Source organism: Streptomyces canus 299MFChir4.1, from assembly GCF_000383615.1.
Lineage (GTDB): Bacteria > Actinomycetota > Actinomycetes > Streptomycetales > Streptomycetaceae > Streptomyces > Streptomyces canus_C.
On the sequence record NZ_KB911605.1, the window covers coordinates 1 to 57,671 of the forward strand.

Sequence of the window (57,671 nt, forward strand, 5' to 3'; positions counted from 1 at the left end):
GGATGTCCGGCATGAGGTCCAGGGGCCAAGCCTGTGCCCGAGGCCCCCGTCATGACGTGAGGGGGCTCGGTCGCGACGCGCAGGGCCGCACAGCCCGCCCCGGGTTCCGCAATATCCAGGGGCGCCGAGCCGCGGTCCCGGCTGCGCCGTCGAGCCCCTTCCGAACGCGTCGCCACGACGCCCAGGCCGCCGAGCCCGGCCTCCGACACCCCCGTCACGGTGCCTCCACCCCCGCGTCAGAGTTGCGTCAAAGACAGCCCCCCGGCCCGCTCCCGACCGCTCCGCCGGGATCGCCGGACGTAAGGTCGACGCTGCGTAGACAGGGCTGACCGGAAGACAATGGGCTCATGGGACGCGGCAGGCTTCGGATCTATCTCGGTGCGGCACCGGGCGTCGGCAAGACGTACGCGATGCTGTCCGAGGCGCACCGCAGGGTCGAGCGGGGCACCGACTGTGTCGTGGGGTTCGTCGAGCATCACGGGCGGCCGCGTACCGAGGTGATGCTGCGCGGACTCGAAGAGATACCGCGCCGGGAGATCGAGTACCGGGACTCCGTCTTCACCGAGATGGATGTCGATGCCGTACTGCGCAGGGCCCCCGCCGTAGCCCTCGTGGACGAACTGGCCCACACCAACATCCCGGGCTCGCGCAACGACAGGCGCTGGCAGGACGTCGAGGAACTGCTCGCGGCCGGGATCGACGTGGTCTCGACCGTGAACATCCAGCATCTGGAGTCGCTCGGCGACGTCGTCGAGGCGATCACCGGGGTGCGGCAGCGCGAGACCGTGCCCGACGAGGTCGTACGCCGGGCCGATCAGATCGAGCTGGTCGACATGTCGCCCCAGGCGCTGCGCCGGCGGATGGCGCACGGCAACATCTACCAGCCGGACAAGGTCGACGCGGCGCTGTCGAACTACTTCCGGCCCGGCAACCTCACCGCCCTGCGGGAGCTCGCCCTGCTGTGGGTGGCCGACCGGGTCGACGAGTACCTCAAGCAGTACCGCAGCGAGCACCGGGTCTCGAAGATCTGGGGCTCCAGGGAGCGGATCGTAGTCGGGCTGACCGGGGGACCGGAGGGGCGGACGCTGATCAGGCGGGCCGCGCGCCTCGCCGAGAAGGGCGCCGGCGGTGAGGTGCTCGCCGTCTACATAGCCCGCAGCGACGGTCTGACCTCCGCCTCGCCCAAGGAACTCGCCGTCCAGAGGACCCTCGTCGAGGACCTTGGCGGAACCTTTCACCACGTGGTCGGCGACGACATACCGGCCGCGCTGCTCGACTTCGCGCGCGGGGTCAACGCCACCCAGATCGTCCTCGGGTCGTCCCGGCGCAAGACCTGGCAGTACGTCTTCGGACCCGGCGTCGGCGCGACCGTGGCCCGCGAGTCCGGGCCCGACCTGGACGTGCACATCGTCACCCACGACGAGGTCGCCAAGGGGCGCGGACTGCCCGTCACCCGCAGCGCGCGGCTCGGACGGGCCCGGATCCTGTGGGGCTGGCTGGTCGGCCTGGCCGGCCCGGTGCTCCTGACGATCCTCCTCACCACCGTCGACCTCGGCCTCGCCAACGACATGCTGCTGTTCCTGGCGGTCGTGGTCGCGGCGGCCCTGCTCGGCGGACTCTTCCCCGCGCTCGCGTCGGCCGCGGTCGGCTCGCTGCTGCTGAACTACTTCTACACACCGCCCCTGCACCGCTGGACCATCGCCGACCCCAAGAACATCGTCGCCATCGTGATCTTCGTGGGCGTCGGCATCTCGGTGGCCTCCGTCGTCGACCTCGCGGCCAGGAGGACCCATCAGGCCGCCCGGCTGCGCGCCGAGTCGGAGATCCTGTCCTTCCTGGCCGGGAACGTGCTGCGCGGCGAGACCCGCCTGGAGGAGCTCCTGGAACGCGTCCGGGAGACCTTCGGCATGGAGTCGGCGGCCCTGCTCGAACGGGCGGGCGACGTCGACCCGTGGACTTGCGCGGGCCGGGCGGGCCTCGGACCGGCCGTGGAGCGGCCGGAGGACGCCGACGTCGACATGCCGGTGGGGGATCACATGGCGCTCGCGCTCACCGGCCGGGTGCTGCCCGCCGAGGACCGCCGGGTGCTCGCCGCCTTCGCCGCCCAGGCCGCCGTCGTCCTGGACCGCCGCAGGCTCCAGGAGGAGGCCGACCAGGCCCGCACACTGGCCGAGGGCAACCGCATCCGTACGGCACTCCTGGCGGCCGTGTCGCATGACCTGCGGACCCCGCTCGCCGGGATCAAGGCGGCCGTCTCCTCGCTCAGGTCCGACGACGTGGCGTGGTCCGAGGAGGACCGGGCCGAGCTCCTGGAGGGCATCGAGGAGGGCGCCGACCGGCTGGACCACCTCGTGGGCAACCTGCTCGACATGTCCCGGCTCCAGACCGGCACGGTCGCCGCGATCGTCCGGGAGATCGACCTCGACGAGGTGGTGCCGATGGCGCTGGGCGGGGTGCCCGACGGGAGCGTGGAACTGGACGTGCCGGAGACCCTCCCGATGGTCGCCGTGGACCCGGGGCTGCTGGAGCGGTCGGTGGCCAACCTGGTCGAGAACGCCGTCAAGTACAGCCCGCCCGGCACCCCGGTCCGGGTCTCCGCGAGCGCCATCGCCGACCGGGTCGAGGTACGGGTCGTGGACCGCGGCCCCGGCGTCCCCGACGAGGCCAAGGAGCGCATCTTCGCGCCCTTCCAGCGCTACGGCGACGCCCCGCGCGGCGCCGGGGTGGGGCTCGGGCTCGCGGTGGCCCGGGGTTTCGCGGAGGCCATGAACGGCACCCTCAACGCCGAGGACACGCCCGGCGGCGGCCTCACCATGGTGCTGACGCTCCGCGCGGCGGACACGCACGCCCAGCTCCTCGTAGACCCCTTCGAAGAGGCAGAACCCGAAAGGCAGGCCACATGACCAGAGTGCTGGTCATCGAGGACGAGCCGCAGATCGTGCGCGCCCTCGTGATCAACCTCAAGGCGCGCAAGTACGAGGTCGACACGGCGCACGACGGCGCCGGCGCGCTCCGGCTCGCCGCCGCCCGCCACCCCGACGTGGTCGTCCTCGACCTGGGCCTGCCCGACATGGACGGCGTCGAGGTGATCAGGGGGCTGCGCGGCTGGACCCGGGTGCCGATCCTCGTGCTGTCCGCCCGGCACTCCTCCGACGAGAAGGTCGAGGCGCTGGACGCGGGGGCCGACGACTACGTCACCAAGCCCTTCGGCATGGACGAGCTGCTGGCCCGCCTGCGGGCCGCCGTGCGGCGCGCCGAGCCCACCGGGGGCGGCGAGGACGACGTCCTGGTGGAGACCGACGAGTTCACCGTCGACCTGGCCGCCAAGAAGGTCCGCAAGCACGGCAGAGACGTACGTCTCACCCCCACCGAGTGGCACCTGCTGGAGGTGCTGGTCCGCAACACCGGCCGGCTCGTCGGCCAGAAACAACTCCTCCAGGAGGTCTGGGGGCCGTCGTACGGGACGGAGACGAACTACCTCCGGGTCTACATGGCCCAGCTGCGGCGGAAGCTGGAGGCGGACCCCTCGCATCCGAAGCACTTCGTCACCGAACCGGGCATGGGATACCGGTTCGAACGCTAGTGCTGCGGGTACAACGCTGTCGGCGCACCCCGGTACGCTTTCGGATATGAGTGCTGTTCCTCGTTCCGAGAAGCCGGTGGGCCGGTTCCGGCGCATGCTCGACCGGCTCTCCTCGTCGCAGGAGGATCTGGAGTCCGAGGAGCTGCGGGAGGACACCGCGACCACCGGATGCACCCGGATCGGCGACTGTCACGACCGTCAGATCGTGACCGTTACTGGTACCTTGCGCACGGTCACCCTGCGGCCGCGTGCGGGCGTCCCGGCCCTGGAGGCCGAGCTGTTCGACGGCTCCGCCGCCCTGGACGTGGTGTGGCTCGGCCGGCGCTCCATCGTCGGGATAGAGCCCGGGCGCAAGCTGATCGCCTCCGGGCGGATCTCGATGAGCCGGGGCCGCCGGGTGCTGTTCAATCCGAAATACGAACTCCGACCCCTCGGACGGGAGTAGCCGGTGACGTCTCTCGACAAGCCGACCGAAGACACTCAGGCCGACGACGCACGGGCGGTGACCGAGGCCGCCCTGTTCGAGGCGTTCGGCGGCGTCCGAGGCATGGTCGAGACGGTTCTGCCGGGCCTGCTCTTCGTCACGATCTTCACGATCAACAAGGACCTGCACCTGTCGGCCATCGCCGCCCTCGTGGTGTCGCTGCTGCTGGTCGTGGTCCGTCTGGTCATGCGGGACACCGTCAAGCACGCCTTCAGCGGGGTCTTCGGCGTCGCCTTCGGTGTCGTCTTCGCGATGATGACGGGCAATGCCAAGAACTTCTACCTGCCGGGCATGCTGTACACGCTGGGCCTCGGCCTCGCGTACGTCATCACCACGCTCGCGGGTGTGCCGCTGATGGGGCTCATCCTCGGCCCGGTGTTCAAGGAGAACCTCTCCTGGCGGACCCGCAACCCCGGCCGCAAGAAGGCGTACGCCAAGGCCAGTTACGCCTGGGGCGGCATCCTGCTCGCCAAGTGCGCGATCCTCTTCCCGCTGTACTGGTGGGCCGACACCGCCCAGCTCGGCTGGGTCCTGGTCGCCCTGAAGATCCCGCCGTTCCTGCTGGCCGTCTGGCTGACCTGGGTCTTCCTCGCGAAGGCCCCGGCGCCCATCGACGTGTTCGCGGAGATGGAGGCGGAGGAGAAGGCCGAGGAGGAGCGGAAGGCGGCGCAGGCCGCGGAGCGCGGGGACACGGAGGCCGCGGGCGGCCGGCACCGACGAGACGCCTAGATCGCTCTACGACGACGGAGGGCGCCCTGCACACGCAGGGCGCCCTCCGTCGTCGTACGCCCTAGGAAGCTTCTTCCTTGCGGACCGACAGCAGGTCCTCCAGCTGCTCCTCCCTCGCCTGGGCGGCCACGAACAGGAGTTCGTCGCCTGCCTCCAGGGAGTCCTCCCGGGACGGGGTCAGGACGCGGGTGCCGCGGATGATGGTGACCAGGGAGGTGTCCTCGGGCCACTCCACGTCGCCCACCGTCGTGCCGGCCAGGGCCGACTCCTCCGGCAGCGTCAGCTCGACCAGGTTCGCGTCGCCGTGGCTGAAGCGGAGCAGCCGGACCAGGTCGCCGACGCTCACCGCCTCCTCGACCAGTGCGGACATGAGACGCGGGGTGGAGACGGCGACGTCCACGCCCCAGGACTCGTTGAACAGCCACTCGTTCTTCGGGTTGTTCACGCGGGCCACGACCCGCGGAACGCCGTACTCCGTCTTCGCCAGCAGGGAGACGACGAGGTTGACCTTGTCGTCGCCCGTCGCGGCGATCACGACGTTGCAGCGCTGGAGCGCGGCCTCGTCCAGGGAGGTGATCTCGCAGGCGTCGGCGAGCAGCCACTCCGCCTGCGGGACGCGCTCGACCGAGATGGCGGTCGGCGCCTTGTCGATGAGAAGGACCTCGTGGCCGTTCTCCAGCAGTTCGCCCGCGATCGAGCGGCCGACCGCACCGGCACCGGCAATGGCGACCCTCATCAGTGACCGCCCTCCTCTTCGGGGCCCTCGGCGAAGGACGCCTCGACCTTCTCGATGTCGTCCGTGCGCATCATCACGTGGACCAGGTCGCCCTCCTGCAGCACCGTCTGCGAGGTGGGCAGGACGGCCTCGCCGAGCCGGGTCAGGAACGCCACGCGGACGCCCGTCTCCTCCTGCATCGTGCTGATCTTGTGGCCGACCCAGGCGGTCGAGGCGTGCACCTCGGCCAGCTGCACCCCACCGGTGGGATCGCGCCACAACGGCTCCGCGCCCGAAGGCAGCAGCCGGCGCAGCATCTGGTCCGCCGTCCAGCGGACCGTGGCCACCGTCGGGATGCCCAGGCGCTGGTAGACCTCGGCGCGCCGGGGGTCGTAGATACGGGCCGCGACGTTCTCGATGCCGAACATCTCGCGGGCCACCCGCGCGGCGATGATGTTGGAGTTGTCGCCGCTGGAGACCGCGGCGAAGGCGCCGGCCTCCTCGATGCCCGCCTCGCGCAGGGTGTCCTGGTCGAAGCCGACTCCGGTGACACGACGACCGCCGAAACCGGAGCCCAGTCGTCGGAAGGCGGTGGGGTCCTGGTCGATCACGGCGACCGTGTGCCCCTGTTGCTCCAGGGTCTGGGCGAGAGCGGAACCCACTCTCCCGCAGCCCATGATGACGATGTGCACGACCGTCCTTCCGGTGTCAATAAGTACTGCTCAGCCACATCAGGGTCTCAGACCGACGCCCAAGCTACACACGCGCGGTAGGACGACGGCACCCCTGTGCACGGTTGCCCCGACTTCGGGTCGGTCAGCGGCGGCTGATGCTGCGGACGCTCGCCAGAGTCAGGATTCCGAGGCCGACGAGGGTGACCGTGGCACCGACGAGCTCTGCGGTCGCGTGCATGGGACCTCCGGGAGCAGTAACGGGCAGGGCCCTGTCATATAGGCATGCCGCCTCGCTCACCTGCGGAATCCGTAGCCGGAGTGCGGCCGGATTTCACCCGGAGAGCAGATGCGGGGTGCCGGGTGGTTGTGCGCCCGTTCGAACGCCTACGCTTCACTGTTGTGTCCAAACTGACCGACGTGCCCAAACGGATCCTGATCGGGCGCGCACTGCGCAGTGATCGGCTCGGGGAAACGCTCCTGCCGAAGCGCATCGCCCTACCCGTGTTCGCCTCCGACCCGCTGTCCTCGGTGGCGTACGCGCCCGGCGAGGTGCTGCTGGTCCTGTCCATCGCGGGCGTGTCGGCGTACCACTTCAGCCCCTGGATCGCGGTGGCGGTCGTCGTGCTGATGTTCACGGTGGTCGCCTCCTACCGGCAGAACGTGCACGCGTACCCGAGCGGCGGCGGCGACTACGAGGTGGCCAACACCAACCTCGGCCCCAAGGCCGGTCTCACGGTCGCCAGCGCCCTGCTCGTCGACTACGTCCTCACGGTCGCCGTCTCCATCGCCTCCGGAATCGAGAACCTCGGTTCCGCGATCCCCTTCGTGGTCCAGCACAAGGTGCTCTGCGCGATCGCCGTGATCGTCCTGCTCACGCTGATGAACCTGCGCGGCATGAAGGAGTCCGGCTCGCTGTTCGCGATTCCGACGTATGTCTTCGTCACGGGCGTCTTCATCATGATCGCGTGGGGTGCGTTCCGCGGCCTGGTTCTCGGCGACACCATGCGGGCACCGACGGCGGAATACCACATCAAGGCCGAACACCAGGGCCTGGCCGGATTCGCCCTTGTCTTTCTCCTGTTGCGCGCCTTCTCCTCCGGCTGCGCCGCGCTCACCGGCGTCGAGGCCATCTCCAACGGCGTACCGGCCTTCCGCAAGCCCAAGTCGAAGAACGCGGCGACCACGCTCGCGATGATGGGACTGCTGGCCGTCACCATGTTCTGCGGGATCATCGCGCTGGCCATGGTCACCAAGGTCCGCATGGCCGAGAACCCGGCCGAGGACCTGTTCCACCACGGCGTCGCGCTCGGCTCCGACTACGTCCAGAACCCGGTGATCTCCCAGGTCGCCGAGGCCGTCTTCGGCAAGGGCAGCTTCCTGTTCATCGTGCTGGCCGCGGCCACCGCGCTGGTGCTGTTCCTCGCCGCGAACACCGCCTACAACGGCTTCCCGCTGCTGGGCTCGATCCTCGCCCAGGACCGCTACCTGCCGCGCCAGCTGCACACCCGCGGCGACCGGCTCGCCTTCTCCAACGGCATCGTGCTGCTGGCCGGCGCGGCCGGACTCCTGGTGTGGATCTACGGCGCCGACTCGACCCGGCTGATCCAGCTCTACATCGTCGGCGTGTTCGTGTCCTTCACGCTCAGCCAGACCGGCATGGTCCGGCACTGGAACCGCCACCTGGCGACCGAGAAGGACGCCGCGAAGCGCAGCCACATGATCCGCTCCCGCGCGATCAACGCCTTCGGTGCCTTCTTCACCGGGCTCGTCCTGGTCGTCGTCCTGGTCACCAAGTTCACCCACGGCGCCTGGGTGGCCTTGCTCGGCATGTGCATCTTCTACGCGACGATGACGGCGATCCGTAAGCACTACGACCGCGTCGCCGAGGAGATCGCCGCGCCCGAGGGCCCGAGCGACGACAGCCTGCGGCCCTCCCGCGTCCACTCCGTCGTCCTGATCTCCAAGATCCACCGCCCGGCGCTGCGGGCACTGGCGTACGCCAAGCTGATGCGCTCGGACTCCCTGGAGGCCCTCTGCGTCAACGTGGACCCGGTCGAGACCAAGGCGCTGCGCGCCGAATGGGAACGGCGCGGGATCGACGTACCCCTGAAGGTGCTGGACTCGCCGTACCGCGAGATCACGCGGCCGATCATCGACTACGTCAAGGGGCTGCGGAAGGAGTCGCCGCGCGACGCGGTGTCCGTGATCATCCCCGAGTACGTGGTCGGGCACTGGTACGAGCATCTGCTGCACAACCAGAGCGCGCTCCGGCTCAAGGGCCGGCTGCTGTTCACACCGGGGGTCATGGTGACCTCGGTGCCCTACCAGCTCCAGTCCTCGGAGGCGGCGAAGCTGCGGGCCCGCAGGCGGCAGGAGTGGAACGCACCGGGTTCGGTGCGGCGCGGTCCGGCCGAGCGGGCGAAGGAGTCGTCGGCGCCGAAGTAGACTGGTCGGCTGTTGTCCTGGCGGGCTGTCGTCCCGCCTCTTCCCTTGACGTTGTGGAGTCACCCCGCCATGCAGGCAGAACCGAAGAAATCGCTGGTGGGGATGGAGTTCGAGGTCGAGGTCGGCCCCGTCGCCCACGGCGGACACTGCATCGCCCGCACGGACGACGGCCAGGTGCTGTTCGTCCGGCACACGCTGCCCGGTGAGCGGGTCGTGGCCCGGGTCACCGAGGGCGAGGAGGGCGCGCGCTTCCTGCGTGCCGATGCCGTGGAGATCCTTTCGGCCTCCAAGGACCGCATCGAGGCGCCCTGCCCCTACGCCGGTCCCGGCCGCTGCGGCGGCTGCGACTGGCAGCACGCGAAGCCGGGCGCGCAGCGGCGCCTCAAGGGCGAGGTCGTCGCCGAGCAGCTGCAGCGGCTCGCCGGTCTCACCCCCGAGGAGGCCGGCTGGGACGGCACGGTGATGCCGGCCGAGGGCGACAAGTTGCCGGCCGGAGAGGTGCCTGCCTGGCGGACCCGCGTGCAGTACGCGGTGGACGCCGACGGCAACGCCGGCCTGCGCCGCCACCGTTCGCACGAGGTCGAGCCGATTGAGCACTGCATGATCGCGGCGCCGGGCGTCAGCGAGCTGGGCATCGAGGAGCGCGACTGGTCCGGGATGGCGTCCGTGGAGGCGATCGCGGCGACCGGCTCCCAGGACCGCATGGTCATCCTGGAGCCCGTCCCGGGCGCCCGGCTGCCGCTGGTCGAGCTCGACAAGCCGGTGTCCGTGATGCGCGTCGAGGAGAAGGACGGCGGCATCCACCGCGTCCACGGCCGCGCCTTCGTGCGCGAGCGGGCCGACGGCCGCACCCACCGGGTGGGCAGCGGCGGCTTCTGGCAGGTCCACCCGCAGGCGGCCGACACCCTGGTGAAGGCGGTCATGCAGGGCCTGCTGCCCCGCAAGGGCGAGATGGCGCTCGACCTGTACTGCGGTGTCGGCCTGTTCGCCGGCGCGCTGGCGGACCGCCTCGGCGACCAGGGCGCGGTTCTCGGCATCGAGTCCGGCAAGCGCGCGGTCGAGGACGCCCGGCACAACCTCGCCGCGTTCGACCGGGTCCGCATCGAGCAGGGCAAAGTGGAGGCGGTGCTTCCGCGCACCGGCATCACCGAGGTCGACCTGATCGTCCTCGACCCCCCGCGGGCGGGAGCGGGCCGCAGGACGGTGCAGCACCTGTCGTCGCTCGGGGCCCGGCGGATCGCGTACGTCGCCTGCGATCCGGCCGCGCTGGCGCGGGACTTGGGGTACTTCCGGGACGGGGGGTACCGGGTGCGGACGCTTCGGGTGTTCGATCTGTTTCCGATGACGCACCACATGGAGTGTGTCGCGATCCTTGAGCCCGCTACAAAGGGGCTATGACCTGCAGTTTTCTCGGGTTTCTCAGGTGTGGCCGGATGTCGTCGACTGTTTCCCTACGTCCACCGCGCTCGACGCTGTTTCTGACGGAGCGTGAGGTGGTCGTTCTGGATCGGACAGCGTGGGTGAAGCGACTTGTCGGGCTCAACTCGACAGCCGAGTTGGGGGCCGGCAACCGGTCGCTCCGGCCAGGGCCCGGGTCGGTGCGCGCGCCGACACCGCATCTCTGTCCGTGGCCTCCATCGCACGGAGGCTCCACGACCCCGTGAGCGGGACCCGCAACTCGTGCAGTGACTCCGGCAGGCGCCGCCGAAACTCTTCCCGGTACAGCGAGAGGTCCTCGGCTTCCGCTCCGGCGAGGTCCCTCTGCGGGGGTGCCGGGGCCTGTTGCGGGGGAGCCAGGCAGCCTGTTCTGTTCCGGAGCCGAGCGATGGACTGTAGGTCATGACCCTCGTCCTGGAACCTCGTCGCACCTGGGCGCCCTGCTGTGGGCGGCCAGGCGGAACGAGGGTTCCAAGCCCGGCGGACTGCTGGGAGTCGGAGAGAGTCGTTGGTGCGGTACGCGCTTGAGGTTCTCGCCTCCACGGGGGGCGCTGCAGACGGCTGTGCTGGAGGCGATCGCCGACCGGCTGGACGAGCGATGCCTGCTGTTCGGCGAACCCGCCTCGGCCGACCCTGGCGACAGTGAACGTGCAGATGGCGACCGACCCCGTCAGGCGGCTGCCGTGAATCCTGCGCGCGCTACCGGGCCGCGCCTCGCCCTGAGGGCCGCCCGCGCCCACCGGATCATCCGGGTCTGGCGAACGGCAGGGTGTCCCGGTCCTCGCGACACCCCTCGGACGCCCGCCGGGCCGCGAGCTCACACCGACTCAGCAAACCGTCAACCGCGCGCTGTCGCGGCACGGGGCGTCGGTCGAGCACGGCGACACATGATTGAAGTCCTGGCGCATCCTCCGCAGACCCAGGTGCGGCCCGAACCGAATGACGCCAGTCGCTGCGGCTGTCCTCACGCTGGAGCGGCGTGCTGATCGCGCGCCTACGCCGTCGTTACACGGCTCCTGCGACCGCCGCACCCAGATGATCTCCGCCTACGAAAATTTTGCCATAGCCACGCTCACTCGTACGCCGACAACAGGCTCGGTGATTGGAACGAAGCGACATGAACGGACTGTTTTCTGCCGACCGTTGCCGTGAAAGACCGAGGACGGCCACGGCAGGCTGACGTACTGACAGGTGCCAGTACCGGTTGCCATCTTCACGCTGCATTGTCGACACAAGTGTGCGGTGCCATGGCTTGCAGGAACTATCGCGGTACCGAGGAGTCGCAGTGGGTTTCGCCGAACGATTGAAGCGTGATCTCGTCCAGGACGAGAATGCGCGATTCGTATATATCAATAATTTTGAAGTGGAACGCAGCTGGGCTGTCGGTGAACCCAAACTGCCGGGGGCGGGCATCTCCTTCGCCTCGGCGACGGTCAACCGTATGGAGGAGATGGGCGTCCTGCTCGCCGAGAGCGCGGACATCGTGCTCCTGAAGGCGCCGATGGACAGTGACTATGCCGCGTACCTGCGTGCGGTCGACGCCTCGGCCGGTGAAGTGGTCGCGGTCGAGGCGTCCCTGCCCTCACGCACCGTCACGGAGGACGCGCTGGAATCGCCCCGGACGCTGGACTTCCTGCGCGGACTGGCGGACGGCCGTACGTACCTTATGCCGATGGGAATTTCCGCAGCCGAGGAAGAGCTCTCCCAGGCGGTGGGCCTGCCACTGGCCGGCCCACGTGCAGAGGTCTGCAAGCGGGTGAACGGCAAGATCTACAGCCGTCGTCTGGTCGACTCGCTCGGGCTGGCCGCCGTACCGGGTGTGGTGTGCGAGACGGTTGCCGACCTGGCCGCAGCGGTCGAGGCGCAATGCGCCCGCGGCGACCGGGTGGTGGTGAAGGAGTCGCTGGGTGTATCGGGGCGGGGCATGGTGGTGCTGCCGGACCGGGCGGCCGCTGACCGGCTGCTGCGGCTGATCGGCCGCCGCGGGCAGCAGACGCGGGTGGACATGGTGGTCGAGTCCTGGATCGAAGATGTCACGGATCTCAACTACCAGTTCCTGGTGAGCCGTTCTGGGCAGGTCCGGTTCGAGGCCGTGAAGGAGGCGGTGCTGCACAACAACGTGCACCAAGGACATCGTTTCCCGGTGGATCTCTCCGAGGAGCATCTCGGCACGCTGCATGAGTCGGCCCTTCTGATCGGCCGCGCGCTGCACGCGGACGGCTACTACGGAATTGTCGGCGTGGACGCCATGATCGGCCCGGACGGGGTGTTGTACCCCTGCTTGGAAATCAACGCGCGATTCAACATGTCGACCTATCAGAGCCGAATCGCGGAGCGCTTTCTCTCAGCAGGACGTCACGCCATCGCGGCAACCTTCAACCTCAAACCGTCGCGGGCCCACTCCTTTGCCGAGGTTGCCGCCGTCCTAGGCCGATCCATATTCGACGGAACCCACATTCCGGGCGTTCTCGTCAACAATTTCGCCACGCTGAACGCGGGCATCGGTCCGGGGGACGGTCCGTTCCACGGGCGCATATACGGAATCTGCATCGCCGCCGACGCCGGCTCGGCGCTCGCCTTGCGGAGCCGGACCGAGGAACGTCTGCGCACTCTGGTGGCAAGGGGGAGCTCATGAGCATCCAGGGGATCACCTATACAGAGCTGGCGGAGCGCTTCGGCACGCCTCTCTATGTCTACGACGGTGATGTTCTGCTGCGGCGCCTGCGCGAGTTGTCCGAGGCGCTGCATCCCGCACTCGAAATCTTCTTCTCGCTGAAGTCCAACCCCAATGTCAGCGTCTTCAGCACACTCAGGGAGGGCGGCGCGCACGCGGAAGTGTCCTCACTGGTCGAGCTGCGCACCGCGCTGCTGGCCGGAGCTCAGCCGCAGGACATCATCTTCCTCGGGCCCGGCAAGAGCGAGGAGGAACTGAATGCCTGCCTGCGGACAGGCATCTACGCCATCGTCGCCGAGTCGCTCGACGAGGTGGACCGCATCGAGCGGCTCGCGTCCGAGAGCGGTGTCCGGCAGCGGGTCATGCTCCGGATCAACCCGGCCTTCCTTGCCGGCGGATCCCGGCTGACCATGGGCGGCAAGCCGCGGCAGTTCGGCATCGACGAGGCCCAGGTGCTCGCTGCCGGGGACCTGACGTCGCGTTACCGCCATGTCGAGTTGGCGGGGATCCACGTCTACATGGGCACCCGGATACTCGAGGCCGAGGTGGTCGCGAAGAACACGCGTTACATCCTGGAACTCGCCGATCGCGTCGCGGCGGCCACCGGAATCCGCATGGCGGCCGTCGATATCGGCGGCGGCCTGGGGGTGCCCTACTTCGAGGGTGAGGACGACCTCGGTGCGGCGGAGCTGGCCAAGGAACTCAACCCGCAGATCGAGGAGTTCACGCGGAGCCACCCAGATACGCGGCTGCTGATGGAGTCAGGCCGCTATCTGACCGCCCCGGCAGGCATCTACATCGTGTCGGTGCGCTACGTGAAGGAATCGATGGGCGAGATGTTCGCGGTTGCGGACGGCGGCACCAACCACCACATGGCTGCGGTAGGCATCGGCTCGTTCGCCAAACGCAACTTTCCCGTGCGACTGCTCAACCGCGACTCCGGCGACGAGCTGCAGAGCTGGAACGTCACCGGCCCCCTCTGCACGCCCAACGACACCCTGCTCAAGCGTGCCGCGTTGCCGCCGCTGCACGTGGGTGACCTGCTGGGCGTCGAACGGTCGGGTGCCTACGGTCCCTCGGCCTCACCCGGGTTCTTCCTCGGACACGGCTTCCCCGCGGAGGTTCTCGTCCGGGACGGCGAGGCGCACCTCGTGCGCAGCCGTGATCTGCCTGATGACCTGTTGCGTCAACAACACCTGTACAGCCGACGCGTGTCGTCGGCCGGCACACGAAAAGAGGTCTCGTGAACCGCGAGCAGATTGTCGAGCACATCCGGATCGCGCTCTCCAGCGTACTCAACAGGGAGATCGGACAGCTGGAGGAGAACGTCCGCCTTGTCGAGGACCTTTCCCTGGACTCCACCAGCGTCATCGAACTGCTGATGGCCCTGGAGGACACCATGGGCCTGGAGCTGGACGTGGAAGACCTGCAGCCCGAGGTGTTCCAGACCGTCGGGAGTCTGGCCGACTACCTGGCCGCCGAGGTTTCGGGCCTGGTGTCCTGAAGTCGGCGGAGGGGCGTCAGATGACCGTGATCACTGCTGCCGCAGCGGAGGCGCCCTTGTCCTCGGCGACGGGGACCGCCGGGTGCCGGTGGAGGGAGCCGGTATGAGGGTCGGTGTCGACCTGCTCTCCGTCCAGCGGTTCTCCCCGATCGCACGGCACGACCGCTACCGCTCGCTGGTCTTCACCGAGGACGAGCTCGCCCAGGCCCGCACTCTGGGGCCGGAACGCAGCGTGGAGCGGCTGGCGGGCCGATTCTGCGTCAAGGAGGCGACATGCAAGGTCCTCGGACGGGGATTCTGGCAGGGGGTCCGTTGGCGGGACATCGAGGTGCTCGGCGACTCCTGGGGGAGACCCGTCGTCACGCTGAGCGGCGGTGCCCGGCGCATCGCCGACGAACTGGGACTGAGTGGCCTGGAAGTCACGCTCACTCATCAAGCGGAGCTTGTGGTGGCGGTGGCGATAGGGGTGGCCGAGAGGCCGGGGGACTGCGACGCACGGTCGCGGAGCTCATGAGCGGCAGCGGCCCTGCCCACTCACCTGGCCTGCGACGGCCCCGCGCGTCCGCCGCGCCCCGGCCGGCTTCCAGCTGTTCTCTCGCGTTAGGGGGTCTTGAGTGACTGATCGCGACTCGACATCACAGGTTGATCAGAACGAATTTGTCAACACCTACCTTGCCAAGAACACGCCGTTCGTGGCCAGGAACTGTTTCACGCGCAGCGGGCCGCTGGCTTCGCCGTCGGACCTGGAGCCCTTGGCAGAGAAATTCGGCGCGTACCACGTGCCTGTCTTCGACACCCTGTTCGAGATGCAGCGCTCGATGAGGTTCAGCGACTATGTGTCGGCGATGGCATCCGAACGGACCGGTGCGAAGCGCGTGTCGTACGTACGTTGGTACGCCCGCCAGCGCCACTTCCAAATGATATGTGCAGACGAGGCGTTCGCAGAACTCGCGGAAAGCTGGACAGCTCCGTCCTGGGTCCCGTCGGGGGGCTATCTGTTCCCGCCCATCAAGGAGAATGCTGATCCGGTAAGGGACAGATTTCCCGCGAAGGGCTTCTTCGTCTGCGCCGCAGGAGGCCGTACTCGGCTGCACGTGGATCCATGGGCCAGCGATGCTGTGCTCTGTCAGGTCACCGGGGCGAAGCGCTTTGTGATGTACCCCCCGAGCGCGGGCGAGTTCCTGTCGGACGGAGATGCCGTCGTCGACCTGGAGGAGCCGGACGACGAGCGGTTTCCCACCTGGAGAGCAGTCCGACCCGCTGTGGACGTGACCCTTTCCCCGGGTGACGCCATCTATATCCCTGCCGGGTGGTTTCACGCGGCTGTCGCTCTCGCGCCCAGCGTCTCGATCACGTGGAACTTCGTCCATGAAGTAAATGCCGCCCGGTTTGCGGCATATCTTGAGTCCGGCGGCTCTACGGATGCCACGGTCAAGTACTTTCACGCCACCCACGAGGTCGCGCCGGCCTCCTGAACGGCGGGATCGAGCGCGGCAGGGCCGGATCCAGGAGGAGGAGTCACGTGAGCAAGAATGCCCCCACGCTGAAGGAGGATATATCCATCCCGACCTTCGAGGCCTCGGTCGACTCCCCGTTCTCGTGGCTGCGGGAGACGACGGCGGCCATTCGCGACCAGTTGCTGGTTCACGGAGCGGTCATGGTCCATGGCCTGCCGATAGACGGACCGGACGGTCTGGCCGAGGCACGGAATTCCCTGGGGGTCGACAACTTCACACCTACTGAGGCGTTCAACCACCGGAGCGACTTCGGCAACCACATCCTTTCACCCATCAGCTGGCCGCTGGACCGGCATATTTGCCCGGTGCAGGAGAGTTCCTTCAGCCGTACGTTCCCCTCGGTGGTGCTCACTGCGTGCGTCACGCCGCCGGACGGCGACGGGCGAGCCTACCTCGGTGACGCCCGTCGGATAGGCCAGCACTTGCCCGCGCACCTCGCCGACCGGGTACGGACGGACGGTTGGACCATGGCCCGGACCTTCCACGCTGGATTCGGCATTTCGTGGCAGGAGGCATTTTCCAGGAAGGATCGCGCATCCCTTGAGGAGCTTCTCAAGACGGAGGGAATCGAATCCGAGTGGCTCCCCAACGGTGCCCTGCACACCGTGCGGCACCTGCCCGGCTTCATCGACCACCCGGTGACCGGCGATGTTTGCTGGTTCAATCAGCTCTCCTTCCTCAATGCCGGCAGCCTGGAGCCTGCGGAACGCCGGTTCATGGCCAGGGCGTTCGGGAAGTACCTCCCGATGGACTCCTTCTTCGGTGACGGGTCGCCGCTGTCGGAGGAAGATGTGAAGGCCATAGACCATGCCTACGACTCCTCGCGGATCGACGTTCCGTGGCGCCGCGGAGATTTGCTGATCACCGACAACGTCTCCATGGCCCTGGGTCGATCGCCGATCGCGGGCTCCCCTGAATTTCTCGTCGCCCTCGGACGGGGCCACTGAATCCGCTCATTGTCGCGCGAACATGGATGATCAAGACACGGAGGGCAAAATTCACCCGCCGCTGAACAGTGTGCGTCGAATCTGTCAACGCGGCCTCGGCGGCATAATACATACACGTGCGTGCCGAACTCGCCGCGAATGTCCATACCGGCGCTTTCGGGTGGGTTGCGCCCTCGTTTCATGAAGCACCGAATTTATCCGTTCTTGATTGCTACGGTTCTCGGCGCTCGATAGGTTAATTTCGATCGCGATACGGGGAGGGTTCCTGCATGATGAACCTAGGGCTCGCGAACCCCGGGCTGCACACGGTTCCGGTGGCTGCGGGGGTGCAAGCTTTCGACGCCAAGGTCCGTCCTCACGTAACGAGACGGGTGCTCCGGTCGTCGGGATTTGGTCCGAGCCCCTTGCAGTAGGGGACATCTTTGACACGGGGGCGATGCTCTGATGCGCGACAGCCAACCTGCCGACTCAGTCGGCCGTTCGACGGGCTTTTGCGTGAGAGGCCACTTCGAGGCATGCCTCCTTCAATAGATACAGTCGATGACTTCTGCCGTGGACTGGTACTGACGATAGCGAACCGGTTCGAGCAGCTTGAAGGACTTTCATCCGCTTGATCCTATCCGCGTCGACCGCGCGGAAATTTCAAGCGTCCACGAAAAGCTGCTCGATGTCGGGTCAACTTTCGCATTCCCCCAGGGGAACAAGAAGAGGAAGGCTCTCTCGCGTGCGCACTATGGTTGAAGCTGATATAGAAGTGATTGTGAGCTGGTCCAACCCGCGCCACCCCGACGGTCCCCAGTTCGCGGAGCAGAGCAGACTGAGGGCCGGCGATCGACTGAGTTTCGGCAGGGTGAGTGGTACCGGAAAACTGCAACCCGGCGCCACGCCCGGCATTGGAGCGTTCGAGGTTTCCGACCGGCACCTCCTCTTCTCGAACCTCACCGCAAGCACTACCTTCGCGATCGAGAACCTGGAAGGCGGCACGGAACTCGTAAAAGCACGTCCTCGTCAATTGGACATGGTAATCCCGTTCGAGATGTCGCGCATCCTGATACCTACCGGTACGAGCGTAAGTGAAATCACCGTCTTCGCTTCCCCGCCGGTCCTGCTTCGGTCCGACCAGGCCACCACGTTTTCCGCCTCCGCCGTATCCAAGCTGGATACGACAAGTAAGTATTTCGCCGTTCTCGTCGCGCTGTGTGAGCCACGGTTGCGCGGTTCGTCCATGGCGGCCGTACCGTCCGTTCAGGAGGTGGCCGAAAGACTCAAGCGGACCAAGCAATTCAGGGGCGCGAACCGGAGCAGCATCAACTACCACATCGACTATCTGGCCGACCGGAAGCTCCCGGTCAGCCAGTGGGCCAAATATGTGGACGAGGGTCGCATGCATTCCAAGCGCGAAGCCCTGGTCGCGTTCGCACTCCGCTTCGACCTGGTGCGAGAGGAACATCTCAGCCTGCTCCCCGACCTCAAGTACGCGAGGGTCCTGCGTCGGTGAACCGCGGGTCTCCCTGTCAGCCGGTCGCCGGCCAGGCGCGATTCCATGAAGGTTCTTCACCCAGATAGGATGCGTTTATGGAGCCTGCACCTCTGAAGGTCGGGACCTGGAATATCGGGGGAGGGATCCTCGGCGAGTCCCATCAGCGAGGCGTGGATCCATCACTCGATCGTTATGCGTCAGTCCTGGAGGAATGCGGGCCCGACGTGCTGTGTCTGCAGGAGGCGCACGATTACCACGGACGTCAGGTGGGCCAGGCGGAATGGCTGGCGAAGCATCTGGGGTATCCGTATTTCGCGTCCTTCCCGACAAGCAGGTCTCACATGGTGGAGGACGCTTCCCTGGCGCTGGGGATCGTGTCCCGGTTCCCCATCCGGGATGCCGTGTACAAGCAGTTCCCGAATCCCCGGCTCCGGGTCGTCGGCCCGAACGGCGAGAACTGGGAGCTGCACGACAAGGGTTATGTGGTCGGTCAGTTGGATCTGGGCTGGGGAACGCTCGGACTGGTCAATGGGCACTGCTTTCCGCTCCAGCACTTCGGAATAAGCCCGACCGAGCCGGTTTTTGCGCAGATGTGGCGCATGCTGACGGCCGATCTGCTGGCCGTCGGCGCCGCCGGTCCAGCACTCGCCGCCGTCGACCTGAACTACGCGCGGATCAGGGACCTGCTGGTCGATGTCCTGCGTCCGGGGCGTTATTTCAACGCATTCGACGGTACCCCCACAACGCCCCAGGGCGTACAGAAGGACTACATTCTCTACGGGGAATCGATCCGGTTGCTCACCACCACGGTGGCGTCGACCGGTTCGGACCATTCATATTGCCAAGCAAGTTTTCTGATGTAGCTCGGGCGGGACGTACGGCTCCATGACTGCACGTGACATGAGCAACCGGCTGCGAGAGGGATCTGAATGGGAATGCACGATGCGCGAAGTCACCGGCCTGTCGTCGCTGTCGTAGGACTTGGCATAGCCGGTTCGCTTGCGGTAGTGCATCTGTGTGATGGATCGTCGAGCCATCCTCAGAATGGGCCGATAGAACTGCTCCTCATAGATCCGGGCGTTGTGGCCGGAGACCTTCGACCTCATCGAGACTCGGCGCAGCGCCTGCTGAGCGCGCGTGTCGAGGACATGAGCTGCTACGAGAGAGAAGCCGACCACTTTGCGCGTTGGCTGTGCCGGCGTGGTGAATGCCCGTCGGAGACCGGTCTGACGCCCACCTGGTATCGCTACCAGAATTACCTTGCGCACACCGTCGGCGAGTCGATCATCCAGGCGACCGGCTCTGCGACTGTGCGGAGAATCAAGAACCGTGTGGAGCAGATCGAAAAAACGGATGAGTCCGGGTATGTCCTCTATTTGGACAACGGTGAGCTCTGTCGGGTGGATTCCGTGGTCATGGCGACCGGACTGAGATGCGCCTGGGAGCCGAAGGACGGTGATCGGTGGGCATCGCGGTCCGTCGACGGTGACGTTTCTGAGCCCCGTGGCAGCGAGATGGGATGGGGACCTCACGCGCACTTCCTGCCGGATCACCGTGAAATGCGATCGTCCAGTCCCCTGGACTGTGTGCCGCTTCTACGTCGAGAAGCGGCGAAGGTTGCCGCTTCGGTACTCGCGGTCCGGGCGTCGTGAAGAGGACCGGATGGAGCGTCAGTCCTCGGCGTCCGCGGGAGGGTGATCAGTGAGCGGCGTGCACTCCTCCCCAGATGTGCGTGTTCTCGGTCGGGACCCCCATCTGGACGTACTCGAGTCGGAAGGCGTGCATATCTTCCGCGAGGTGGCGGGCGAGTTCGAGCGGCCGGTGATCCTCTTCTCGGGTGGCAAGGACTCCATGGTCATGCTGCACCTCGCGTTGAAGGCCTTCAGGCCGGCCCCGCTGCCGTTCGGGCTGCTGCATGTCGACACGGGGCACAATTTTCCCGAGGTGCTGTCCTTTCGGGACCGTGTCGTCAAGCAACACGGGGTGCGGTTGCACGTCGCCTCCGTACAGGAGTTCATCGATCGCGGAGAGCTGCGGGAGCGCCCGGACGGCACCCGTAACCCGCTGCAGACACAGCCGCTCCTGGCCGCCATAGAGACGGCCCGGTACGACGCGGTGTTCGGCGGCGGACGGCGCGACGAGGAGAAGGCCCGGGCGAAGGAACGGGTGTTCTCGCTGCGCGACCAGTTCGGCGGCTGGGATCCCCGCAGGCAGCGCCCCGAGCTGTGGCAGCTGTACAACGGACGGCACGCTCCCGGCGAGCACGTACGGGTCTTCCCGCTGTCCAACTGGACCGAGCTGGACGTGTGGCAGTACATCGCCCGCGAGGGCATCGAGCTGCCCCGGATCTACTTCGCGCATGAACGTGAGGTGTTCCGGCGCTCGGGGATGTGGCTGACCGCGGGCGAGTGGGGCGGCCCGAAGGAGGGCGAACCGACAGAGGTCCGACTGGTGCGCTACCGCACCGTCGGCGACATGTCCTGTACCGGTGCCGTGGACTCCGCGGCCACCACGCTGGACGCGGTGATCGCCGAGATCGCGGCTTCCCGGCTCACCGAACGGGGTGCGACGCGTGCCGACGACAGACTCTCCGAGGCCGCGATGGAGGACCGCAAGCGTGACGGCTACTTCTGACCGGCCACGCTACGGCGCCGAGGCCGACGCTGCTGGCGCTCCTTTCGTACAAGTCCCATCCACGCGATACGTCTCGTCTTTTGGGGAGTGCTGATATGCAGCAAGCGCCGGCCGTCCTCCACCTTGGCTGGATGTACCCGGCCATCGCCGCGCTCATCCGTTCCGGGGCGGCCGTGACCTGCGCGGTGAAACCCGCCGACGCACCGGCCGTCCGCGCGATGGGCGCACGCGCGGTGGTGGTGTCCGATCCGGCCCGCAGCACCGATGTGCTGGCCGGACTCGACCGGGCCGGCCTGGCCCCCGATGTCTTCGACGTCGTGTGCAGCGGGATGGAGCTCTGCCTCCTCGACGCGGCGGCGGTCTCGGGCGACGCGACGGCGATCGCCCGGGCGCTGGCGATGCGCGACAAATTCATCCAGAAGCGTGCCGTCCGAGAGGCCGGGGTGCGGACCGCCGACTGCGCCGTGCTGGAGGCGCCCGGTGCCGCGGCCGTACTGCCGTCGTTCCCACAGGTGCTCAAGCCACTGGACGGCGCCGGGGCCCGGAACACGTTTCTGGTCGCCGACGAGCAGGACCTGGCCGCCGTCCTCCGACAGCCGGGGGTCGCCGCCACCGGCGGGCCCTGGCTGTCGGAGGAGTACGTGCCCGGCGTCGAGTTCCAGGTCGACGGGTTCGTGGAGGGCGGGGAGCTGCGGCTGTTGTCGATCTCCCGGTACGTGCAGAACCTGATCGAGGTGCACAGCGGCGGGCTGGTGGCCAACATCGTGCTGCCGCCACACGCTCACCCGGAGCTGTACGCGAAGGTCGGGGCGCTGGCCGAAACGGCTTTCAAGGCGCTCGGGCACCACGACGGGATCTTCCACCTGGAGGTTTTCCAGCACGCCGAGGACGGAGACATCGTATTCGGCGAATGCGGGGCGCGCGTGGGCGGAGGCCGGACCGACGAGGTCATCGAGCGTGCCTTCGGCGTCCGGCTGCACGACGTGTGGGCCAGGCTGGCGATCGGCCGCGCCTCCGGCGTCACCGGTTCCCCCGGCCACGTCGACGGCACAGTGTTCGGCGGCATGCTCCTGTCCGCACAACCGGGCCTCATACGCGCCGTGCCCTCCGACCGCGAGGTCCTGGACCGGCCCGGCGTGGTGTACGCCGAAGTCACCGCCGGTCCCGGCACGGTCCTGCCCGACATCACCGAGGGCACGCATCTGTGGGCCGGTCTCGCGGTCGTCTCCGGGGTGGACGAACAGGAGGTCGAGGACCGCATGCGACGGCTCGCCGACTGGTTCACCGCGCGGGTCGTCTACGAGGCGGCCGACTGAGCCAGCCGCGCCCTTCACGGGGGGCCTGCACGTATCGGCGGCCGAGGGGCGCGTCGATGAGCGCGCCACCGCGCTGCCCATGGCTCGCACGGTGGCGGAAGACCACAACTGCGAAGGACCTTTCTGATGTCCACGACCATCGCGGCCGAGCAGCTTCCGGCCACCACCCTGCTGCGGTTCGCCACCGCGGGCTCCGTCGACGACGGCAAGTCCACCCTCGTGGGACGGCTGCTGCACGACTCCAAGTCGGTCCTCGCCGACCAGTTGGAGGCCGTCGAGCGCGTCTCGAAGAGCCGCGGTCAGCAGGCCCCGGACCTGGCGCTGCTCACCGACGGCCTGCGCGCCGAACGCGAACAGGGCATCACCATCGACGTGGCCTACCGCTACTTCGCCACCCCGAAGCGCCGGTTCATCCTCGCCGACACCCCCGGCCACGTGCAGTACACCCGCAACATGGTCACCGGCGCCTCCACCGCCGAGCTGACCGTGATCCTCGTCGACGCCCGCAACGGCGTCGTCGAGCAGACCCGCCGGCACGCCGCGATCGCCGCGCTGCTGCGGGTGCCGCACGTGGTGCTGGCCGTGAACAAGATGGACCTCGTCGGCTACGAGGAGGCCGTCTTCGCGGCGATCGCCGAGGAGTTCACCGAGTACGCCTCGGCGCTGGGGTGCCGCGAGATCACGGCGATCCCCATCTCGGCGCTGGTGGGCGACAACGTGGTGGAACCTCACGCCCACATGGACTGGTACGACGGTCCGACCGTGCTGGAGCACCTGGAAACGGTGCCGGTCAGCGACGGCCTGACCGACTGCCAAGCACGGTTCCCCGTGCAGTACGTGATCCGCGCGCAGACCAGCGAGCACCCCGACTATCGCGGCTGCGCCGGCCAGATCGCCACCGGCACCTTCCGCGTCGGCGAGGCCGTCACCCTGTTGCCCTCGGGACGTACGACGAAGATCATGGGCATCGACCGGCTCGGCGAGGCGGTCGACGTGGCGTGCGCCCCGCAGTCGGTGACGCTGCTCCTGGAGGACGACATCGACGTCTCGCGCGGCGACCTCATCGTGCCCACGGCGGATGCGCCCGCCCTCACCCAGGACATCGAGGCCACCGTCTGCCACGTCGCCGACACCTCACTGACGGTGGGACAGCGGGTGTTGCTCAAGCACGCGACTCGCGTCGTCAAGGCGATCGTCAGGGAGATCCCCTCCCGGCTGACGCTGGAGGACCTCTCGGACCACCTCAGCCCGAGGCTGCTGAGGGCGAACGACATCGGCCGGGTGCATGTGCGCACCGCGGAACCACTGCCCATCGACGCCTACGCCGACTCCCCCCGGACCGGATCCTTCCTGCTCATCGATCCGGCCGACGGCACCACGCTCACCGCCGGCATGGCGGGCACCGCCTTCACGGCCCCTGCCGCGCAGACCGTACAGGGCGACGAGGGGTGGGGGTTCTGAGCTGAGCCGGGGCGCGTTCGCCGCCCTCGCCGTCGTGGCCGCCGACACGGCTCAGGGGACGACGCGGTGCGTCGGTCGGCGGCGGGGCCGTCTCGGTTCGGGGCGGTGGTCCTGACCGTCTGGCACGAGCCAGTGGATCACCTGCCCTTCGGCGTCAGCGGGTCGCAGGCCAGGCGACGTTGTCGAGGAACTGCTCCACCGCTGTCGCCACCTCGCCGAGCACATCGGCGGATTCCTTGAGGGGACGACCGGGCACGAACATGCTGTGATCGGCGCCCGCGACCTCGACCACATGCGGAGTGAGCGACCGGGCGATGTCACCGTCCCAGAACTCGTCGGCTGTCCCGCCGACGAGCAGGAAGGGCGCGGCGCTCTGCTCCAGACCCTTGATGATCTTCGCAGCGACCGGTGAGTTGGCCAGAAACGGCGTGAACCAGATGGCGGGCAGACTGTATTCGGCCGCTACGGGTGCCGCTCGACAGCCGAGCGACTTGGCGATGATCACCGTATCGCCGGCGCCGACTGCCGTCAGTTCTTTGACCGCTGAGGTCACCCGCGCGATGATCATTGCGTCTACGTCATCGGAGTCCAGGTCCCCGGCGCCGAGGTCCCACTCGACCGGGTACATGAACGCCTCGCGCCGTGCCGCCGCCTCCCGGTTGAACATCAGCAGGGACGTGCCCGGACCGTAGACCCTGCCGGGCGCTATGACCACAGACCGCCTGTTGGGCTTGCTGTTCTCGTCCGTCATTTCCTCATCCTGTTTCTACGCGATGGCTCGGGTTCGACAGGGGCGGGTGGTCAGCCATCTGGGCCCCGGCGGGCGAGCCGCTTCGTTTCGTCGATGCCGAGCACACCATTGGAATTCTCCGTGAAAACGGCGCCCCGGATGGCTTTGGGCGCCTCCGACGTCCTGCCGTAGCGTAGGTGGTTGATTCCCCGGGCCTGTGCGTACTGGAACGGCTGGTGGAACCCCACGCTGATGTACACCGCAAGGTGTTCTTCATCGTTCTCGCCGGACAGCCCGAACTCGCACACCTCCATCTCGTCCGCCCACACCACGGCTGTCGCCACACCGCGCAAGGTGGGCGACCGAGCGGTGAACACAATCACGTCGACGTCAGGATTTTCCTGCAGATCGGAATAGCGGAAATCCACGAATTCGGGTGGCTCAGGGTCGCCTTTGGCGGTGTGCTGGCGGGAAATCAGTTCGGCAGCCCAGGGGCGGGCTTCGTCCCAGGACAACGCCCCGCCGCCCGCCACTCCATCTGTCACCGGTGTCGCCGCGATCCTGCGTCGGTCCTGGCGGAGCGTCCTCCGCACCCGGCGGGGAAGCCTGTTCTCCCACTCAGGATCGGCCAGACCGAACACGTGGGCCTCACGTGGCAGTTCGACCCAGGTGATGCGGTCATCGGTGGCCGCGTCCAGCGCGTTCCTGGCATCGGCGTGCATGTAGGGGAACACCAGACAGCGGTCCTCGTCCGCGGCGAACCGGGCGAGTTCGACCAGGAGACTTCGCAGAGTGTCCGGTGTCCTGGACTCCACGTCGACGTGAAGACCGGTGCGCCGGTCACCGCATCCGCCGACCAGCAGCGACGCCCGGGGTGTGCAGTCGTCTCCGGCTCCGTCCGGCAGGCCCCATGAACGCGGGTCGTATCTGGGGTCCGGCCATGAGCTCATGCGGGACCGGTAGACCGGGATGGCCGCCCTCAGCCGGTCGTCTTCGGCCCACCAGAGGTAGCGGCTGATCCACCTGGGGTCCTGCTCCTTCTGAAGCAGGCGGGTGTACGAGGAAGCGAAACCAGCGGTTCTGTCGAGAGCGTCGAACTGCTTCTGGTCGAAGTCCGCGACAGCCGAGGTGAAGCTGATCGCCATGTATCCAGCCCTCCGTGATCCGGTGTCCAAGGTGCCGGCACATCCGTTCCCCGGCCGTCCTGGAGGCGCCGTCGGGGCGTGAACCCCGCCTGCCACCGCGCCGAGGGGTGCTGCCGAGAGACGGCCAGGCCGGCCGGCGACGGCAGGCAGTTCGGACAGGAGGAGCCCAAGAGCACTCTGCAAGAGGATCGGCTGCGGGTGTGACTCCGCTCCGGGGCGGCGGGGCTACAGGTTCATCTTCTGAAGGACGTGCAGCGACCCCTCGATGTGCTGCTCGTTGAAGACCGCGGAGCTGTTGACGTGCGGCAGGGGCGTCTCCGGGACGGGAACGTCCAGGAAGGCGCAGAGCGGCTCCCAGCCGTCCTTCGGCGACCATTCCAGCAGTCGCTCGGCTGGAATGTGTGCGCGCACCTCCTTGATGTGCCGCTCCATGACCGCGGCCACGACGTCCTCGTCGAAGACCTCCGGGTTGGGGCCGAACAGCTCGGCCCGGTTGTACATGCCCCGCAGCATCGTCGTATGCCGACGGATGTCGGGATCGGCGGCCTCCACGGCCGCTGCCAGGTGACGGCCCACCGTGTCGCCGTACGTAAGGCCCCAGATCGTGTCCCGGATGCTGCGGGCCCACGAGTGCCCGTCTCTCACACTGAGCAGGACCTTCGCTTCCGGATAAGCCTCGGCCAATTCCCGGTAATAAAACGATGCCGGGTAATCCACCGCCGCCGAGAATCCAGAGAATATCGCTTCCCAGTCCGGGTCGCCCTCGTAGGCGGATATCCACTTGGACATGTGGTTGTGGTCGGTGGGTATCGAGACCATGTGATAGCAGGGGCCGAATCCCAGCATTTCAAGCGCGATCTTCTGAGTGAGCGTCGCAGTGCGCGGCAGGCCCGCCCCGATTATCTTCATGTAACCTACTCACACTCGGCGTGAATGATATGGTCATGATCTACTCCTGCGCCAAGCACAATAGACGACGCGCATGAAATGGTGTACTGACAGGTGCCAGTACCGCAGTGCTTCCTATTCGCCCGGGGCGAACAGAAACGCGTCGCATTTCGCAGGAGCGGTTCTGAAAACCGAAGATTCAGGCCAGGTTTCGCCGGTCGAGAACCTGTGACGCGCCCAACCGGTCGGGACTTCAGATCTCCCCGAGTGGCCGGAGAAATCCACGCAGAACGCCTTCACCGGCGGGTGGCCGACGCGGTCCACGGCGGCGGCCGCCGGAGAACCGGACTTCGCCGCCACGGAAGACGATCTCGCGGCGGATCTGGTCGCGGCCGGCATCGCCGGCCCACAGCTGCCGCACTGGCCGAGGGCGCGAGTCGACCGGTTGTCCGCGCGGGCGCGCGGCGTCGGCAAGTCCTGACTGCTGTCAGTACACGCACATCGTGCCGACCGCTACCTTGCATTCCGCCGCCGTGAACGACGTGCACACCGGAGAGCACGCAGCGATGCTGTGGAGTTCCGGCAGGAATCTACGTTATGGGGAGAGATGTCAGAACGTACTGTAATCCTGACCAACATATGGCAGCAGGTTCTCGGCAACCCCAACCTCGATGAGAACTCTGATCACTTCGAGAGCGGTGGGACGTCGCTGCACATATTGCAGATCATCGGTGAAATCCACCGAGCTTTCGGTGTCGAGGTGAAGCTGCGTGACGTATTCTCGCACGCTTCACCGCGAAGTCTCTCGGATTTCCTGGAGGGCAAGCTGGTGCCGGAATCGGCAAGCGGGCCTGATATCAACCGCTGACGCATTCAAGCGTCACCCACCCGAAGGTCAGATGTGACAGTATCTCATGTCGGGGCCTCCCTGGGGCCGACTTCGCTCGCAGAAAAGGCAAGACTGACCGGAGACTTCGCCGACTGGCACAATCTGTTTTACCGGACCGTGTGGATAACCGGGACATTGGACATAGCTGCGGTCCGTGCTGCCTGGCGGCGGGTCTGTCGGCATCACGACGCCCTCCGCAGGACATATGTCTCGGCGGACGAGGCTCGCACGCACGCCGACGCTCTGAGCGAGGTGGAGTTCCACACGGCGGAGACGGACGACGAGGCGATCGAGCTGATGCGCAGCTTCCTCGGCACTCCCTTCAGTCTGGACGGCCCGGGGTTCTCGCGCATCGCCATCGTGCAGCGCAGCGAGCGAAGGTATCTCCTCGGTGTCGCGATGGACCACATCATGACCGATCTGCTCTCCTGGAATCGTATCCGGGCGGATTTCAAGGAGTTTTACGACCGGGCCCTGGCCGGCGATACCGGTGATGTGACGGGCGTGAACGGCTATCACATGTTCGCTGCGGAGCAGCGCCGTCTGTTCTCCGGTGGTTGGGGAGAAGAGCGCAAAGAATTCTGGCGCTCATACACTGATGAGTTCGGGGCGTACCCACCGCCCTTTCTGGCCGACGCCAAACACACCGGGGAATACCAATACAAGGTGATCGACCGCGCCCTCCCTGCTGATGCCAAGGCACGGGTGGAGGCGCTCTCGCGGCAAGCCCGGGTGACGCCCTTCGCAGCGGTATCCACCGGAATTCTTGCGGGTGTTCGGGAAGTCGCCGACGATCCCACGGCGGGGATCTCCGTCACTCATCACGGTCGCGGTCTGCCAGGTACCTCGGAGACGGCTGGGCTGTTCGCCCAAACCGTTCCGCTGCATCTCGGACGCCGGGTCACGAGTCCCCTTGAATCGGTCCGGGAGGTGTTCCAGCGAACCCATGACGTCTTCGAGTACGCACTTCCCCTCACCGTTGCAGGGAGGGCCTGGAACGAAGCGCTGACGGGGGTCGGCCGAGCGGCCGCCGGACTCTATCTCGAACTGAACGAGCGCCCGAGGTCCACGTATTACACGCCGTGGTTCACCGGCACCGAGGTGGAGTACATCGAACTCAGCTTTCCCGGCGACAAGGTCTGGGACGAGACCGTGATCGTCTCGTGGAACCTGTACGAGACGGGTCCACGGCTCGTTGCGGAGTACAACGGCAACTACTTCCCGGACGCGGCTGTGGAGGAACTCCTCGAAGCAGCCCAGAGGTTCGTCCTCTCGGCAACCACCGCCTAGCCTGTCCGTCGCGAAGCGCAGGCTGGACCCCGGACGACGGCAGACCGACCGGCCCGCAGCCGCGGCTAGTCCATGACCTGCCGCAGAACGGCGAACGAGGCACACGGCCGCGATCGCGCCGCCGATCGGGCCCGGGGCGGCGGTCGTGCAGACCGGCGGCCGCAAGTACGGAGGGTCGACGGTGTCAAGCCGATGAACGGTGACCGGAGGCGATCGAGGCGGTGCTGCTGGTGTGCCGATCCCGCAGCCGCCGAGGACCGGGCCACAACGCCTCTGAGTTCCGACGGGCCGCCCGAGCGAGCGTGATCGATACGGTTGGCCAAGGTCGCCGATCCTGTTACTTGTTGGGACTCACGGGGCCAGAGCTCTGGCAAACTGATTTCGAGTTTTAACAGGCACGAGTGCGGTGCCGTTTCTGACTCTCATAATCGAGTCGGCTTGATGCTGCAGATATGGGGCCGGCGATCGAAGCGGGGGGAATTTTGACTGACTGCGTCAATTTCCGTACTCGTCGCCGCGGCCCGGCCGTTGACACCGTCCCCCACGAATCGAACATATCGGCCACGAAGCCGCAGGGGTGGTGCCAGTGGCTCGGCCGGGCAATGTCGAGTGTTCCGCCACGGACCCTGAAAACCCGATGATCCGTCTCCTGGAGTGTTCAGACATGCAAAAATCCACTGCACCGAGTTCGCTGTGGCGGCCTTGGACGCCGATCACCCAACAGGCCCACTCGTTGCGGATCGTCGAAGCAAAAGGCAATCGCGTCCGCGACGCGGAGGGCAACTGGTACCTCGACGGCATCTCCGGCGTGCTGAACGCTTCCTGCGGGCACGGACACCCGCGGCTGATCGAGGCCGCGACCCGGCAGCTGGAGCAGCTCGTCCACTACGACCCCATGGTGTCCAGCCACGATCCCGCCGAGACACTGGCCTCCAGGCTGGCGGAGACCCTGCCGGGTGAGCTCAACGAGACGGTGCTGCTCAACAGTGGCTCGGAGGCCACGGAGGCGGCCCTGCGGATCGCTCTGCAGTTCTGGCGCAACAAGGGCGAGGACCGCGACCGAGTCATCACTTTCGAGGCCGCGTACCACGGCACCACCTACCTGGCCCAGCAGCTCTCGGGGCTGCCGTTCACGGTCAGTGAGTGGGCCCCGCCCTTCCCGATCGACCACGTCTCCCTGCCGGCGTCGCCTCGCGACATGCGTACCCAGGAGGCTGCCGACGCGCTGATCGGGCTGTTCGCCGCCGCACTGGAGGCCGGCCCGCCCGCTGCGGCGGTCATGGTCGAACCGCTGCTCGGTCTCGGCGGGTGCGTCGTCTTTCCCGAGGGATTCCTCGCCAGGCTCCGGCAGTTGTGCGACCAGCACGGAGCACTGCTCATCCTCGATGAGGTGTTCTGTGGATTCGGCCGCACCGGCCGGATGTTCGGATTCGACCACGACGGGATTACGCCGGACATCGTCACCATGAGCAAGGGCATCAGCGGCGGGTACCTCCCGCTGGCCGCCGTGACGGTCACCTCGTCGATCAAGGAGACCTTTGTCCGGGAGCCGATCGCCCAGGGGCTCCGCTACGGGCACACGACGGGCGGTCACGCCGTTGCGGCCGCCGTCGGCAACACCGTGCTCGACGTCATGGCCGAAGAGAAGCTGGTGGAGAACTCGGCCGCCCAGGGCGCCGCGCTGCTGGAGGGCCTGAGCGAGTTGCCGTCGGGCCCGCTCGTCACCGACGTCCGCGGACTCGGGCTGGTGGTCGCCATCGAGGCGGACAGTCCCGAGTCCGGCGACGCCATCGCGGCGGCCATGGCCCGAGCAGGTGTCCTGGCACGCCACGAGCGGGGCGTGATCCGGATCGCGCCCCCGCTGACGCTCACCGGCGCCGATACGGAGGAGATCCTCCAGACGATCGGGACCGCTGTCGACGTCACCGCCGCGGCCCGTGATTGACCCGGAATCCCTGACCGCTTTCCGGACGGAGTAGCTCCCGGCCGGAAAGCGGGTCGAAGGAGGAGGGAAACGTGCTGAACAGGGTTCACTTTCCTACGCATATCGAGTCACAGGATCGTCAGTATCCACAAAGGGAGACACAGGCCATGGTGCGGGTTTCGTCGGAGGCGACCCTGCAGGATATTAAGGACGAGCTGGAACTGGTCGTGGGCAGCGGAGGCGGCTCGACCTTCCAGGGGTCGGAGTCGGTGGTCCGTCAACTTTCCGAGCCCGGAGAGCTGCGATCTCTGATCGGACAGATCATCTCTGACGACGCTGCCCTTGCCGACGTCGCCGCGCGTTCGTACTACCACGCAAACAATTTCCTGAAGGTCGTGCTGCTCGCCGGGGACAAGAATCCCTGGAAGCTGCGCCTCCATGTGTGGCATCCGCAGCCGAACGCCTCGGGAATCATCACCGAGGACATCCACTCGCATCGGTGGGACTTCACGACCGCACTGGTGATCGGCGAGTACTTCGCTCAGGAGTTCAAGATCGGTCCCGGGGTCGAGTACTGCCACTTCAAGTACCGGCCGATCGGACAGGGCAACACCTTCTCCCTGGAGGAGCAGGGCAAAGAGCAGCTGTACGCCGCGTTCGAGGCGGTCATGCCGGCGGGGACGGTTTACCACATCAATCACGAGATTCTGCACTGCATCTCTCGGTCCGCCGGTAAGGCCGCAGCGTCGCTCGTCCTTCAGCAGCCCGCCGCGGAGGAGTTCACGAATGTCTACCGGACCTCACCGGTCGGCGATCAGGCCGTGACCGAGATCGAAGTGGAGCGACCGTCCGTGGTCCAGTTGCGGGAAGAGCTGACGACCTTCCTGAGCTGGCTGGACTGACCCGACAGGCCGGTTGCCCAGTCAACGACGGTTGCTCTCCCGGCTGAAGCCGAGGGGGCACCACGGCGGGGAGCGCCTCGGCGGCTCTGCCCGGCCGGACTCTTCGGATCACCTGTGCATCAGCCTCGGCCGATCGGATGCCGTCATCTGAGGAGTCCGGTCGTCGGTCACGGATGGTCTCCACTCGACGGAGCGCGGGTGTCGACAACGCTCAGTCCCTGTCTCCAGCCCGAGGAGAGTGCGCAGATGCAACAGTCACGCGAGATGTCCTCTGTTCCACGACCGCTTGCCGCCGGTGATTCAGAGAGCCTGGTTCAGTGGAACTCCGACGGGTACGACCGGCGAGTGACGGCGGAGCTCGGTCGGGCACCCGGCCCCGAATCGACGCACCTGTTCAAAGAGGCCGCACAGCGTCGGAACCTCTCGGGGGACGAGCTGGCCGCTGCCGGTGCGGCGCGCGAGGAGATCAAGCGGCGCGCACACAGGATTTCTGAGTTGCTCGGACACGTGGAGAGCCTGCCGCTGACTGCCGATGAGCGTTCTCTTCTGCGGCCGCCGTACGGTCGGGCCAACCATCTTCCCAGCCCCAACCGCCCCTACGCTCACCTCGCCGTGCACACCGGGCAGGGCGCCGTGAGCGTCACACCCGTCTGGGCGACCACGACCGGCGGCAACGTGGTCATGAGCACGGTGGAGAACAGGATCAAGGCAAGGGCGACGGCTCTTGACCCGATGGTCGCGCTGTCCGTGTCGGCCGGCATCGGGAACGAGATGTCCTTCGAAGTGGGTGGATTTGCAAGGCAGTCGCCGGACGCCGACCGCGAACTGATACGAACCTTGGCCGGGATGTACAGCAAGCCGAAGATCGGCGAGCACGTGGACGGCAACTACACGAGCTGGGACCAGCGGGAACGGAACGAGCGCATTCGGCTGGAAATCCTGGCCTACCGTGTGCGCAATGAGCTCGGGGACCACCCCGTGCATCGATCCGCCCCCTACGTCCAGGAGCTGGCGCCGAGATACAGCGATGCCGATCTCTCCCAGCCGCCTGGACGGAAATCCCACGATCGCTTCTGGACGACGGACGAAGATTCCCCCGAGGGTGAGTCCGATCCTCGTGAGGCCCGTGACGAGCTGGCCATCCTCGGTATGACGCGCCGTGCCAAGGAGAGCGAATATCGCTCGGTGCACCCCACCTACGGACACTTTGCCTGCTTCGACGAGCACGGCCTCCTGCGCTGCCGCAACATCGGGTTCGATCTCATGGACGTCGAAGGGGAGGCTCGAATCTCGTTCCTCGTCAGGAAGCGTGACTCCCTAGTCCTGCGAAGGAACCCCGCCGGTGCCCTGTCCGTGGCGAAGTACAGCAGCGGGAGCGTGTGGCTGCAGTCCCAGGGGCGGATCCACTTCCATGAGGATCCGGATATGCTCCGGGCCGCGATCCGACGCCTTGAGAGCCGGTACAACCGCGTTCACCAGCGGTTGGCGCTCGACCTGGGCATGAGCCAGCGTCCTTCCGAGGACTACATGCTGGCGACCCTGTCCCGGCAGACGGTCAGCAGTCGCTACCGCGAGACGGAGCGGTCACTGCGTTCCGCCGGCGTGCACAGGCGGTGAGGCCCGGCCAGGGCGGTAGCTGACACGACCAGGGCCGACCCGAGGTCGTGGTGATCTCGTGGGGCACCTGGTCGCGGCGATGGGTCCGCGAGGTACCCGACGCAACCCCGGTCGCGGCGATGGGTCCGCGAGGTACCCGACGCAACCCCGGTCGCGGGCGGAGATGTGCCGGTGTCTGGCGGCCGTCTGCTTCAAGAGGACTGCCCGTGTGTCAGCGCCTCGCCCCGGACGATCGGCTGCTCATGGTTGCGACGGGGCGCCGAGGTAGCCGGGAAAACGGCCTTCAGGGTCGCGGGCGTCGCGGATCTGCTGGTATTTCGACCAGGCCGCGTCGGACATTACGCGGTCGGGCCGCGCCGTGAAGTCGCTGTCGCCCAGGTAGCAGCCCGCGGAATACGGTGCTACGCGGTTCATCGTGCCGTCCAACCACGAACGGCACCGGGCGTCCTCCTCCGGGATTTCGCCGATCACGTACGCGGCGAAATACAGATCGGTCTGCACGGACAGGGCCATGTCCGGCGGACGGCGGGACAGCAGCGGGGTGAAGTCTCCCAGGACCGTGAACGTCCTGGCCGTGGGCAGGGCGGTGAAGGCGGGTACCAGCGCCGGGAGCAGCTCGGGGGCGGGGCCGGTCAGGAAGGCGTTGTCCGCGAAGTAGCGATGGAGTTCGGGGTTGGCCCGCAGTTGCTCGGTCTGCAGATCAGCGAAGTCCACGGGCTGGGCGACCTGGGACGTGATGGCCTTGTCGGCCACGGGGCAGGTGCTGAGCGGGGCCAACGAGGTGGGACCGCCGTCGAACGAGAGCGCGTCGATGACCAGCACCGGGGAGTCGGATCCGGGGGGAGTGCAGCTGACCGCGCACAACTCGACGGACGGGGGCAGGTCGTGGCGTGCCGTGAGGTACCAGCTGAGCACCTCCGCAGTGAGTTCGGCGGGGAAGACGTAGCTGGATTTGGTCAGTTCTCGGAACCGGGGGCGGGTACGCAGTCGGAATTCGGTGACCACACCGAAGAAGCCGGGGCCCGAGCCGCGAGCCGCCCAGAACAGGTCGGCGTTCTCCGTCTCCGAGCACCGCACCAGTTCGCCGTCGGCGGTGATCACGTCCATCGACTCGATGGACTCCGCCGCCCAGCCCCAGCCGCGGGTGTTCCAGCCAATGCCCCCCTGCAGGAGGAAGCCGCCCAGACCCACGGTGGGGGAGTGGCCTACAGGGAAGAAGCGGTCGTACCCGGCCAGGTAGGGATCCAGGTCCAGGCCGCCGCGTACCGCCGGACCGGTCGCGACGATCCCGCTGGTGGGGTCGTAGGACATCCCGGTGAATTGGGCGAGGTCGATGAGCAGGGTGTTCTCGCGCAGCGACCAGGCCGGCCAACTGTGCCCGCCTGAGCGGACCGCGACCTGCCAGCCCTCTGCTGCGGCCATTTTCACTCCCGCCGCCACATCCGCGGCATGAGCGGCACGCAGCACCGCCGCCGGCCGCCGGGCCGGCCGTCGTTGGTTGAAGACGCGCGAGGTCGCGGCGTCGGCGAAGCCACGGTCGTCGGACCACCAGAAGGCCCCGGTGAAAGCAGCGGTCACCATGCGATTCCCCCATCGGTCTGCAGCAGAGCAGAGCAGAGCAGAGCAGAGCAGAGCAGAGCAGAGCACAGAGCGGATCGGATCAGGACGGACCCGCGGATGCCTTCAGAACGGACCGGCTGCCTGCGAGCACTGCTGTCTGCGCGTACCGGTCCGCCGGGGGCGCGACCCGGGGCCTCAACGACCGGGCCGCCCGTCAGGAGGCTGGGTTCAGGATTCTGCCGATGATCCGCGGCTGGGTGCCGGCCACTCTTCGACTGCTGCTCTGTCCGTCGGCGGCGGCCTGAAGCGTGCCGCAGGGCAGTAGGTTATTGACGAGGGGGATGTATCCACACTGACAGCGGTCAGGATCACTCCCCGCGGTGCAGACGATTCTCCGGACGGGCGATGCCGGGACCGCATCAGGGGTCTGAGGCCGCGGACCGGTGGACCTGGGCGGTGCCGTGACCGTCCACGGGGTGTTCAGAGGGCGCGGCGCAGGCCGGTGCGGTCGGGGCATGCCGTCGAGTGCGGTGTCAGCCGGCCGAAGCAGCGCGTGGCCGTGGCCACATGAGGAAGGCAGGGTGTCCCGGGTCTCTCCCGGGACACCCTGCCTCAGGGATCTCGGGCTCAGGCGGCCGGCGTGGCCGGGGGCCGCATGCCGAGCCACTGCTCGGCGTCCCAGGCCTCGAACCGCTCCACCTCGATGAACCCCAGCTTCGCGGCGAGGCGCATCGAGGCGACGTTGGCGCTCTGGGTGGTGAGTACCACCGGCTCGCCGGGCAGGACACCGTCGAACCAATCGAGTGCGGCCGTGCACGCCTCGGCGGCGTACCCGAATCCCCATGCCTGCGGCATGAACAGATAACCGAGATCGGCCTTCCCCGCGGCGGCCGGCCGGCGGTGCTCCGTCGCCCTCCTGAGCAGAATCTGGCCGATCATGGCCCCGTCGAGTTCGACGACGAAACTCCCGGGCCAGCGTTCGGGCACCTCAGGCGTCTCGCGCTCAAGTTTGTCACGCGCGATGGGGCCGCCGAGATAAGTGTGCACTTCCGGCGACGCCAGCAAATCGATGAACGCCGCACGGTCGCGGGCCTCGGACTCACGGAGTACGAGTCTTTCGGTCTTGATCGGCTCAGGCGGCCAGGCGATGGGTCCCAGATGTGACATGCGCGTAGGCTAACAGCCCAAGTCGCCCTGGAAATAGGTTCCTTCCCGCCTACGCCCAGCTCGGCGCCGCGCGGATCGGGCAGTGCGGCCAATCGCCCGGCCGACGCCATCCGCCCCGGAGCTCATGCGAACAGTCCGATCGCGGCGGAACTCCGCCGGGCCCTGGCATATGTCAGTACAGATTGCTACACCGATCGGTAATCTACCGGTTTGAGGATAATAATAGGCCGCCGTGCGGAATAACACTTCCGCGATCCGGGGACAGGGAATGGAAAAGCTTATGCCTCTCACGCTGGTCGAGCGATTCATGCATGGACTGGAAATATCCCCGGACCGTCCCGCCGTGCGCATCGGAGCAGAGGTCATCACCTATCGGCAGGTGCACGAGAGGGCCTTGCGATGGGCGGGATCGCTGGTGGCGGACGGCGCGCCCCGTGCGGTAGGAGTCCTGGCGGGCAAGAGCGTGACGGGCTATGTGGGCCTACTGGCAGTCCTGTACTCGGGCGGCACCGTTGTCCCGCTGCAGCCCAGCTTTCCCGCTGCCCTCAGCCGCCGGATGATCAAGGTGGCCGGGGTGGACACGGTGATCGCCGATGAGTCCGGTCTGGCGGCTCTGTCGGAGATCACCGATGAGGACACCCCCGTTCGAGTACTCGACACCGATGGTCTCGCCGACGGTTTTCCGACGATTCCGGTGACTTCGCATCCGGAATTTACGGCACCGATCGAAGTGGCGTTCTCGGACCGGGCATATATCCTCTTCACGTCGGGTTCGACCGGTATCCCGAAGGCTGTCCCGGTTTCGCACGGTGGGTTCGCGCACTATTTCGATCAGCTCCTCAGGCGGTGCGACTTCGGGCCGGATGACGTGCTCGCCCAGACCTACGACCTCAATTATGACCCCGGCATCCACGACGTGTTCGCCGCGTGGGGCTCGGGTGCAACGATCCAGGTAGTACCGTCGTCGGCATACCGGGATCTTCCCGAGTTCATCGCGGAAAACGCAGTCACTATCTGGCACTCCACGCCGAGCGGAATCTGGATGGCCCGCGAGATGGGCGGGCTGGAGAAAGGCGCACTCGACGGCCTGAAGTGGTCGATCTTCGGCGGCGAGGCGTTGCGCGTTCAGGACGTCAAGGACTGGCTGGCGGCCGCACCGGGATCAAAGCTGGAGAACCGTTACGGACCGACCGAGCTTTCGATCGGCATCTCCTACCACCGCTGGTCGGGCGAGGAGTCGGTGGAGCGCAGTGTGAACGGTACGGTGCCGATCGGGAAGGTGCATGGCGGCCATGACTTCCGCCTGGTGACCGAGCAAGGGGAACAGTCGTCGGTAGAGGGTGAGTTGTGGGTCACCGGCCCGCAGATGACGGAGGGTTATCTCGATCCGGCCGACGACGAGGGGCGGTTCGTCGAACTGGAGGGTCGGCGCTGGTACCGCACGGGCGACCGGGTCCGCGCGAATCCGGACGGCGAACTCGCCTATATCGGGCGCATGGACTCGCAGGTGAAGGTGCATGGGTGGCGCGTCGAACTGGCGGAAATAGACCATGTGGTACGCGCCTGCGACGGAGTACGCGACGCGGTCACCGTCGTGAGGGCTGCGATGCACGGCACGGAGCTGGTCGTGTTCTACACCGGTGGCGAGGTGTCGGAGACGGCGCTGGCAGATGCTGTGCGCGCCGTGCTGCCCGGCAGCGCGGTCCCGCGCCGGTACATTCACCTGGACAAATTTCCTCTGAACCCCAACCGAAAGGTCGACCGACTGGCACTGCGGAAGCGGGCCGAGGAACTTCTTGCCTGAGTGGGCTGCCGGTCCAGGGAAACAGAGAAATCGGCGCCCGGCTCTCCGCCGGCCAGGAGGAATCGATCGATGAACGAGTACAGGCATACGGTCGAGGAAGCGGAAAGGTTCCGCAAGCACGGTATCGACCTGACTGTCTACCGGCAGAACGATCCGGCGGCGACAGTTGTCCACGTGCATGTCGAGCGGGGACACTTTCAGGAATTCTACAATGTAAGAAGTTCCTACATCTACTACATCGTCGACGGGCAGGGGACATTCTACCTGGATGGCGAAGCGGTCGAGGTCGGCGCCACCGACCTGATCTCGGTCCCGCCGGGCATCCGCATTTACTATCTCGGAAGGATGGAGATGGTTCTGACCGTTGCGCCGGCATTTGACGAGCGCGACGAACGGCATGTCAGGTTCATCGGCGAAGGCGAGAACATCGGGCCGTGATCGGCTGAGACCGCCCCTCGCATCCCGCTGATCTGCTGCGGTCACGAGCTGTGACGCCGTCCGGCGCACCAGGGTCCTGCGCGCCGGATGCCGGTGTCCACCGGGGGCGACGCTGCCGGTACCTCGGATCTGAAGCCCCAACAGGTAACAGGACCGAGGTCTGACGCGCCAAGGCTATGGTGTCCGGCATGGATCAAGTTGCTGACGCGATAATGCGGACGAGCCGACCGGGCCCTGCGGTTATCGAAATTCGCAATGGCGATATATCAGTGACCCTGCCCGAAGGTCATCCCGGGTACGGCGATGAGCGGTACATCGAGCGCCGCGAGTGGATTGCGGCCGCGGCGATATACGCCCGGTCCGGAGACCCGGCTCCCCACGTCGTGTACTCGGACAACGACCGTCAGGTCTGGCAGCTGGCCACCGAGGAACTGCGCGACCTGCATCGGCGCCACGCAAGCGCGCTGTATCTCGAATCGGTAAGCGCACTCAACCTTCCGTCGCACCGGCCGCCGCAACTTCGTGAAGTTTCGGACGCGATCGAGAAAGAGACCGGCTTCAAGATGATTCCGGCCGCCGGGAGCGTCGCGGTCAGGACCTTCTACGGAAGCCTCGCGGACCGGAACTTCCACGCCGCCCAGTACATTCGCCATGTTTCGCGACCCGAGTTCTCTCCGGAACCCGACATGATTCACGAAGTCATCGGACACGGCCCACATCTGGTGAACGACCGCTGGGCGCATCTGTATCAGCTTGCCGGAGATGCCGTACGGCGCCTGCGCAGGCCCGAGGCCGTAGAGCTCGTCTCGCGGATCTTCTGGTTCTCCATCGAGTGCGGGCTCGTGGCCGAAGGCGGGGAGCCGAAGGTGTGGGGGGCGAGCCTGATGTCTTCCACCAAGGAGCTCACACATTTCCAAAGTGCTGACATCAGGCCTCTGGACCTCGCTGACATGGCCAAGCAGGGCTACAACTCACACGCTCGTCAGCCTGTGCTTTTCATGGCCGACTCGCATGCGCATCTAGAGGATTTCCTCGGCGAGTTCTTCACCACGATCGACGACGATTCTCCTTACGCGGTATGAGCCAGACGACGGGATCTCTTCAATGAAGGCTGTCATTCGGAACTCGGAGTGCGCCGAGATCGGCGACATCCCTGCGCCGCCGCGTCCACCCGGCTGGGTCAGGCTCCGGGTGCTGATGGCGGCGATCTGCCGCACGGACGTACAGGCGGCCACCGGGCTCCTTCCGCTCGGCGGCAGGAGAGTCCTCGGCCACGAGATGGTCGGGGAGGTGGTCGAAGCCGACTCGACGAGCAGTTACCGGCACGGGGATCGTGTGGCGGTGGCGCTGCCGCTGATTTCGTGTGGGGAGTGCAAGGCGTGCGCGGACGGCGACCGCTGTGCTCACAGGCTCATGCTCGGTGTCGACACCGACGGTGCTTTCGCCGAGCAGGTCGTCGTGCCCGAGGCGAGCCTGTGCGTCGTGCCGACCGACCTGGCGCTGACGCGGGCCGCATGCGTGGAACCGATCGCAGCGATGTCCGCGGTTCTGAACGCACCGATCAGGCCCCACGAGCGGGGGCTCGTGCTGGGCTCGGGCCGCATCGCCGACCTCACGACCCGTGTCCTGCGGGCCCGCGGCTTCGACGGCGTCGAGACCGCCCCGGCCCTGGACAGCCCGGAAGGCGAGGATTTGGGAGGGAGGGCGGAGAACGGAGCCACCTGGGAGTCTTACGACTTCGTGGTCGAGGCGGCCGGGACCGACAGGGCGCTCGACTTGGCAATCCGGTCGGTCCGGCCCGGCGGAGTGGTTGTGCTCAAGAGCCGCCCGGCAGTGCCGATCGCTACGGACGTGACCCGGGCCGTGCGCAACGACGTGACGCTGGCCGCCGTTTCCTACGGACCGCTCGACGACGCGGTGCGGCTGGCCGGTGAACTGGAGATCGACGACCTTCTGGGCCCGGTGTACCCGCTGGCCAGGTTCGGCGAGGCACTGGCCCTCAGCCTGGACCGGCCGCTGGGGCCCAAGATCTTCCTTGTCACCGAGTAGGACCTGGTCCAGCCGGACGACGCGGCGGCGGATCATGCTGCCCTGCTCCTCGCGGCTGGTGTGGTCGGTGCCGTCGAGATGCACGTCGGAGGTGATCCGTTTCCGTGTCCACGCCCCTGCCCAGGTCGCCGAACTGCCGTCCGCTGCGCAGGAAAGACCTGCACGCCTGCGTTCATGATCCCGTTCTGGACACCATGACGTTCCTGAACGAGATCACCCACCGCTATCCCGATGCCATCTCGTTCGCGCCGGGCCGGCCCTACGACGGCTTCTTCGACATCGAGCAGATCTTCGTCCATCTCCGCGGCTATCTCGACCACTTGGCCGCCCAGGGCCGTACCCCCGCCGAGGTGCGCACCGCTCTCTACCAATACGGCCCCACCGCTGGTCAGATCCGCGACATCATCGCCGACTCGCTGCGTGCCGACGAGGGCATCGACGTGCCGGCGGAGTCGATCGTCGTCACGGTCGGCGCCCAGGAGGCCATGCTGCTGGTGCTGCGCGCCCTCGTCGCCGGCCCCGAAGACGTCGTCCTGGTGACCAGCCCCTGCTACTCGGGCATCACCGGCGCCGCTCGGCTGCTGGGCGCCCGCGTGGTCCCCGTCGACGAGGACGAGGACGGTCTCTCCCTGGCCGTCCTAGAGACCGTGATCGCTCGCGAGCGGGCGGCGGGACGGCGGCCCCGCGCCCTCTACGTCATCCCCGACCACTCCAACCCCTCGGGGAACACGCTGGACAGGGACACCCGCGACCGCCTGCTGGCCGCCGCGGAGCGTCACGGCATCCTGATCATCGAGGACAGCCCCTACCGCCGGGTGAGCCCCGGCCCCCCGCTGCCCACACTCAAGTCCCTGGACCGCTCCGGTACCGTCGTCCACCTCGGTTCCTACTCCAAGACGATCTTCCCCGGAGCCCGGGTGGGCTTCGCCGTCGCCGACCAGGAGGTCGTGGACGAGGACGGGCACACCGGCCTGCTCGCCGACGAACTCACCCGGATCAAGAGCATGGTGACGGTCAACACCTCCTCGCTGAGCCAGGCCGTCGTGGCCGGTGCCCTGCTCGCGGCGGACGGCCGCATCTCCGCACTCAACGCCCAACCGGCCGCCTACTACCACGATGCCCTGGGCACCGTACTGCGCTGCCTCGACGCCTGCCTCCCGGTCGCCCGCCGCGAGGCACTGGGGGTCCGCTGGAACCGGCCCAGCGGCGGCTTCTTCGTCACCGTCAAGGTGCCCTTCCGGGCCGACAACACGGCGCTGGCCCGCTCCGCCGAGAAATTCGGAGTGCTCTGGACACCCATGAGCTATTTCTATCCGGATGGCGGCGGCGATCGCGCTCTCCGGCTCTCCACCAGCTATCTGACCTCGGCCGACATCGAAGAGGGCACGGCGCGGCTCGCGGAGTTCATCGAGGCCGAGAGCGCAGTGGACGAGAACATCCCGGCGGACACAGCAAGAAGGATCCAGAACGACTGATTCGCCTCATTCCTGAAAGGCTGGTACTCGTGCACGACTTCGACAGGATCTGGCGAATACGCCAACGGCCGCGCAGCAAGCGCCGGATGTGGGGGTGGACCTTCCGATGACCATCACCCTCGAAGCCGGCGACGGCGTTCTCGTCGCGGAGCATCGTCCGCGCATCATCAGTGTCGGCACCGCGGTGCCTCCGGTCTCCTACTCCCAGCAGGAGGTCCTGGACGCCTTCGCGATCAGCGACCCGAAGATCACCTCCGTCTTCCGCAACAGCGCCATCGACCGGCGCCACCTCGTCCTGCCCGAGCCCGGCCCCGACGGCATCCGCAGTGCCGAGGAACAGGGCGACCTCCTCGACAAACACAGGAGATCGGCCGTCGAGACGGGCGCCGAGGCGCTTCGCACCTGTCTCAAGCGGGCCGGCGCCGACCTGTCCGACCTGCGCCACCTCTGCTGTGTCACCTCCACGGGCTTTCTCACCCCCGGCATCAGCGCGCTGCTCATCCGCGAGCTCGGCATCGACCGGCACTGCTCGCGCAGCGACATCGTCGGCATGGGCTGCAACGCCGGCCTCAACGCCCTCAACCTGGTGTCGGGCTGGTCTGCCGCCCACCCCGGGGAGCTGGCCGTGATGCTGTGCACGGAGGCGTGCTCCGCCGCCTACGCCATGGACTCCTCCATGCAGACCGCGGTCGTCAACAGCCTCTTCGGCGACGGTGCGGCCGCGATCGCGCTCGTCTCCGGCCCCGACGACATGGGTGCCGTCGGCGGCGAGGGACCCACCCTCCTCAAGTTCGCCAGCTGCATCATCCCCGAGGCCGTCGGCGCGATGCGCTACGACTGGGACCGCGACCTGGGGCGCTTCAGCTTCTACCTCGACCCCCAGGTGCCCTATGTGGTCGGCGCGCACGCGGAGATCGTCGTCGACCGGCTGCTCTCCGGTACCGGGCTGCGCCGCAGCGACATCCGGCACTGGCTGGTGCACTCCGGCGGCAAGAAGGTCATCGACTCGGTCGTCGTCAACCTCGGCCTCACCCGCCACGACCTGCGGCACACCGTCGGTGTGCTGCGGGACTACGGCAACGTGTCGAGCGGGTCGTTCCTCTTCTCCTACGAGCGGCTGCTCGACGAGAAGACCGCCGAGCCCGGCGACTACGGGGTGCTCATGACGATGGGTCCGGGGTCCACCCTCGAGACGGTACTGGTGCAGTGGTGAGGGGAGACGTGTCCGTGGACGAAGCACTGACTCTGGCCGTGGACGGCCGCCGGCCGCCGACACCGGGGGCCGTGAAGGAACTCGCGGCGCTCTGCGACCGGGTGGAGGACGGCGGCCCCGGCGTTGCCGTGCTGCGGGTGAGCGGTGCGCCCGCCCCCGGCTGGACGAACGACCTCGACACGGCCCTTGTCACCAAGTGGGAGCGCACCCTGCGACGATTCGAGCGCCTCCCCGCCGCGACCGTCGCCGTCGCCGTCGGCGACACCGGCGGCACCGCCCTCGACGCCTTCCTCGCCGCCGACCTGCGCCTGGCAGCACCCGGCACCCGGCTGGCGCTGCCCTTTGACGGTGAGGCCACCTGGCCCGGCATGGCCGCCTTCCGGCTGGTCCGCCTGCTCGGCGCGGGCGCCGCGCGCCGGGCCGTCCTCTTCGGCGACCCCATCGGCGCCGAGCAGGCCCTTGCCCTCGGCCTCGCCGACGAACTGGCGGACGACCCGGATGCCGCCCTGGCCGACCTGGTCCTCCGCTACGGCGACGGCGGCGGCAGCGAACTCGCCGTCCGCCGCCAGCTCCTCCTGGACGCGTCCACCACGCCGTTCGAGGACGCGCTCGGCTCCCATCTGGCCGCCTGCGACCGCGCCCTGCGCCGTGCCGTCGCCCGGGAGTCGGCGTGACCAACGCCCTGAGCGCCGGGGCGCCAGATCTGCCGGGCCTGCGGGCCGTCACGGAGGCCGCCGACGCGGCGGACCGCGTGCTCGCCGGACTTCCGCGCCCGGCGAGCCGCGGCCCCGCCGCGCGGGAGGCGGCCGAGGCGGCGAAGGACACCGCCCGGGCCGAGCGTTTCCGCTTCCTGGAGTCCCATGCCGAGGCCGTGTACGGCCATCTGACCGGGGGCGGCACCCGCGCCCTCCGCCTCGACGAGCTGGTCGAGGCGGCGGCCGCCGCCTACCCCGGCCTCGTGCCCGGCCCCGGGCGGATCGCCGAGGAGCGCACCCGGCCACAGGCCGACAAAGAGGGCCACGAGATCGACCAGGGCATCCTGCTGCGCGCGGTGCTCCGCTCGCCGGTCGCGGGCCCGCACTTGCTCGACGCGATGCTCCGCCCCACCGCCCGCGCGATGCGGCTGCTCCCCGAATTCCAGCGCACGGGCGTACTGGAGACGGAGTCCGTCCACGTGGAGCGCCGCGACGGCGTCGCCCGCCTGACGCTCTGTCGGGGCGACCGGCTCAACGCCGAGGACGAACAGCAGGTCGACGACATGGAGACCGCCGTCGATCTCGCCCTGCTCGACCCCGACATCCGGGTCGGCCTGATACGCGGCGGTGAAATGACCCACCCCCGCTACCGGGGCAGGCGCGTCTTCAGCGCCGGCATCAACCTCAAGAGCCTCAGCTCCGGCGACATCCCACTGGTCGGCTTCCTGCTCCGCCGCGAACTCGGCTATCTCCGCAAGATCGCCCACGGCCTCTCCCTCGGTGACACCGCGACCTGGCACACCCAGCACGCCGGCAAGCCCTGGCTGGCCGCGGTCGACGGGTTCGCCATCGGCGGCGGGATGCAGGTATTGCTCGTCATCGACCATGTCGTCGCCGCCTCGGACGCGTACTTCAGCCTGCCCGCCGCCAAGGAAGGCATCGTTCCGGGAGCCGGCAACTACCGCCTCGCACGCTTCACCGGCCCCCGGCTGGCCCGCCAGATCATCCTGGGCGGCCGGCGCATCCGGGCGGCGGAGCCGGAGGCCCGGCTGCTGGTCGATGAGGTCGTCGAGCCCGAGGAGATGGACGCCGCGATCGAACGCGGCCTGGACGGTCTCGACGGCGAGGCCGTCCTCGCCAACCGCCGGATGCTCAACTTCGCCGAAGAGTCGGAGGCCGGATTCCGCACCTACATGGCCGAGTTCGCCCTCCAGCAGGCCCTGCGGATCTACGGCCAGGACGTCATCGGCAAGGTCGGCCGGTTCGCGGCGGGGAGTGCGTGAGCCGCCGACAGCGCCGGACCTACCGCTCAACCGGGACCCGGGTCACCTCAGTACGACGCGGCCCGGCCGGTTCCGGTGATCCGCCCGGCGGCGCCACTAACCGGCCGCGCCAAGGCCCGTCGTAGCTCTTCGCGACCTCGACGAAGAATAGGCCCGGCAACCCAGAAAAGGCGGTCAGCACAGGAGAGTTGGTATCCACCACGAGATCGTGATGCCGCTCGCGACGTCACCTGCCCGGAAATGCCCGCAAGTTGCCATCTGCGGTCTTCGGTGAGCGGCTCATTCCGTCTTGCGGCTCCGGCGGGGCTGCAGGGGCGGCGAATGGAACCCGCCCACCACTTCTCCAGAGGCAACCCTGTTCGCGACGCCCGAGCCCTGTCCTATGTCAGGAGACGGCCACCAACCGGTTGGCTAGCGTACGCCACATGCCCCGAGCCACATCAGCCGCCCCGCCGCCTGCCCCTCGGAAACCGTTCGCACGCCTGCTCCGCCAAGTGGCCCCGCCGTCTTCGGCGGTGGGGCGAGTCAGCGCTCAGGCTCTGCTCTACGGAATAGGCACCGGCAGCTTCTTCACCACAAACGCAGTCTTTTTCACCAAGGTTGTCGGCCTCTCCGCCGCCGCTGTCGGGTTGGGCCTGACCATTGCCGGGATCGTCACCTTCGTCGCCGCCGTGCCGCTGGGCCGTGTCGCCGACCGGGTCGGTCCCAAAACCGCGTGGGCCGTGGCGTCCCTCGCGGAGGCGGTCTGCTTCCTGGCCTATCCGGCGGTTCGCGGATTTTCCGCCTTTCTGGTGGTCGTCATTGCCCTCAGACTCATCAACGCCGCCGGAGGCGCCGGTTATGGCGCGTATCTGCTCCACCTCTACCCCGGAAAGGAACGGACCGCGGGGCTCGCCTACAACCGGAGTGCGTTGAACGCCGGGTTCACCATCGGCGCGGGGCTGGGGGGCCTGGCCCTTGCCACCGGCAGCGACACCGCCATCCGCGTGCTCCCCTTCTTCGTCGGTGTGGTGCTGCTCATCAACTCAGTGGTGATTTTCAGGCTGCCCAAGGCGGCCGGCCCCGTCCAGGCTCCCGCACAGCCGGAAGGGCGCGAGCGGCGGAAGTGGGGCGGCGCGCTGGGCAACCGGCCGTTTCTCGCCGTCTCCGTTCTGAGCGGTGTGCTGTCCACGAATCAGGTGATCCTCTCCGTGGTCATCCCGCTCTGGCTGGTGGAGGACACCAACGCCCCTCGTGTGCTTCTGGCGGGGCTGCTCGCGACCAATGCCGTCATGGTGGTGACCCTGCAGACCATGGCTGCCCGCGGCACCGACACACTGTCGGGCGCGGTCCGGGCGCAATACCGGAGCGCCGCCTGCTTCGCGGCCTCCTGTGTGATCGTCGTGTTCACCGACGGCAGCGTCGAGTGGCTGACCATCACCCTGGTCTGGTTGGCCCACATCCTGCTGACCGGTGCCGAGCTCTTCCAGGCAGCGGCGGGCTGGGGATTCACCGCGCTCTTGTCCGACCCCCTCCGACGCGGCGAATACCAGGGCGTCACCCAGGTCGGCCAGACCGTCGGCACCGTATGGGCGCCGGCCGCCTACACCTACCTCGCCATGGAGTGGCAGACCGCGGGCTGGCTGACCATCGCCGCCATCGTGCTCCTCGCGGCCGTCGTCACCCCGCCCGCCGCCCGCGCCGCCGAGCGTTCCCTCGCCAAGACGGTCGCCGGTACCGCATCCGGCGGCGTTCACCCTGTTGACGAGCTTGCCTGACCGAATGCAGTGCCCGGCGGCGGTTGCGACAAAGTTTTTGGCAATGCAGGTCCGGCAGAGCTGTAACGGTTTCCGGAGTTTCTGATCTCGGCATCCGTTTTTTACCGATGCCGAGAGTTACTTCAATCCTGGTACCTATCAGGACCTCAAGACCTGAGGTTCGTGCAAACTAATTCCGTGTTCTTGCACCATCGTTCTTCATGCCCGGCGAAAGGCAACAGTGCCCCTCTGTACAGCTCTGCGGGCGTTGCCGAGAGTGGAACACCTCCATCGCGGCCGGACGGGCTCGTAGGCGCAGCACAGTTGCCATATCGAAGAGAGGGCACGATGAGTACGCAGACCGGCAAGGCCGAAGTCGTGGTGTCGCCGAGCGAGTTCTTTCAGATCGAGGCTACGGAGCGAATCAGGTCCTCCGTCGAACTCAAGCTCTCGGACCACTCGTACCTTCCGAAGTCGGATTTCCTGCGTGCCGACTGGGTCGCGAGCGTTGCCGTCCCTGCGTTCAAGACGCTTGCTGAGCGGGGCTTCCTTGCTCCGCGTTTCTGCACGATCGGCACCGGCGTCGGCTTGGACGCCCTGGCGGCCGTGGAGATTTTGCAGGCACGTACCGTCGGCTTCACCGATATCCACGACGACGTCGTCGAATGCGCCCGGAAAAACATTCAGAGCAACCTCCTGGCAGAAGACGTCGAACTCTTCGGAGGCGCCGGCGACCTCCTCTCCCCGCTGGTCGGCAAGTTGTCTCAGGTCGATGTGATCTACGAGAACCTGCCCAACATCCCGATGGCCCAGAGCGACGACCTCGCTCACGGCCAGACGAGTTCGACGTTCATCGCGGAGCGCAGCGAAGAGATTCCCGGATTCGCCGAGAAGAACCTCGTCACACTGCACTACCTGGCTCTGCAGCAGGCGTACCCGGTCCTGCGGGTCGGTGGCCGCGTGCTGTCGTCGATCGGTTCACGCATTCCGATATCTGAGATTCTGGCTCTTTCCGGAGCCGCCGGCTACGACGGCCGCGTGCTGACCTACACATGGAAGGTCCAGTCCGAGCCGGACGAGGTGGTGGGCGGATTCGCGCGGTGGGAACGAAAAGGTCTCGGGCCATTCCACTTCTACCCGGTGAGCGTTCTGCAGGAGGCGTTCGAAGGCTTGTCGCCGGCGGCGGCTGGCGCACAGGCGCTGCAGATGGAGAACGATCTCTCGCCGCACGAGATCTCAGCGGTGGATGCCATGGCCCTGGTGGAGAAGGGCGAACAGGTCGGGCATACGGTGGCGATTCTCGATTCCGTCAAGGTTGCCGCCTCCGCGCTCTGACGGGCAGGAGCGGCTGAACGCCGAAGGGCGCGACCGTTCACGATCACGTCGGTACCAACTGTGCACCCGAGACCGGCTCCCGTCACCGCCGGAAGCGGTCCGGGAGCTGCCGGCCTGCGCCCGCCTCAGTGCGGGGTCCGCTCGGTGTGCGGCGTGATCCGCCGGGTCCACGTCACGTGCTGCTCGGGGCCTCCATGTCGATGATCAGCTGCCGGGTTCCGATCGCCTGCTGCGCAAAAGATGCTGCTCACCCGGTGTGTGATGTCGCGGTCGCCGCACTGGGCACGGCTACGGTCGGTGAGGGCACAGGATGCGAACCGCCTGCGGCGGTGGAACGCTCGAAGTCATGGACAACTCGCGACTGGTTCCCCTCCGAGGCAGTGAGCGCAGCGCCCACGCGGCTGCGCGCTCGACCGGAGCGGTGAGCGATTCAGAACGCATCGAAGTCACGCTGGTCCTGCGCCGTCGCACCGAGATCCCGGACGAGTTGGTCAAGGGACCCGAGACGATCACGCGTGAGGAACTGGCGGCCCGTTACGGCGCCGACCCGGCCGACATCGACATGGTGAAGCGGTCGGCGGAGCAGCACGGGCTGACGGTGACGCAAACGGATCCGGCCTCCCGGCGGGTCAAGATCTCGGGAACGCTCGGTCAGCTGAAGTCCGTGGTGCAGGCCGACTCACTGACCATGGTCACGACCCCCGACCCGGCGGACGAAGCACGCATGGTGGAGCACCGGCAGCGGACCGGCGACCTGCGCATCCTGCCCGAGTGGGACGGCGTGGTGATCGGCGTGACGGGCTTGGACAACCGACCGCAGGCCCGCCCGCACATCCAGCGCATGAAGGCCCATGCCGCCCAGACGTCGTACTCGCCCGTTGACCTCGGCAGGATCTACCGCTTCCCCCAGGGCACGGACGGCAGTGGTCACACGATCGGCGTCGTCCAACTCGGCGGCGGGATCCCGGAGGGCGACCTGGACGCCTACTTCGCCACGCTGGGCATCCCCATGCCGCGCGTGGACGTCGTCGAGGTGGGCAACGGCAGTAACAGCCCGGGTGACCCGGCCGACGGGGAAGTGATGCTCGACAGCCAGGTGATCGGCGCGCTGGCGCCCGGTGCGCGCCAAGTCGTGTACTTCGCGGAGAACAGTGCGCAGGGCTTCGCCGACGCCATCAGCACCGCGGTGTTCGCCGATCCCACGCCCACCGCAGTGAGCGTCAGTTGGGGCCAGCGCGAGGACCTGTGGACCGCCCAGGGCCGCGCGATCCTCGACGCCGCGCTGGCCGACGCCGCTGCCATGGGCGTCACCGTCTGCGTGGCTTCCGGTGACAACGGCAGCAGCGACGGCGACCCGACGGGCAAGCCGCACACCGACTTCCCTGCCGCGAGCCCCCGCGCCCTCGCGTGCGGCGGCACCCACTTGGATGCCGACCCGGCCACCAGCACCGTCAACTCCGAGACCGTGTGGAACAACGGCAACGGGTCCGCCTCCGGCGGCGGCGTCAGCCACACGTTCCACCAGCCCAGCTGGCAGGCGAACGTTGGTGTACCCAACGGCAACGGCCAGGCCCGCCGACGCGGCGTGCCCGACGTGGCCGCTGACGCCGACCCGAGGACCGGATACAGAGTATTCATCCACGGCCGGGACGAGATCATCGGCGGCACCAGCGCTGTGGCCCCGCTCTGGGCCGCGTTGACCGTCCGTCTCGCCGAGGCACTCGGCCACCCGCTCGGCATGCTCCAGCCCGTGCTGTACGACGGTGCGGCACCGGGAGTGAGCCCGGCCGGCTTCCGTGACATCACCCTGGGCGACATCGGCGACTTCGCGGCCACGCCAGGCTGGGACGCCTGCACAGGACTGGGTGTCCCGGACGGTCAGGCGCTGCTGGCCTGCCTCGCCTCGGTCTGACAGTCGCATCCCCGGCGTGCCGTCCACCAGGCCAGCCTCTGGGTGGACGGCACGGCGAACCCGGGTGCGACACGCCTCGGCGCTTCAGGCGTACGGAGCGCACCAGGCCGCGATGGCCGATCCGACCGAGAGTGGAAGGGCCGACGCCATGACTTCAACGGGTGTTCGTTGCCTTGCCGCCGCCGTGTTGGTCGCCGCGCTGGCGACCACGGGCGGCTGCAAGGAGGACTCGGGTTCGGGCGAAGGAACCACCCAGGTGACCAGCCGACAGGAGACCGGCGGCCAGGAGACCGGGAACGGCACGGGGACGCCGGAGGCGGCGGACACGCTCGCCTCGGTCTTCCCGGGCAGTGACGACGAAGGTGGATCCGGGCCGACGATCCACATGTCGCAGGCGAGGGTGAACGAGCCGGCCACGGGCAACGTGACGATCGGTGTCCCGGGTGAACCGCAGCCCAAGCCGCCGCAGACCGTTGCCTACGTCCCCGACGACAACGGGCACGGCGGGGTCAAGGGCACCGACTGCCTGAGTCCTCAGGCGCCGAACCCGTGCACGGTGACCATCGAGCACACACCGACGCAGCCAGGACCGTACTCCGGAGAACTGGTCATCACGACCGCGGACGGCGCTACCACGACCTACCCCGTGGTCGGCTTCGCGGTCGGGGACACGACCTCGACCACGCAGCCCCCCACCTCTGAGCCCCCCACCTCTTTGACCCCCACCCCCGAGACCCCCACGACGACACCACCCGGCCCCTCCGAGCCCACGACAACGCCGCCTCCCGGCGAGGACGGCACGGCGACGCCGTAGGGCCTCACATCACGCCGCGGATCTCCACCCACACGGTGCCGTCATCGGGCAGTGCGACGACGACGCGGTTCTTCCATTGGGATCTGGCGGAGACCAGGTAGAAGCGGTTCGGCGCCTTCGCGATGATGCGGAAGCCCTGGTACTCGTAGCGATAGGGGCCGAATCCGGGGCCGCGGTCCCTCGGGGTGATGCCCGGCGCATAGTGGGCAAGGGGAACCCGGGAATGGACCAGCACCCACTGGGTGCCCGGATAGCGCCCGTCGGTGTCCGATCTCGCGTCGCCACGGCCGACCGCCGCCACATACTGCGTCATGTCGTAGAACAGGCCCAGTGCCAGCAGGGCCAGAAGAAGCGTGCCGCCGGCCAGCCACATCCGGTCGCCGGGGGAGGGCCGCCGGTTACGGGCACCCGCGTTCCCGTTGAGGCGCAGATGGACGGCGAAGACGGCCAATGTCGCCCCCACGGCCACCGTCAGCGCCGGCACGAACCGCTGTGCCCGTTGTGTCGGCAGGGCTTCCCAGACGAAGGCCACGAAACCCAGCAGCACCACCCCCACCCCGAGGCCGAGCAGCCAGGCGATCGCCTTACGCCGATGAGCAGCACGCCTGGGTCCGTCCAGCCGCTGTGCCAGCCAGCCAAGAGCCAGAAACGAGATCAGGCCACCGATCAGGAACAGGCACAGGGGCAAGAAGATCACGTCCGTGCTGTTGGCGACGGTGCCCTGGATCGAGAACCCGAGATCTTCGGGGAAGACGCCGAGGGTGGTGTAGTACGCCTTGATGTAGAGGCCGCCGAAGTAGTAAAGCAACGCGAAGACGATGGTCCCCGGGGCGGCAATGAACGCCGTCTTCCGCACGAGAGACGCCGCTGGCGAGCGCACGGGCTCCGGGCTGGGTGGGGGCTCCGGCGGGGTGACCATGCTCTCAAGCCTCACCGTCGCCGGCCTCCGCTGCACCCGGTGACGTGCCGCTCGGGTGTACGAGGCGGGCTTGCCCGCGCTGTGTGACCTGGTGGGACCCGCATGGCCCACCCGGCACCCCGATCCCCTGGGCTGCAACGGGCTGAGGCTGACCTGCTTCGCCACTGCCGGCGGGCCCGAGCCGAGGACGACGGCCCTCAGAACGCCGACGGTCCTCCGGCCCGCTGCTCTCCCGGGTCGTGCGGAGTCTGCCCGCCTTGGCCAACGCTCAGCCGAACAGGGGTGCCAGCGCGGTATCGCCCGCGAGGATCCGCCAGGCGGGCACCCGCACCGTCCGGCTCACGGGGCAGGGTTTGGCCCCGTGCCCTCCGGAGGGCAGGCCGGTGAGCAGGTCGCCTCGCGCGTGGGTCAGCCGAAGATGCCGCGCGGGGTCTTCGCCGGGCCGCGGGCCGGGGTCGATCAGCACCGCCGTGTTCTCGCCGGCGGAGCGCCTGGAGTCGCTGGTTCATGAGCCCGCCGGCCCGGTTCAGCGCCTCGGCGGACAGCGCGCGGGACAGTTCCGCCGACAGCCCGGCCAGCGCTTCCGCCGTCGCGAGCCGGGCTTGCCCGAGCCCTCCCTCGTCCCAGTTCGGGAGGCACGGGGCGTCCCGTCGCCCACTGCGGCCATGCCGGTCCGGCACCGTCCGTACGCTCCGCTCCCGCCCCGACCAGAGCGGCGAGCGCCCGGGCTTCACTGCGGTGGTCATGGTGTGAGGTTAACTAGAATCGGACCCCATGGAAACCGGTCGGTTTCCCGGGCCGCCCGCCGGGGCCATTCCGGGTGATGACCCCGTCCTTGGTGCTTGTGCGCCTCCATGCCGGGGCGGTGGAGGATCGAGCGGCCGCCGCCGGTGATCTGCCGCAGCGGCTCGAACTCGGCACGGAAGCGGTAGCGGTGGAAGCCGGGCGGTGTCGTGACGGGATGGGTCAGCGCATGCCCGCCGCGTCGAGCAGGGTGGTCACCGTGGGGGTGATGAGCCCTGTCGGTGTGTCGGCCTTGATTCCCACGCGGGCGGCGGCGCCGTCGAAGACCAGGATCAGCTGCCGGGCCAGCAGCTCGGGGTCGCTCGCGCCACCCTGTTCGGCCTCGGTGCGGAAGAAGGCCTTCAGGTTCTCCTTGACCCGGTGGGCCACCCGGCTCGCGGGGTGACCCTGGTCCTTGAGCTCGATCTGCACCACCAGGAACCGGCAGCCCTGGAAGTCGGGCGCAACCGCCTCCGACGCCAGCTGGTCGAAGACGTGCAGGATCCGCTCGCGGGGTGGACGGCCGTCGTCCGCCGGGGGCAGGAGTGTCGTCACGTAGGCGGAGGCGCGGTCCTCCAGGCTCGCGGCCAGCAGTTCGTCCTTGCTCTCGAACAGCTGGTACATGGAGCGCTTCGACACCCCCGCCGCCTTGCACAGCGCGTCGACGCCGATGCCGACTCCGTCGCGGTAGGTGAGCGTGGCCGCTGCCTCCAGCAGCCGCTCTCGGGAGCTTCGTTTCGCCTCGGTCGTCATTTTGCGAGGTTAACTCGTCTCCGGCCAATTGAAAACCGGTCGGTTTACCGTGCTCCCCTGTCGTGAGCGCCCGCTTGCCGCGGCGACCCTCGGGCTCAGTGGGCGATCACGGGCTCGCCCTCCGACGGTGCCAGAGGCGCGTTCGGTATGAGGAGGGCCGTGAGTACCGAGCCGACGAAGAACCCCGCGCCCCACGCCAGGGTGGCCGTGTAGCTCTCGACCCCCGCCTGCGCCACGGTGAGCGCGCCGGGCCTGTGCGAGGACAGGTAGTCGGTCGCGGCCGACGAGGCGACGGTGGTCAGCAGCGCCGTGCTGATCGAACCACCCACCTGCTGACCTGTGTTGATCAGTGCCGAGGCGACACCGGTGTCCTCGTGGTGCACACCTGCGGTCGCGCCCTGGAACGCGGTCGTCATCACGTCGCCCAGGCCAAGGCCCGGCAGGATCAGACCGGGCATGATGTGGGCGACGCAGGTGCTGTCCAGTGCGAGTCGCGTCAGCAGGGCCATACCCTTCGCGGCGACCAGGAAGCTGACGCTGATCACGATCTTCGGACCGACGCTGGGCAGCAGCAGCGAAGGTGCCGTGGTCGAGGCGGCGACGATGCCCGCGACCATCGGCAGGAACGCCAGACCGGTCTTGATCGGCGAGTAACCGATGCCGGCTTCCAGGTAGTACGTCAGGAACAGGAAGATCGAGAACATCCCCATGCCGATGACGAACACCACCAGGAACGAACCGCCGCGGGTCCGGTCCAGTACGAGTCGCAGCGGCAGCAGCGGGTGCGCGACCCCGGCCTCCAGTCGTACGAACACCGCGAGCAGCACCACGCCGGCCATCAGCGAGCCGAGAGTGACCGGGTCGGTCCAGCTGGTCGATTCGACGTGCGCGAACCCGTAGACGATGGCGAACAGGGCCGCGCTCGCCAGGATCGTCCCGGGGGTGTCGAGTTTGGGTCGTTCGGCGACCGCGGGCTTCGCCAGGAGCAGCACCGCACCGACCAGTGCGACGGCCGCGAAGGCGACGTTCACGTACATCACCCAGCGCCACGACGCCCATTCGGTGAGCAGGCCGCCGAGCAGGAGCCCGACCGCGCCGCCCGCACCGGCCAGTGCGCCGAAGATGCCGAACGCCTTCGGCCGCTCGGCCGGATCGGTGAAGGTCACGCTGAGCAGCGAGAGGGCCGCGGGTGCGAGCGGTGCGGCGAAGAGTCCTTGGGCCACGCGTGCTGTGACGAGGATGTCGAAGCTGTTGGCGGCGCCACCGAGGACGGATGCGCCCGCGAAGCCGATCAGGCCGGTCACGAAGGTGGTGCGTCGGCCGAACAGGTCGCCGAGCCGGCCGCCGAGCAGCAGCAGGCTGCCGAATGCCAGGGCGTAACCCGTGATGACCCTCTCCCAGAGGGGATACCCCCAGCCTGCTGCCGTCGATGAATCCGAGGTCATGTTGTGCCGCGGGCAGCGCGATGTTCACGACGGTCGCGTCGAGCGTGACCATGAGCTGCGCCGTGCCCAGCATGACGAGCACCCACCAGCGCATGGCGTGGGAGCCGCGGCGGCCCGAGTCTGATGTGCCGGAGGCGGGCGCCCCGTGATCGAAGGTGGTACTCACCTTTCCCCTTGGTTGCTGGACATGGGCCGGCCACTGTTGGCGCAAGCGGGCGGGGTGCCGCTGGTCCAGGGGTGATGCGGCGATGCGGCGGTGGAGGGAGCTTGCGCGCGGAAACTGATCGGTTTACTCTGCTGGAAACCGGTCGGTTTCTCGTTGTGGAGGCACTCGACCCCGGCGGCAGCAGCTCGCACACGAGGAGTCACCGATATGCCCAGCCCCGACGCACGTCCCACGATCCACATTCCCGGGACCACGAGCCACACCATCGCCCCGCGCACAGGACGCCAGTCTCGCGAGGGGACCCTGCGCTACCTCAGAGCGGGCACCGGCGCCCCCCTGGTGCTGCTGCACACCGTGCGCACCCAGGCCGAGCACTTCCGCTCGCTCATCCCGCTGATCGCGGACCACTACACCGTGTACGCCCTGGATCTGCCGGGGATGGGCTGGTCCGAGATCGTGCCCGGTGCGTCGTACGACGAGCCGGCGATGCGGGCCGGTGTCGAACGGCTCCTCACCGAACTCGACCTCGACGACGTGACGTTGGTCGGGGAGTCCATGGGCGCGGTGCTCGCCCTGACCACCGCGGCCGATCTGCCGGAGCGGGTCCGGCGGGTCGTCGCGGTCAACACGTACGACTTCCGCGGCGGAATCGCCCGGTCCGGCCTCCTCGCCCGCGTGCTGGTCGGTGGCATCCTCGTACCGGGCGTGGGCCCGGTGATCGCCGGCGTGGAGCCCAAGGCCGTCTTCCAGAAGGTCCTTCAAGGCGGCCTCGGCGACAAGAGCGCACTGCGGGAGGACTACGTGGACGAACTCCTCCAGGTGGGCCGCCGCCCCGGCTACCCGACCGTCGCACGAGGCGTGTACCAGGCCCTGCCCAGCCTCATCGCGGCCCGCTCCCGCTACCCCGAGGTCAAGGCCCCCGTCCACTTCGTCTACGGCGAGAAGGACTGGTCCCGTCCTTCGGACCGCCTGGCCAACAAGGAGTTGCTGCCCGCGGCCGACTTCACCCAGGTCCCGGGAGCGGGCCACTTCATCGCGCTGGAACGCCCCGACGTGCCGGCCGACTTGTTGAACGCGGTGGCGTGAATCCTGGGCCCGCGACCTTCTCGTTTTCCCATTCGGCCTCCCCATGGCATCTTTGCGATGACCCACCACATGGAGCGCGCGGCCCTTCTGGAGCCCTCGACCAAGTGACCCCCGGAGGCCCGCCGTATGAGGATCTCGCAACGTGCCCAGTCCGTCGCGCCGTTCTACGCCATGGAGTTCGGCAAGCATGCCGCCGAGCTGGAGGCCGAGGGGCAGCACGTCGTCAAGCTCAGTCTGGGGGAGCCGGACTTCGGGGCGCCGCCGGCCGTGCTGGACGCGCTGCGGGGTGCGGTGGGGAGCAGGCCCCTGACTTACACGGGGGCGCTCGGGCTGCCCGAACTGCGGTCGGCCATAGCGCGGTTCTACGGTGAGCGGCACGGCGTCGACGTCGATCCGGGGCGGGTCGTCGTGACCGCCGGGGCGTCGGCCGCGCTGGTGCTGGGTGCCGCCGCGCTCGTCGATCCCGGGGACGAGGTGCTCATCGCCGACCCCTCGTACCCCTGCAACCGGCAGATCGCCGAGAGCTTCGGGGCACGGGTCACGCTCGTGCCCACCACGGCCGGGTCGCGGTACCAGCTGGACGCCGCCTCCGTGCGGTCGTACTGGACGGACCGCACCCGCGGGATCATGGTCGCGAGCCCCTCCAACCCGACGGGCACCTCCGTCCCGGCGGACGAACTGGCGGCCATCTGCGAGCTCGCCCGGGAGCGGGACGCCTGGCGGATCGTCGACGAGATCTACCTCGACCTCGGCGACGACGACGAGCACGGGCGGCCGCCGCGCAGTGTGCTGTCGTACGACGAGGACGCCGTGGTCATCAACAGTTTCTCGAAGTACTTCGGGATGACCGGCTGGCGGCTGGGCTGGTGCGTGGTGCCCGAGGCGCTCGTGCCCGCGCTGGAGCGGCTGGCGCAGAACTACATGATCTGCGCCTCCACGCCCGCCCAGTACGCCGCGCTCGCGTGCTTCACTCCCGAGTCGCTCGCCGTGTGCGAGGAGCGACGGGCCGAGTTCGGGCGGCGCCGGGCCCTGGTCCTCGACGGTCTCGCGCAGATCGGGCTGCCGGTGCCCGTGCCGCCCGACGGGGCGTTCTACGTCTACTTCGACGTCAGCGGCACCGGGCTCACCTCGTGGGAGTTCTGCGGACGGGCGCTGCGGGAGGCGCGGGTCGCGCTCACACCGGGGCGGGACTTCGGGGCGGCCACCGCCGACACGCATGTACGGCTGTCCTACGCCGCGTCGGCCGACGAGCTGCGCGAGGGGATCGCGCGGCTCGGGAAGTTCGTGGCCAGCCTCGCCTAGACATGGCGCAGGGGCCGGTCCGCACGGACCGGCCCCTGCCTCATGGAGTCGCTCAGACCAGGTCGAAGCGGTCCAGGTTCGAGACCTTGACCCACGCGTCGACGAAGTCCTTCACGAACTTCTCCTTCGCGTCGTCGCTCGCGTAGACCTCGGCGAGCGCGCGCAGCTCGGAGTTGGAGCCGAAGACCAGGTCGGCACGGGTGCCGGTCCACTTCAGCTTGCCGGTCTCCGCGTCGCGGCCCTCGAAGGCCGTCTGGTCCTCCGAGGTGGACTTCCACGTCGTGCCCAGGTCGAGCAGGTTGACGAAGAAGTCGTTGCTCAGGACGCCCGGACGGTCGGTGAAGACGCCGTGCGCCGTGCCGCCCTGGTTGGCGCCCAGGACCCGCAGACCACCGACGAGGACGGTCAGCTCGGGGGCGGACAGGGTGAGCAGGTTCGCCTTGTCGAGCAGCAGGTACTCGGCCGGCAGACGGTTGCCCTTGCCGAGGTAGTTGCGGAAGCCGTCAGCGACCGGCTCCAGCGCGGCGAAGGACTCGACGTCGGTGTGCTCCTCGGTGGCGTCCACGCGGCCCGGCGTGAAGGGGACCTCCACGTCGTAGCCCGCGTCCTTGGCGGCCTTCTCGACCGCCGCGGCACCCGCGAGGACGATCAGGTCGGCCAGGGAGACCTTCTTGGCACCGGTGTTGAAGGCGGTCTGGACACCCTCCAGGACGCGCAGCACCTGGGCGAGCTGCTCGGGGTCGTTGACCTC

Annotated in this window: 48 protein-coding genes and 2 pseudogenes (1 of these 50 running past the window's edge); 38 read left to right on the forward strand and 12 right to left on the reverse strand. The window is 67.9% G+C overall.

Annotation, left to right across the window (positions count from 1 at the left end; genetic code table 11):
• The first annotated feature begins 347 nt into the window (after nucleotides 1-347).
• Genes H293_RS0134685 through H293_RS0134700 form a run of 4 tightly spaced genes read left to right on the forward strand, consistent with a single transcriptional unit; the run spans nucleotide 348 to nucleotide 4,796 of the window.
• Nucleotides 348-2,903: a sensor histidine kinase gene (locus H293_RS0134685; RefSeq protein ID WP_020122412.1), complete on the forward strand. Its 2,556-nt coding sequence runs from the start codon at nucleotides 348-350 to the stop codon at nucleotides 2,901-2,903.
• Complete coding sequence (locus H293_RS0134690) at nucleotides 2,900-3,583, forward strand: response regulator (RefSeq protein WP_020122413.1); 684 nt, start codon at nucleotides 2,900-2,902, stop codon at nucleotides 3,581-3,583. Before H293_RS0134685 ends, H293_RS0134690 begins: the two co-directional genes overlap by 4 nt.
• Nucleotides 3,584-3,629: 46 nt before the next feature.
• Entirely contained in the window at nucleotides 3,630-4,028 is a 399-nt protein-coding gene (locus H293_RS0134695; protein ID WP_033415996.1) for an OB-fold nucleic acid binding domain-containing protein, read from the forward strand.
• 3 nt (nucleotides 4,029-4,031) lie between these two features.
• Nucleotides 4,032-4,796: a DUF3159 domain-containing protein gene (locus tag H293_RS0134700; protein WP_020122415.1), complete on the forward strand. Its 765-nt coding sequence runs from the start codon at nucleotides 4,032-4,034 to the stop codon at nucleotides 4,794-4,796.
• Between the two features lie 61 nt (nucleotides 4,797-4,857).
• Here H293_RS0134700 and H293_RS0134705 read toward each other — a convergent pair whose 3' ends face one another.
• Both H293_RS0134705 and H293_RS0134710 read right to left on the reverse strand, forming a co-directional pair.
• The gene (locus H293_RS0134705; RefSeq protein ID WP_020122416.1) at nucleotides 4,858-5,532 is read right to left on the reverse strand and encodes a potassium channel family protein; all 675 of its coding nucleotides are present in this window, start codon (nucleotides 5,530-5,532) and stop codon (nucleotides 4,858-4,860) included.
• Nucleotides 5,532-6,203 carry a potassium channel family protein gene (locus tag H293_RS0134710; protein WP_020122417.1) on the reverse strand — a complete coding sequence of 224 codons (672 nt, stop codon included), beginning with the start codon at nucleotides 6,201-6,203 and terminating at the stop codon, nucleotides 5,532-5,534. The genes H293_RS0134705 and H293_RS0134710 overlap by 1 nt, the downstream gene beginning before the upstream one ends.
• A gap of 381 nt (nucleotides 6,204-6,584) precedes the next feature.
• Between H293_RS0134710 and H293_RS0134720 the strand changes: the two genes are divergently transcribed.
• The 15 genes and pseudogenes from H293_RS0134720 (at nucleotide 6,585) to H293_RS0134780 (ending at nucleotide 23,600) form a co-directional block, all read left to right on the forward strand.
• A complete protein-coding gene (locus H293_RS0134720; RefSeq protein WP_028808457.1) occupies nucleotides 6,585-8,630 on the forward strand; it encodes an APC family permease in 2,046 nt (681 codons plus the stop codon).
• Between the two features lie 69 nt (nucleotides 8,631-8,699).
• The gene (locus H293_RS0134725; RefSeq protein WP_020122420.1) at nucleotides 8,700-10,028 is read left to right on the forward strand and encodes a class I SAM-dependent RNA methyltransferase; all 1,329 of its coding nucleotides are present in this window, start codon (nucleotides 8,700-8,702) and stop codon (nucleotides 10,026-10,028) included.
• Between the two features lie 681 nt (nucleotides 10,029-10,709).
• Nucleotides 10,710-11,048, forward strand: a pseudogene (locus H293_RS60545) (IS5/IS1182 family transposase); the annotation flags it as partial.
• Nucleotides 11,049-11,352: 304 nt separating this feature from the next.
• Complete coding sequence (locus H293_RS0134730) at nucleotides 11,353-12,702, forward strand: preATP grasp domain-containing protein (protein ID WP_028808458.1); 1,350 nt, start codon at nucleotides 11,353-11,355, stop codon at nucleotides 12,700-12,702.
• Complete coding sequence (lysA, locus tag H293_RS0134735) at nucleotides 12,699-13,988, forward strand: diaminopimelate decarboxylase (protein WP_020122422.1); 1,290 nt, start codon at nucleotides 12,699-12,701, stop codon at nucleotides 13,986-13,988. The genes H293_RS0134730 and lysA overlap by 4 nt, the downstream gene beginning before the upstream one ends.
• The gene (locus H293_RS0134740; RefSeq protein WP_020122423.1) at nucleotides 13,985-14,245 is read left to right on the forward strand and encodes an acyl carrier protein; all 261 of its coding nucleotides are present in this window, start codon (nucleotides 13,985-13,987) and stop codon (nucleotides 14,243-14,245) included. The genes lysA and H293_RS0134740 overlap by 4 nt, the downstream gene beginning before the upstream one ends.
• A 103-nt stretch (nucleotides 14,246-14,348) precedes the next feature.
• A complete protein-coding gene (gene acpS / locus H293_RS0134745) occupies nucleotides 14,349-14,759 on the forward strand; it encodes a holo-ACP synthase (protein ID WP_020122424.1) in 411 nt (136 codons plus the stop codon).
• Between the two features lie 100 nt (nucleotides 14,760-14,859).
• Nucleotides 14,860-15,720, forward strand: a complete 861-nt coding sequence (locus H293_RS0134750) for a cupin-like domain-containing protein (RefSeq protein ID WP_078612755.1) — start codon at nucleotides 14,860-14,862, stop codon at nucleotides 15,718-15,720.
• Nucleotides 15,721-15,767: 47 nt separating this feature from the next.
• Nucleotides 15,768-16,709, forward strand: a complete 942-nt coding sequence (locus H293_RS0134755) for a TauD/TfdA family dioxygenase (protein WP_020122426.1) — start codon at nucleotides 15,768-15,770, stop codon at nucleotides 16,707-16,709.
• A gap of 733 nt (nucleotides 16,710-17,442) precedes the next feature.
• Nucleotides 17,443-18,207, forward strand: a complete 765-nt coding sequence (locus H293_RS50575) for a hypothetical protein (protein ID WP_259294594.1) — start codon at nucleotides 17,443-17,445, stop codon at nucleotides 18,205-18,207.
• 77 nt (nucleotides 18,208-18,284) lie between these two features.
• Nucleotides 18,285-19,052 (forward strand): endonuclease/exonuclease/phosphatase family protein, encoded by a 768-nt coding sequence (locus H293_RS0134765; RefSeq protein ID WP_028808459.1) that lies wholly within the window; start codon nucleotides 18,285-18,287, stop codon nucleotides 19,050-19,052.
• A 72-nt stretch (nucleotides 19,053-19,124) separates the two neighbouring features.
• Complete coding sequence (locus H293_RS61760; protein WP_397895800.1) at nucleotides 19,125-19,841, forward strand: FAD/NAD(P)-binding protein; 717 nt, start codon at nucleotides 19,125-19,127, stop codon at nucleotides 19,839-19,841.
• 49 nt (nucleotides 19,842-19,890) lie between these two features.
• Nucleotides 19,891-20,823 carry a sulfate adenylyltransferase subunit CysD gene (gene cysD, locus H293_RS0134770; RefSeq protein WP_028808460.1) on the forward strand — a complete coding sequence of 311 codons (933 nt, stop codon included), beginning with the start codon at nucleotides 19,891-19,893 and terminating at the stop codon, nucleotides 20,821-20,823.
• A gap of 95 nt (nucleotides 20,824-20,918) precedes the next feature.
• Nucleotides 20,919-22,139, forward strand: a complete 1,221-nt coding sequence (locus tag H293_RS0134775; RefSeq protein WP_020122430.1) for an ATP-grasp domain-containing protein — start codon at nucleotides 20,919-20,921, stop codon at nucleotides 22,137-22,139.
• Nucleotides 22,140-22,265: 126 nt separating this feature from the next.
• Nucleotides 22,266-23,600 carry a sulfate adenylyltransferase subunit 1 gene (locus H293_RS0134780; protein ID WP_020122431.1) on the forward strand — a complete coding sequence of 445 codons (1,335 nt, stop codon included), beginning with the start codon at nucleotides 22,266-22,268 and terminating at the stop codon, nucleotides 23,598-23,600.
• A 154-nt stretch (nucleotides 23,601-23,754) separates the two neighbouring features.
• Here H293_RS0134780 and H293_RS0134785 read toward each other — a convergent pair whose 3' ends face one another.
• The 3 genes from H293_RS0134785 to H293_RS50580 form a co-directional block, all read right to left on the reverse strand.
• Nucleotides 23,755-24,351 (reverse strand): alpha/beta hydrolase, encoded by a 597-nt coding sequence (locus H293_RS0134785; protein ID WP_020122432.1) that lies wholly within the window; start codon nucleotides 24,349-24,351, stop codon nucleotides 23,755-23,757.
• 50 nt (nucleotides 24,352-24,401) lie between these two features.
• The gene (locus H293_RS0134790; protein ID WP_020122433.1) at nucleotides 24,402-25,475 is read right to left on the reverse strand and encodes a hypothetical protein; all 1,074 of its coding nucleotides are present in this window, start codon (nucleotides 25,473-25,475) and stop codon (nucleotides 24,402-24,404) included.
• A gap of 225 nt (nucleotides 25,476-25,700) precedes the next feature.
• Entirely contained in the window at nucleotides 25,701-26,384 is a 684-nt protein-coding gene (locus tag H293_RS50580) for a sulfotransferase family protein (RefSeq protein ID WP_020122434.1), read from the reverse strand.
• Between the two features lie 586 nt (nucleotides 26,385-26,970).
• Between H293_RS50580 and H293_RS55530 the strand changes: the two genes are divergently transcribed.
• The 5 genes from H293_RS55530 (at nucleotide 26,971) to H293_RS0134820 (ending at nucleotide 32,985) form a co-directional block, all read left to right on the forward strand.
• Nucleotides 26,971-27,231 (forward strand): acyl carrier protein, encoded by a 261-nt coding sequence (locus H293_RS55530; protein ID WP_078612757.1) that lies wholly within the window; start codon nucleotides 26,971-26,973, stop codon nucleotides 27,229-27,231.
• A 33-nt stretch (nucleotides 27,232-27,264) separates the two neighbouring features.
• Nucleotides 27,265-28,542 carry a condensation domain-containing protein gene (locus tag H293_RS0134805; RefSeq protein ID WP_028808462.1) on the forward strand — a complete coding sequence of 426 codons (1,278 nt, stop codon included), beginning with the start codon at nucleotides 27,265-27,267 and terminating at the stop codon, nucleotides 28,540-28,542.
• A gap of 664 nt (nucleotides 28,543-29,206) precedes the next feature.
• Entirely contained in the window at nucleotides 29,207-30,487 is a 1,281-nt protein-coding gene (locus H293_RS0134810) for an aminotransferase family protein (protein ID WP_033415999.1), read from the forward strand.
• 71 nt (nucleotides 30,488-30,558) lie between these two features.
• Nucleotides 30,559-31,368 (forward strand): hypothetical protein, encoded by an 810-nt coding sequence (locus H293_RS0134815; RefSeq protein ID WP_259294590.1) that lies wholly within the window; start codon nucleotides 30,559-30,561, stop codon nucleotides 31,366-31,368.
• Nucleotides 31,369-31,614: 246 nt separating this feature from the next.
• Nucleotides 31,615-32,985 (forward strand): pyridoxamine 5'-phosphate oxidase family protein, encoded by a 1,371-nt coding sequence (locus tag H293_RS0134820; protein WP_028808464.1) that lies wholly within the window; start codon nucleotides 31,615-31,617, stop codon nucleotides 32,983-32,985.
• 240 nt (nucleotides 32,986-33,225) lie between these two features.
• Here H293_RS0134820 and H293_RS0134825 read toward each other — a convergent pair whose 3' ends face one another.
• Nucleotides 33,226-34,566, reverse strand: coding sequence for an FAD-binding oxidoreductase (locus H293_RS0134825; RefSeq protein ID WP_020122440.1), 1,341 nt, complete (start codon nucleotides 34,564-34,566; stop codon nucleotides 33,226-33,228).
• Between the two features lie 606 nt (nucleotides 34,567-35,172).
• Nucleotides 35,173-35,712, reverse strand: coding sequence for a GNAT family N-acetyltransferase (locus H293_RS0134830; protein ID WP_020122441.1), 540 nt, complete (start codon nucleotides 35,710-35,712; stop codon nucleotides 35,173-35,175).
• A 280-nt stretch (nucleotides 35,713-35,992) separates the two neighbouring features.
• Between H293_RS0134830 and H293_RS0134835 the strand changes: the two genes are divergently transcribed.
• The 12 genes from H293_RS0134835 (at nucleotide 35,993) to H293_RS0134890 (ending at nucleotide 50,466) form a co-directional block, all read left to right on the forward strand.
• Entirely contained in the window at nucleotides 35,993-37,516 is a 1,524-nt protein-coding gene (locus tag H293_RS0134835) for an AMP-binding protein (RefSeq protein ID WP_020122442.1), read from the forward strand.
• Nucleotides 37,517-37,585: 69 nt separating this feature from the next.
• The gene (locus tag H293_RS0134840) at nucleotides 37,586-37,954 is read left to right on the forward strand and encodes a cupin domain-containing protein (RefSeq protein ID WP_020122443.1); all 369 of its coding nucleotides are present in this window, start codon (nucleotides 37,586-37,588) and stop codon (nucleotides 37,952-37,954) included.
• Nucleotides 37,955-38,223: 269 nt separating this feature from the next.
• Nucleotides 38,224-39,036 (forward strand): phenylalanine 4-monooxygenase, encoded by an 813-nt coding sequence (locus H293_RS0134845; RefSeq protein ID WP_199790233.1) that lies wholly within the window; start codon nucleotides 38,224-38,226, stop codon nucleotides 39,034-39,036.
• A gap of 22 nt (nucleotides 39,037-39,058) precedes the next feature.
• Nucleotides 39,059-40,003 (forward strand): zinc-dependent alcohol dehydrogenase, encoded by a 945-nt coding sequence (locus H293_RS0134850; protein ID WP_020122445.1) that lies wholly within the window; start codon nucleotides 39,059-39,061, stop codon nucleotides 40,001-40,003.
• A 104-nt stretch (nucleotides 40,004-40,107) separates the two neighbouring features.
• Nucleotides 40,108-41,478, forward strand: coding sequence for an aminotransferase-like domain-containing protein (locus H293_RS50585; RefSeq protein ID WP_078612758.1), 1,371 nt, complete (start codon nucleotides 40,108-40,110; stop codon nucleotides 41,476-41,478).
• A 106-nt stretch (nucleotides 41,479-41,584) separates the two neighbouring features.
• Entirely contained in the window at nucleotides 41,585-42,691 is a 1,107-nt protein-coding gene (gene dpgA, locus H293_RS0134860) for a 3,5-dihydroxyphenylacetyl-CoA synthase DpgA (protein WP_028808467.1), read from the forward strand.
• A gap of 14 nt (nucleotides 42,692-42,705) precedes the next feature.
• Nucleotides 42,706-43,365, forward strand: a complete 660-nt coding sequence (dpgB, locus tag H293_RS0134865) for an enoyl-CoA-hydratase DpgB (protein WP_028808468.1) — start codon at nucleotides 42,706-42,708, stop codon at nucleotides 43,363-43,365.
• Nucleotides 43,362-44,669 (forward strand): (3,5-dihydroxyphenyl)acetyl-CoA 1,2-dioxygenase DpgC, encoded by a 1,308-nt coding sequence (dpgC, locus tag H293_RS0134870; protein WP_020122449.1) that lies wholly within the window; start codon nucleotides 43,362-43,364, stop codon nucleotides 44,667-44,669. The genes dpgB and dpgC overlap by 4 nt, the downstream gene beginning before the upstream one ends.
• Before the next feature lie 515 nt (nucleotides 44,670-45,184).
• Complete coding sequence (locus H293_RS50590) at nucleotides 45,185-46,426, forward strand: MFS transporter (protein ID WP_259294591.1); 1,242 nt, start codon at nucleotides 45,185-45,187, stop codon at nucleotides 46,424-46,426.
• Nucleotides 46,427-46,753: 327 nt separating this feature from the next.
• Nucleotides 46,754-47,740: a class I SAM-dependent methyltransferase gene (locus tag H293_RS0134880; protein WP_020122451.1), complete on the forward strand. Its 987-nt coding sequence runs from the start codon at nucleotides 46,754-46,756 to the stop codon at nucleotides 47,738-47,740.
• A gap of 421 nt (nucleotides 47,741-48,161) precedes the next feature.
• Nucleotides 48,162-49,652, forward strand: coding sequence for a S53 family peptidase (locus H293_RS0134885; RefSeq protein WP_158694477.1), 1,491 nt, complete (start codon nucleotides 48,162-48,164; stop codon nucleotides 49,650-49,652).
• A 256-nt stretch (nucleotides 49,653-49,908) separates the two neighbouring features.
• A complete protein-coding gene (locus tag H293_RS0134890; RefSeq protein WP_158694478.1) occupies nucleotides 49,909-50,466 on the forward strand; it encodes a hypothetical protein in 558 nt (185 codons plus the stop codon).
• Between the two features lie 4 nt (nucleotides 50,467-50,470).
• Here the strand turns inward: H293_RS0134890 and H293_RS0134895 are convergent, their stop codons facing one another.
• The 4 genes and pseudogenes from H293_RS0134895 to H293_RS53020 all read right to left on the reverse strand — a co-directional run bounded on the left by H293_RS0134895 (nucleotide 50,471) and on the right by H293_RS53020 (nucleotide 54,532).
• The gene (locus tag H293_RS0134895) at nucleotides 50,471-51,385 is read right to left on the reverse strand and encodes a hypothetical protein (protein ID WP_063746954.1); all 915 of its coding nucleotides are present in this window, start codon (nucleotides 51,383-51,385) and stop codon (nucleotides 50,471-50,473) included.
• A 268-nt stretch (nucleotides 51,386-51,653) separates the two neighbouring features.
• Nucleotides 51,654-51,851, reverse strand: a complete 198-nt coding sequence (locus H293_RS0134900) for a hypothetical protein (protein WP_020122455.1) — start codon at nucleotides 51,849-51,851, stop codon at nucleotides 51,654-51,656.
• A gap of 500 nt (nucleotides 51,852-52,351) precedes the next feature.
• Nucleotides 52,352-52,921, reverse strand: a complete 570-nt coding sequence (locus H293_RS0134905) for a TetR/AcrR family transcriptional regulator (protein ID WP_020122456.1) — start codon at nucleotides 52,919-52,921, stop codon at nucleotides 52,352-52,354.
• A 95-nt stretch (nucleotides 52,922-53,016) separates the two neighbouring features.
• Nucleotides 53,017-54,532, reverse strand: a pseudogene (locus H293_RS53020) (MFS transporter).
• Between the two features lie 207 nt (nucleotides 54,533-54,739).
• Here H293_RS53020 and H293_RS0134915 point away from each other — a divergent pair.
• Together H293_RS0134915 and H293_RS0134920 are read left to right on the forward strand one after the other, a co-directional pair.
• Nucleotides 54,740-55,618 (forward strand): alpha/beta fold hydrolase, encoded by an 879-nt coding sequence (locus tag H293_RS0134915; RefSeq protein ID WP_020122458.1) that lies wholly within the window; start codon nucleotides 54,740-54,742, stop codon nucleotides 55,616-55,618.
• Between the two features lie 126 nt (nucleotides 55,619-55,744).
• Nucleotides 55,745-56,920, forward strand: coding sequence for a pyridoxal phosphate-dependent aminotransferase (locus H293_RS0134920; protein WP_020122459.1), 1,176 nt, complete (start codon nucleotides 55,745-55,747; stop codon nucleotides 56,918-56,920).
• A gap of 52 nt (nucleotides 56,921-56,972) precedes the next feature.
• On the opposite strand, the gene katG is transcribed toward H293_RS0134920, so the two are convergent.
• On the reverse strand, nucleotides 56,973-57,671 hold the end of the coding sequence (katG, locus tag H293_RS0134925) for a catalase/peroxidase HPI (protein ID WP_020122460.1). Its footprint extends 1,518 nt past the window's final position; 699 of the gene's 2,217 nt are visible here — the last part of the coding sequence; the start codon falls outside the window, past its right edge; the stop codon is at nucleotides 56,973-56,975.

Bases quoted from the DNA above. Each gene is read 5' to 3' on its own strand.
- H293_RS0134685 (WP_020122412.1), top strand. From the start codon at position 348: ATGGGACGCGGCAGGCTTCGGATCTATCTCGGTGCGGCACCGGGCGTC.
- H293_RS0134690 (WP_020122413.1), top strand. From the start codon at position 2,900: ATGACCAGAGTGCTGGTCATCGAGGACGAGCCGCAGATCGTGCGCGCC.
- H293_RS0134695 (WP_033415996.1), top strand. From the start codon at position 3,630: ATGAGTGCTGTTCCTCGTTCCGAGAAGCCGGTGGGCCGGTTCCGGCGC.
- H293_RS0134705 (WP_020122416.1), bottom strand. From the start codon at position 5,532: ATGAGGGTCGCCATTGCCGGTGCCGGTGCGGTCGGCCGCTCGATCGCG.
- H293_RS0134725 (WP_020122420.1), top strand. From the start codon at position 8,700: ATGCAGGCAGAACCGAAGAAATCGCTGGTGGGGATGGAGTTCGAGGTC.
- lysA (WP_020122422.1), top strand. From the start codon at position 12,699: ATGAGCATCCAGGGGATCACCTATACAGAGCTGGCGGAGCGCTTCGGC.
- acpS (WP_020122424.1), top strand. From the start codon at position 14,349: ATGAGGGTCGGTGTCGACCTGCTCTCCGTCCAGCGGTTCTCCCCGATC.
- H293_RS50575 (WP_259294594.1), top strand. From the start codon at position 17,443: ATGGTTGAAGCTGATATAGAAGTGATTGTGAGCTGGTCCAACCCGCGC.
- H293_RS0134765 (WP_028808459.1), top strand. From the start codon at position 18,285: ATGGAGCCTGCACCTCTGAAGGTCGGGACCTGGAATATCGGGGGAGGG.
- H293_RS61760 (WP_397895800.1), top strand. From the start codon at position 19,125: ATGCACGATGCGCGAAGTCACCGGCCTGTCGTCGCTGTCGTAGGACTT.
- H293_RS0134775 (WP_020122430.1), top strand. From the start codon at position 20,919: ATGCAGCAAGCGCCGGCCGTCCTCCACCTTGGCTGGATGTACCCGGCC.
- H293_RS0134780 (WP_020122431.1), top strand. From the start codon at position 22,266: ATGTCCACGACCATCGCGGCCGAGCAGCTTCCGGCCACCACCCTGCTG.
- H293_RS0134785 (WP_020122432.1), bottom strand. From the start codon at position 24,351: ATGACGGACGAGAACAGCAAGCCCAACAGGCGGTCTGTGGTCATAGCG.
- H293_RS0134790 (WP_020122433.1), bottom strand. From the start codon at position 25,475: ATGGCGATCAGCTTCACCTCGGCTGTCGCGGACTTCGACCAGAAGCAG.
- H293_RS50580 (WP_020122434.1), bottom strand. From the start codon at position 26,384: ATGAAGATAATCGGGGCGGGCCTGCCGCGCACTGCGACGCTCACTCAG.
- H293_RS55530 (WP_078612757.1), top strand. From the start codon at position 26,971: ATGTCAGAACGTACTGTAATCCTGACCAACATATGGCAGCAGGTTCTC.
- H293_RS0134810 (WP_033415999.1), top strand. From the start codon at position 29,207: ATGCAAAAATCCACTGCACCGAGTTCGCTGTGGCGGCCTTGGACGCCG.
- H293_RS0134820 (WP_028808464.1), top strand. From the start codon at position 31,615: ATGCAACAGTCACGCGAGATGTCCTCTGTTCCACGACCGCTTGCCGCC.
- H293_RS0134825 (WP_020122440.1), bottom strand. From the start codon at position 34,566: ATGGTGACCGCTGCTTTCACCGGGGCCTTCTGGTGGTCCGACGACCGT.
- H293_RS0134830 (WP_020122441.1), bottom strand. From the start codon at position 35,712: ATGTCACATCTGGGACCCATCGCCTGGCCGCCTGAGCCGATCAAGACC.
- H293_RS0134835 (WP_020122442.1), top strand. From the start codon at position 35,993: ATGCCTCTCACGCTGGTCGAGCGATTCATGCATGGACTGGAAATATCC.
- H293_RS0134840 (WP_020122443.1), top strand. From the start codon at position 37,586: ATGAACGAGTACAGGCATACGGTCGAGGAAGCGGAAAGGTTCCGCAAG.
- H293_RS0134850 (WP_020122445.1), top strand. From the start codon at position 39,059: ATGAAGGCTGTCATTCGGAACTCGGAGTGCGCCGAGATCGGCGACATC.
- dpgA (WP_028808467.1), top strand. From the start codon at position 41,585: ATGACCATCACCCTCGAAGCCGGCGACGGCGTTCTCGTCGCGGAGCAT.
- H293_RS0134880 (WP_020122451.1), top strand. From the start codon at position 46,754: ATGAGTACGCAGACCGGCAAGGCCGAAGTCGTGGTGTCGCCGAGCGAG.
- H293_RS0134895 (WP_063746954.1), bottom strand. From the start codon at position 51,385: ATGGTCACCCCGCCGGAGCCCCCACCCAGCCCGGAGCCCGTGCGCTCG.
- H293_RS0134905 (WP_020122456.1), bottom strand. From the start codon at position 52,921: ATGACGACCGAGGCGAAACGAAGCTCCCGAGAGCGGCTGCTGGAGGCA.
- H293_RS0134915 (WP_020122458.1), top strand. From the start codon at position 54,740: ATGCCCAGCCCCGACGCACGTCCCACGATCCACATTCCCGGGACCACG.
- H293_RS0134920 (WP_020122459.1), top strand. From the start codon at position 55,745: ATGAGGATCTCGCAACGTGCCCAGTCCGTCGCGCCGTTCTACGCCATG.